Origin of the sequence: Streptomyces sp. NPDC099050 (assembly GCF_044759865.1) — a bacterium.
Lineage (GTDB): Bacteria > Actinomycetota > Actinomycetes > Streptomycetales > Streptomycetaceae > Streptomyces.
This window is the reverse complement of record NZ_JBIWAE010000001.1, coordinates 1-55,092: the sequence shown is the minus strand read 5'-3', so window position 1 is coordinate 55,092 and position 55,092 is coordinate 1. Positions and strand designations below refer to the sequence as shown.

The following is a 55,092-nucleotide window of genomic DNA, read 5'->3' as shown; positions in this document are numbered from 1 at the left end:
CCCGGACGGGAGCCTTCTGGCCACCTCCGGGGAGGACGGCACCCTGCGGTTCTGGGTGCTGCCGGAGCCGGACACGCGCGGGGCCCGGCCCAAGTAGCCCGGGCCGGGCCCCGCGTGGCGTTCAGCCTCAGGCGGTCGCCGTCAGCGTCGCCGAGCGGCGCGGGATGGCGAAGGCGTCGAGTTCCGCGCGGGTCAGGCCGGTCAGGGCGGTGACCTCGTCGGCGCCGACGGCGCCGCAGTCCAGGCCGCGGACCAGGTAGCCGGCCAGGGCCTTCGCGGTGGCGGGCTCGTCCATGACGTCGCCCTCGATCTTGGCGACGTACGCCTTCAGGCGCGCGGCGGCCGTCTCGAGGCCCTCGCGGTAGAAGACGAAGACGGCCGCGTAGCGGGTCGGCAGGTGCGCCGGGTGCATGTCCCAGCCCTGGTAGTAGGCACGGGCCAGGGCGCGGCGGGTGAGGCCGTAGTGCAGCTTCCAGGCCTCGTGGACGTGCTCGGTGGTGCCGATCGGCAGGACGTTGGTCGAGCCGTCGGAGACGCGCACGCCGGTGCCGGCGGCCGCGACCTGCATGATCGCCTTGGCGTGGTCGGCGGCCGGGTGGTCGCTCGACTGGTACGCGGCCGAGACGCCGACACAGGCGCTGTAGTCGAAGGTGCCGTAGTGCAGGCCGGTGGCGCGGCCCTTGGAGGCCTCGATCATCCGGGCGACCGCGGCGGTGCCGTCGGAGGCCAGGATGGACTGGCTGGTCTCGATCTGGATCTCGAAGCCGATCCGGCCCGGGCGCAGACCGCGGGCGGTCTCGAAGGCCTCCAGCAGCTGCACGAAGGCCGTGACCTGCTCGGGGTACGTGACCTTGGGCAGGGTCAGGACCAGGCCCTCGGGCAGGCCGCCGTGCGCGAGCAGGCCCGAGAGGAAGATGTCGGTGGTCCGGATGCCGCGGTCGCGGACGTTGGACTCCATGCACTTCATCCGGATGCCCATGTACGGGGCGTTCGTACCGTTGGAGAAGGCTTCGGCGACGAGGCGGGCGGCGCGGGCCGCGGCCTGGTCCTCCTCCTCGTCGGAGCGGACGCCGAAGCCGTCCTCGAAGTCGACGCGCAGGTCCTCGATGGGCTCGGAGGCCAGCTTGGCGCGGACGCGGTCGTAGACCGGTACGGCCAGCTCGTCGGAGATGCCGAGTACCTTCGCGAAGGTGGCGGCGTCCGGGGCGTGCTCGTCGAGGGCCGCGAGGGCCTGGTCGCCCCAGGTACGGATGGTGTCCGCGGCGAAGACGTCACCGGGCACGTAGACCGTGTGGATGGGCTGACGGGTGCCGGGGTCGCCCGGGTAGTGGCGCGCGAGTTCCGCGTCCACCGGCTTGAGGGAAGCGCTGATGCCCTCGCTGACCGCGCCTGCGAGGCTCGTCGCCACCTTCTCCTGCTGACCCATCGTGCACTCTCCTCTTTTCCGCTTCACGGAATCTTAGATCCGCATTACAGAATTTAGTCACGGGGTTCCGCTCCGTCAATGGTCCCCCCGCCGTCCTGGACAAACGACTCGGGGCCGTGCGGTGAGAAACACCACACGGCCCCGGAGACCACTTACCCGCAGGTCAGCGCCTGCGGCAGGGTTTTAGCCCTTGCGCGCCTTGATCTCGTCGGTCAGCTGGGGGACGACCGCGAAGAGGTCGCCGACCACGCCGTAGTCGACGAGGTCGAAGATCGGGGCCTCGGCGTCCTTGTTGATCGCGACGATCGTCTTGGAGGTCTGCATGCCCGCGCGGTGCTGGATCGCGCCCGAGATGCCGGAGGCGATGTACAGCTGCGGGGAGACCGACTTGCCGGTCTGGCCGACCTGGTTGGAGTGCGGGTACCAGCCGGCGTCCACGGCGGCGCGCGAGGCGCCGACGGCCGCACCGAGGGAGTCCGCGAGGGCCTCGATGATGTGGAAGTTCTCGGCACCGTTGACGCCTCGGCCGCCGGAGACCACGATCGCGGCCTCGGTCAGCTCGGGGCGGCCGGTCGACTCGCGCGGGGTGCGGGAGGTGACCTTGGTGCCGGTGGCCAGGGCGCCGAAGGTGACGGCGAGCGCCTCGACGGCGCCGGCGGCCGGGGCGGCCTCGACCGGGGCCGAGTTCGGCTTCACGGTGATGACCGGGGTGCCCTTGGAGACGCGGGACTTGGTGCTGAAGGACGCGGCGAACGCGGCCTGCGTCGCGACCGGGCCCTCGTCACCCGCCTCCAGGTCGGTGGCGTCGGTGATGATGCCGGAGCCGATGCGAACGGCCAGGCGGGCGCCGATCTCCTTGTTCTCCGCGGAGGAGGGGAGCAGTACGGCCGCCGGGGACACGGCGTCGTACGCGGCCTGGAGCGCGTCCACCTTCGGTACGACGAGGTAGTCGGAGAACTCCGGGGCGTCGGCGGCGAGGACCTTGACGGCGCCGTGCTCGGCGAGCACGGCGGCGGTGGCCTCGGCGCCGTTGCCGAGGGCGACGGCGACGGGCTCGCCGATGCGGCGGGCCAGCGTCAGCAGTTCGAGGGTGGGCTTGCGGACGGCGCCGTCGACGTGGTCGACGTAGACGAGGACTTCAGCCATGGGGATGCTCCTGCGAATGCGAAGTAGTCAGGGGGACTGTCGAGGGATGACCGAAGCTCTTAGATGAACTTCTGGCCGGCCAGGAACTCGGCCAGCGACTTGCCGCCCTCGCCCTCGTCCTTGACGATCGTGCCGGCGGTGCGGGCCGGGCGCTGGGTCGCGGAGTCGACCGCGGTCCAGGAGCCTTCGAGACCGACCTCGTCGGACTCGATCTCCAGCTCCTCCAGGTCCCAGGACTCCACCGGCTTCTTCTTGGCGGCCATGATGCCCTTGAAGGACGGGTAGCGGGCCTCGCCCGACTGGTCCGTCACCGAGACGAGCGCCGGGAGGGAGGCCTCCAGCTGCTCGCTCGCGGAGTCGCCGTCGCGACGGCCCGTGACGACACCGTCCTCGACCTTGACCTCGGAGAGCAGGGTGACCTGCGGGACGCCCAGGCGCTCGGCCAGGATCGCCGGGAGGACACCCATGGTGCCGTCCGTCGAGGCCATGCCGGTGATGACCAGGTCGTAACCGGCCTTCTCGATCGCCTTGGCGAGCACCAGCGAGGTGGCCATGACGTCGCTGCCGTGCAGGTCGTCGTCCTCGACGTGGATGGCCTTGTCGGCACCCATCGACAGCGCCTTGCGCAGCGCGTCCTTCGCATCCTCGGGGCCCACCGTCAGGACGGTGATCTCCGCGTCGTCGGCCTCGTCGGCGATCTGCAGCGCCTGCTCGACGGCGTACTCGTCGAGCTCCGACAGCAGGCCGTCGACGTCGTCACGGTTGACGGTCAGGTCTTCGGTGAACTGCCGGTCGCCAGTGGCGTCGGGCACGTACTTCACACAGACAACGATCCTCAGGCTCACGCCGGCTCTCCTACCGCATCGACATTTCTGGTACCGCCTTGTTCAGGCAGCATAGGCGCCATCTCGGGCCGTTCCCGCCGGGGCGGCCCGCGCCCCGTCAGGAATGTTACTCGTCAGTACACAGCGGGTGCCGCCAGGTTGCAAGGCCGGTGAACTGTGATCTGGCCAACGCCGGCGGAACCGGCCCCAGCAGGGACGATTCAGTCCCGCAACGCGTTGAAGCGCCCCTGGTGGTACAGCAGCGGACGGCCCTCGCCGCCCGGATCTCCCACGGGGTCCCCCGCCGGGTCCCCGGCGACCGCCTCCGCGATGATCACCCGGTGCTCGCCGGCCGGAACCCGCGCCACGACCCGGCACACCAGCCAGGCCAGGACTCCGCCCAGGACCGGCACCCCGTGCGGGCCGGGCGCCCAGTCGGTGGCGGACCCGAAGCGGTCGGCACCGTTGCGGGCGAACAGGCCGGCCAACTCCCCCTGGTGCTCGCCGAGTATGTGGACCCCGAGGTGCTCGGAGTCCCGTATCGCGGGCCAGCTGGAGGACCCGGTGCCGATGGTGAACGACAGCAGCGGAGGGTCGGCGGAGACCGAGTTGAGCGAGGTCGCGGTGAAACCCACCGGCCGGCCACCGCTCTCGGCAGTGATCACGGCGACGCCCGCGGCGTGCCGGCGGAACACCGAGCGCAACAGCGCCGGCGAGCCGGGCAGGCCTGCGCCGGCCCGTGGGGACGGAGCTGTCGGAGCCGTCATCAGGAGGTGCCCCGTCCGTAAAGCAGGAGTTCATACCGCATATCGCAAGCCTGGCGATCTCTCGTGTACACAGTCAAGCCTCAACGGGCAGATGTAGGGCGCGTCACGCTGCGTGCGGACGCGTGTACCGGCTCATGGGACGCCCGCATCACGGACCGCAGCAGGGCCCGCGCCACGGTCCGCGCCATCCGGTCCGCGTCATACGGCGGCGCCCAGGGCGGCGATCACGTCCGACTTGCGCGGCATGCCGGCGGCCCGCCGGACGATCCGGCCGGCCGCGTCCAGGACCAGTACCGTCGGGGTCTTCTCGATGCCGAGGATCCGTACGAGGTCCAGGTTCTTCTCGGCGTCGATCTCGATGTGCCGGACCCCCGCGACCATGGCCGCGACCTCGTCCAGGATCCGCCGGGTGGCCCGGCAGGGCTGGCAGAAGGCGCTCGAGAACTGCACGAGCGTCGCCCGCTCCCCCGGCTCGGCACCCAGTTCGGCGACGCCCAGCCGGCCCGCGCCCCGATCCGCACCCGCACCCGCACCCGCACCCGTGCCTTCGTCCCGCTCGCCTGCGCGCACCCGCGCTCCCGTCTCCGCCGTCGCCCGACCCGTACGGGCACTTTCCCTCATCCCGGTACGTTCTTCCGTTGATCGGAGCGCCCGGCGGGCGCTCCGCATTCCCGGCGTGACGAGAATCTCGCCGGGCACGGGCGTCTGGGCTGGCCTGCGGCTCCCGTATGGGGCACGATCCCCCATGGCCGCGTACCTACGCTGCCGTAACTTCGGGCCGGGAGCACCTCCAGGCAGAAAGCGGGGTCTCCCCACCATGGCTGAGCTCGTCTACCCCCCGGTTGTCGGTGCCGCGCACGCCCTCTTCCGCGCGCTCGACGTCCGCATCGACATGAAGGGCACCGAGAACATCCCGCGCCAGGGCGGGGCCGTTCTGGTGTCGAACCACATCGGCTACCTCGACTTCATCTTCGCCGGGCTGACCGCGCGCCCGCAGAAGCGGCTCGTCCGCTTCATGGCGAAGGAGTCGGTGTTCCGGCACAAGGTGTCCGGTCCGCTGATGCGCGCCATGAAGCACATCCCCGTGGACCGCGCCCAGGGCGAGACGGCCTACCAGCACGCGCTCGACTCGCTGCGCTCCGGCGAGATCATCGGCGTGTTCCCGGAGGCGACGATCTCCCAGTCCTTCACGCTCAAGAGCTTCAAGTCGGGTGCGGCCCGCATGGCCCAGGAGGCCGGCGTCCCGCTGATCCCGGTGGCACTGTGGGGAACCCAGCGGATGTGGACCAAGGGCCGCCCCAAGGACCTCAAGCGCAGTCACATCCCGGTGACGATGCGGGTGGGCGAGCCGCTGGAGGCGCCCGCCGACCAGTACGCCGGGGCCATCACCCGCCGGCTGCGCGAGCGCGTGCAGGAGCTGCTGGACGCCGCCCAGGCCGCCTACCCGGCCAAGCCCAAGGGCGCCGAGGACTCCTGGTGGCTGCCCGCCCACCTCGGCGGCACCGCGCCGACCCCGGAGCAGGTCAAGGATGCCGGCTGAGGCCTGCTGAGCCTTGCGGCAGACCGCGGCCCCGCCCGATGGGCGGGGCCGCGGTCGCGCGTCGGGTGCGCGTCAGTTCGGGTTCTCCGCGTGGGAGCCGACCTCCGTGGCCGGGGCCCAGGCCCTTGGTCAGGCTCCCGCCGCACAGCGTGGAGCCCGCCCAGCCGCTCTGCGGCGGGGCGTTGCTGTTGATGTGGTCATTGATCCGCGCGGACCGGGCGTCCATCAGCTCGACGGCGGGTTCCCCTTGACCGGGAATCGCGATGCTTTCGCCCTACACCCGTATGGCGTAACCTCACAGCCCTCTGCCACGTCATCCGGGCACAGGGCGAAAGGGGCCGGAATGCCGGGGCTCGGACGGTACTTGGCCGCCGCACTGGCGGCGCGCTTCGCCTCCGAGGGCATGGGCATGGCCGTCGTGCTGCTCGCCCTCCAGCGCACCGGGAGCGCCGCCCACGGCGCCTTCGTCCTGACCGCCTGGCTGGCCCCGCACGTGCTCGCGGCTCCGCTCGCGGGCGCCGCCGCGGCCAGGTCGCGCCGGCCCCGCCTCTTCCACGTGGGCGCCCTGGCGGGTTTCACCACGGCCGTGGCGGCCCTGGCGTTCCTGCTCGGGCGGGCTCCGACGCCCGTGGTGCTCGCGGTGGCGGTACTCGGCGGCTCCTGCGGGCCGATGGTGACGGGCGGGCTGTCGAGCCTGGTGGCGGGGCTGGTCCCGCCCGGCCCCGCGCGCGACAAGGCGTACGGCTGGGACGCGTCGACCTACAACGGCGCGGCGGTGACCGCCCCGGCGGCCGTGAGCCTCGTCGCGGCCTTCGGTTCGGCCGGGCCCGCGATGGGGCTCCTGGCCGCGTCCGGCGCGCTGGCGGCGGCGCTGGCGGCGACCCTTCCGTACGGGAGTCCGCACGGAAGCCAGGAGCCGGGCCCCGGCGCGCCCCGGGTCGGGATGGGCGCCGGGCTGGCCGCCCTGTGGCGGATCCGGCAGCTGCGGGCCATCACCTCGGCCACGACCCTGGCCTTCCTGGGCCTCGGGGCGCTCACCGTCACCTCGGTCCTCCTGGCGGCCTCGCTCGGCAGCCCGGGTGGCGGCGGGGTACTGATGACCGCCTTCGCCCTGGGCGCCCTGACCGGCTCCCTGACGCTGGGCAGGATCACGACCGTCCCCCCGGGCCGGCTCGCCCGCTGGGCCATGGCGGCGACAGGGGTGGCACTGACGGTGGCCGCGTTCACCCCGTCCCTCCCGCTCGCGGCCGTGGCGTTCGCCGCGGCGGGGGTGTGCGACGGGCCGCTGCTGACGGCCACCCTGCGGATCCGCTCGGAGTTCGCACCCGACGGGACGCGGACCCAGGTGTTCACCCTCGGCGCCGGACTGAAGGTGACGGCCGCGTCCACGGGCGCCGCCCTCGTGGGGCTCGCCGCCGACGCACCGCCCTGGATCCTGGTCCTCGCGATCGCCGCCCTGCAACTGGCCGCGGCCCTGCTGCACACCGCGGTGGCGGCGCGCGGCCCGGACCGGGAGCCAGCCGTCCCCGCGGCCGCGGCCGCCGGTGGCGCGGTTGCCGACCCGGCGACGGTTGCCGCCCCGGCGGCCGCGGGGCCGTCACCCGCGGGACCGTCGACCGTGGACCCGCCGGCTACAGCCCCGTCGGCAGGTTCCGCCACAACTGCGTCCGGTCCGCTGACTCCTGGAGCACCTTGAGCGTGGCCGGGTGCGCGGCCGCGTACAGCCCGGGGTAGTCGATCTCGCCGAGCTCCGGGCGGACGGGGAAGGCGAGTCGTTCGCGGTCCAGGGTGAACTGGGCGTCCACACCCGGCTTGTTGCCCCGCGGGTCCACCCGGGACCAGCCCTCGCCGCCGGGCAGGCACAGCGCGACGAGACCGTGCAGGACGAGGTTGGTTCCGTCGTCGTCGCCCAGCAGCTGATAGCAGAGGCCGGCCGGTATGCCCCGGGCGCGCAGCAGTGCGGTCAGCGCGTGCGCCTTGGCGTAGCAGATCCCGTTGCGCGTACCGAGGACGTCTGAGGCGCGCCACGCGACGCGGTCGTCGCCGGAGTCGGCGGAGTGCGGGATGGCATCACGGACGAACTCGAAGGCCGCCTTGGCGTATGAATATGCATCGCCGGTGGTGCTCCACAGGGCGTCGGCGGTCTCTTCGACCAGCGGATGTCCGTGATCGACCGCGTCATCGGCGGCCAGATAGGCGGCAAGGTCAGTATGCTCCTGGATCAATTCCATGATCCAGGAGCATACTCATGCATGAGACTGCATGCCTATAGATAGCTGTAGGTGCCTGCCCGCAGACTTAGCGGGCCAGCTCTTCCTTGAGGGCCTGGAGGAAGCCGTCCACGTCCTCCTCCTGGGTGTCGTAGCTGCACATCCACCGGACGTCGCCCGCGATCTCGTCCCAGAAGTAGAAGCGGTACCGCTCCTGCAGCCGCCGCGAGACCTCGTGCGGGAGCCGTGCGAACACGGCGTTGGCCTGCACCGGGTAGAGGATCTCCACCCCGTCGGTCTCGCGCACTCCGGCCGCCAGCCGCTGCGCCATCGCGTTGGCGTGGCGGGCGTTGCGCAGCCACAGGTCCTTCGCGAGCAGCGCTTCGAGCTGTACCGACACGAAGCGCATCTTGGAGGCGAGCTGCATCGACATCTTGCGGATGTGCTTCATCTGCCGGACGGAGTCCGGGTTCAGCACCACGACGGCCTCGCCGGCCATCATGCCGTTCTTGGTGCCGCCGTAGGACAGCACGTCCACGCCGACCGCGTTGGTGAAGCTGCGCATCGGCACGTCGAGCGAGGCCGCGGCGTTGGCTATCCGGGCGCCGTCGAGGTGGACCTTCATGCCCTTGGCGTGCGCGTGCTCGCAGATGGCACGGACCTCGTCCACGGTGTAGACCGTGCCGAGCTCGGTGTTCTGGGTGATGGAGACGACCTGCGGCATCGCCCGGTGCTCGTCCTCCCAGCCCCAGGCCTGCCGGTCGATGAGCTCGGGGGTGAGCTTGCCGTCCGGCGTGGGGACGGTGAGCAGCTTGAGGCCCGCCATCCGCTCGGGCGCACCGCCCTCGTCGACGTTGATGTGCGCCGACTCGGCACAGATCACGGCGCCCCAGCGGTCGGTGAGCGCCTGCAGGGCGGTCACGTTGGCGCCGGTGCCGTTGAAGACCGGGTAGGCCTCGGCGTGCGGGCCGAAGTGACCGCGGAAGACCTGCTGCAGGTTCTCGGTGTACTCGTCGTCGCCGTAGGAGACCTGGTGGCCGCCGTTGGCGAGGGCGATGGCCGCGAGGATCTCCGGGTGGATTCCGGCGTAGTTGTCGCTCGCGAAGCCGCGTACCGCCGGGTCGTGGTGCCGACGGGCATCGGTCTTGGCCGCGGACTTGCGTATCGCGGTCTTCACGGCACCTGCCTTCGCGGCGCCGGTCTTCACGGTTGGGGGGTGAGCCACAGGCGCTGTCCGTTCACATCGGTGGCGGGCCGCTCCCAGACGCCGGCGATGGCCTCGGCCAGCTCCTTGACGTCGGTGAAGCCCGCGAACTTCGCAGTGGGACGCTCGGCGCGCATCGCGTCGTGCACCAATGCCTTGATCACCAGGATCGCAGCAGCGGCGCCCGGACCGTCCTCGCCACCCGCCTTGCGGAAGGAATCCGCCATCGCGAGCGTCCAGGCCTCGGCCGCCGCCTTGCCCGCGTTGTACGCGGCGTTGTTGGCGACCGGCTTGTGCGCACCGGACTGGCTGACCAGGACGTAACGTCCGCGGTCGCTACGCAGCAGCCCGTCGTGGAAGGCGAGCGAGGTGTGCTGGACGGTGCGGATGAGGAGCTTCTCCAGGAAGGCCCAGTCCGCGAGGTCGACGTCGGTGAAGGTCTTGCTGCCGCGCCAGCCGCCGACGAGGTGGACCAGGCCGTCGATGCGGCCGAACTCCTTCTCGGTCTGCTCGGCCCAGGCCTTGGTGGCCTCCAGGTCGAGCAGGTCGACGGTGTCACCGGTGATGGTGGCGCCGCCGTGGGCGTAGCGGGCGGCGTCGACCGCCTCGGCGAGGCGGGCCGCGTCGGCGTCGGACGCGACGACCACGGCTCCCGCCTCGGCGAGGCGGAGCAGGGTCGCGCGGCCGGCGGGCCCGCCGGCCCCCGCCACTGCCACTACCGCCCCGTGGAGCTTCCCGTTCCCGTTACCGGAGCCGTTCATCTGTGCTGCCTCCTGTGGGCGAGCGCTCACGCGGCGACCCGCGCGGTCTCGCGTTCCGCGGCGTTCCCTGCCGTGATGCCCTTGGTCGAGGCGATCACGCCCTTGAGCTTCTTGGCCAGGGCCTCATAGAACATGCTCAGCGGAAACTCGTCCGGAAGCACGTCGTCCACGAGTTTGCGCGGCGGCTGCGTCAGGTCCAGGGCGTCGGGACCCTTGGCCCACGTGGAGCCCGGGTGCGGGGCGAGGTACTCGGCGACCAGGTCGTACGCCTTGAACCAGTGGACCAGCTTCGGGCGGTCGATGCCGGCCCGGTAGAGGTCCTCGATCTCGGCGCACAGCTGGTTGGTGACCTGCGGGGCGCGCATCCAGTCGATCTTCAGCTTGTTGTCCGTCCAGCGCACGACGTCGTGCTTGTGGAGGTACGCGAAGAGGAGCTGGCCGCCGAGGCCGTCGTAGTTCCGGTTGCGGTCGCCGGACACCGGGAAGCGGAACATCCTGTCGAAGAGGACGGCGTACTGCACGTCGCGGCCGTGCTCGTTGCCCTCGGACTCCAGCTTCACGGCCTCCTTGAAGGCGGTGAGGTCACAGCGCAGCTCCTCCAGGCCGTACATCCAGAACGGCTGGCGCTGCTTGATCATGAAGGGGTCGAACGGCAGGTCGCCGTGGCTGTGGGTGCGGTCGTGGACCATGTCCCACAGGACGAAGGCCTTCTCGCAGCGCTCCTGGTCCTCGACCATCCGGGCGATGTCCTCGGGCAGCTCGATGCCCAGGATGTCCACCGCGGCCTCGGTGACCTTGCGGTAGCGGGCGGCCTCGCGGTCGCAGAAGATGCCGCCCCAGGTGAAGCGCTCGGGGGCCTCGCGCACCGCGATGGTCTCCGGGAAGAGCACGGCCGAGTGCGTGTCGTAGCCCGGGGTGAAGTCCTCGAAGGTGATGCCGAGGAAGAGCGGGTTGTCGTACCGGGTGCGCTCCAGCTCGGAGAGCCACTCGGGCCACACCATCTTCAGCACGACGGCTTCGAGGTTGCGGTCCGGGTTGCCGTTCTGCGTGTACATCGGGAAGACCACGAGGTGCTGGAGCCCGTCGGCGCGCTCGGCGGCCGGGGCGAAGGCCAGCAGGGAGTCGAGGAAGTCCGGCACGCCGAAGCCGCCGTCGGCCCACTTGCGCAGGTCGCCGACGAGGGCGCGGTGGTACGGGGCCGCGTGCGGGAGCAGCGGCGACAGCGCCTCGATGCCCTCGATCACGCGCTCGACCGCGGCCTGGACGGTGGCACGGGCGTGCTCGCCCTCGGCCTCGAAGTCGATGGAGCCGTCGGCCGACTGCCAGGGCCGGATCTCCTCCACGGCGGCCTTGAGCTCGGGCCACGCCGGGTGGTCGACCACCCGTACACCGGCGGTTATCACGGCACCGCCGATACCCGGCACAAGAGTTTCCGTCATGTCACTTCCTCCACAGGAGAACCTCACGTCGGCACAGCGTAAGCGGGTGAGGCTCTTCCACTCAAGAGGAGATCCGGGAAATTATCCTGCGTCACCCCCAGTTTCACCGGAAGTCTTCCCGTTCTTACGCGTGGCGGCGATCGCTTCGCCCAGGCGCGCCAAGGCCTGGCGGGCCTCGGGGAGCACTCCGGCCGGTGCGAGGAATCCGTGGAACATCCCGGGGTGGGAGTCGAGGGCCGAACGGACCCCGGCATTCACATCCGTCACGGCGGCGGCCCCCTACGCCCGCTGGTTCGCGAAGTGCGGGATGACCTTCTCGCCCCACTGCCGCAGGGTCTCCAGACAGGCCTCCTGCGGCACCGTCCCCATCTGGATCAGGCACATGATCTCGTCGGCCCCCGCCTCCCGCAGCCGCTCCGCGTACGCGATCGCCTCGTCCGCGCTCCCGTAGGCGTGGTCCGCGTTGAAGGTGGCCGTCGCGGTCGGCCGTACCGGGATGTCCTGCTCGTGCAGCCGGGCCACCACCTGCTCGGCCGCCCTGCGCATCTCCGCTCCTTCGTCGGCGCCGGCGACCACCGCCTCGTCCGGCACCCCCGCCCCGCCGTACCAGTGGCCGATCGACTGCGCGAAGAACCGCTGCCCCCGGATCCCGATCCGCCGCGCCTCCTCGGGGTCGTCGAGCACGATCGTCGGGCAGAGCACCGAGAAGTGGTCGTTGACGGCCGTGGAGACGAACCGGCCGCCGTCCCGGCCGGCGATCGCGGCGTCGTAGACGGAGCGCATCCCCGCGATGGACTCCGGCCCGGCGAATCCCATCACGAGCGCCCCGACGCCCAGTTCCGCGGCCTGCACCAGGGTCTCGGCCCGGCTGCACGCGAGGAACAGCGGCGGATGGGGCCGCTGGCTCGGCCGGGGCAGGATCGGGTGCGGATCGATGTCGATGAGCTCCCCGTGGTACTCCAGCTCGTCCTCCTGCCAGGCCTTCCCGATGATCCGCAGGGCCTCCTCCACCTCCGCCGTGGTGCGGTCCCTGTCCACCCCGCACAGCGAGGTCTCCTGCACGGTGCCGCCCCGCCCGGCCCCGAGGTCGACCCGCCCGCCGGACAGCAGGTCGAGCATCGCGGCGCGCTCGGCGACCCGGACGGGGTGGTTGAAGGCGAAGGGCATGCACACGACTCCGTGGCCGATGCGTATGGTGTTCGTCCGAGCCGCGACGAAAGCAAGAAAGATTTCCGGGGCGGACATGTGGGCGTACCACTTCAGGGAGTGGTGCTCGACGGCCCAGATCCGGTCGAATCCCATCTGTTCGGCGAGTACCGCCTGCTCCACGCAGTCACGGATGACCTGGTGCTCGCGCTCCACGGTCGGGTCGGCCAGCTGTGCCTCGAAGATGACGGAGAACTTCACTTATGCCTCCAGGGTCGCGTCCTGTGCCGGGTCTCACTTCAATTCGAAATATGACTAGTAGTCAGAAGCCGAAGAAGCAAGAGCTTCCACCGACCGCGTGGGCGGTTCTCGGCCTGCTCTCCTTCCCCGGGGAGCGGACCGGCTACGAGCTGAAGAAGTGGGCGGACTCCTCGCTGCGCTTCTTCTACTGGTCCCCGGCCATCAGCCAGATCTACGCCGAACTGCGCCGCCTGGAGGAACTGGGCTACGCGGCCTCCGTGCGCTCCGGCCCCGAAGAGGCGCGGGCCAAGCGCCGCTACGGCATCACCCCCGCCGGACGCGAGGCGCTGGCCGGCTGGGCCTCCGACGTCGCCGAGGCGGGCCCCCCGGTGCTCAAACACGGTCTGCTGCTGCGCGTCTGGCTCGGGCACCTGGCCGAGCCGGAGCGGCTGCGCACCATGGTGACGGAGCATCTGGAGCGCACCACCGAGGAGTTGACCGCCGTACGGGAGGCCATGGCGCACGCCGCCACCGAGCCCGACTGGGCGTTCCCGGTGCTCGCCCTGCGCTGGAGCGAGCGCCAGCATCTGGCCGAACTGGAGCTGACGCGCGCCCTGCTCGCGGACCTGGACGGCCCGGAGGGCCCGCACGCGCGGGAACGTCAAGCCGGTGGGGACGCGCCCACGCCCGGGTGACCACGCTTGCCGCGCCGGGGGCTTCCCCGCCCCCGGCGGGCCCGTCGGGGAGCGGCAGGACGGCATTGCCGAGGCCCCGCAAAGGCGGTTTCATCGCATGCGGGGCGCACTAGCATGCGCCTCACATCGCGCGCGGCCGGTCGGGACACCGCGACCGCGCGGGGAGCCGCCGTCGACGGAAGGATGAGAACCTTGACTTTCCTCACCATCGGGCACCGCGGGGTCATGGGTGTCGAACCGGAGAACACGTTGCGCTCGTTCGTCCGCGCGGAACGCTCCGGCATGGACGTCGTCGCGCTGGACGTGCGGCTCAGCAAGGACGGCGCCCTCGTCGTCCTGCACGACACCGAGGTCGACCGGACCACCGACGGGTCGGGAGCCGTGGCCGATCTGACCCTGGCCGAACTGCGCGAGCTGGACGCCGGGGACGGCGAGCACGTTCCGGTCCTGGACGAGGTCCTCGACGCCGTCCGCGCCCCGCTCCGGATCCAGGTCCACGACCTCGCCGCCGTGGGGAACTTCGCTGAGCTGCTGCTGCGCCGCGATCTGACCGGCCGGGTGGAAGTGGCCTCCTTCCGCGACGAGGTGCTCGTGGAGGCGGCCCGGCTGGTGCCGGGCGTACGGACCGTGCTCTACGCGAACCAGACCCCGGCGGACGCCGGGGAGGCCGTCGCCCGGGCCGCGCTGGCCGGCGCGGAGACGGTGGCCCTGAACATCGGCCACCTCACCCTGCACACCGTGGAGGCGGCGCACGAGGCCGGACTGCGCGTGACGGGGTGGACGGTCAACACGCTGGAGCGGCTGCGCCTCGCGCGGGCCCTCGAACTCGACGGCGTGCTCACCGACTTCCCGGAGATCCGCTCCACGGGCCGCTTCACCGCCTGATCCCGGGAACGCGCACGGCGCACGGGGCGCGCACGACGTCCCGCACGGCGGCCGGCCCACGGACGGCCCGTCCCGTGGGCCCCGCCCCCGCGGCTACAGCGTCTTGACCAGCAGCTCGAAGGCCAGGTCGTCGCGGAGCGGAACGCCGAACCGCTCGTCCCCGTAGGGGAAGGGGCTCATCTCGCCGGTGCGCTCGTAACCGCGGCGCACGTAGAAGGCGATGAGCTCCTCCCGTACGTTGATCACGGTCATCCGCATCTCCTTGGCCGCCCACTGCTCGCGGGCGCGGCGCTCGGCCTCCAGCATGACCGCCTTGCCCAGCCCGCCGCCCTGCTGTCCGGGACGGACCGCGAACATGCCGAAGTAGACGTGGTCACCGCGGTGTTCGAGGTGGCAGCAGGAGACGATCTCGCCGTCGCGCTCCACGACGAGGAGCATGCCCTCGGGGTGCGCGACGATCCGGGCCACGTCCTGCGCGTCGGTCCGCTGCCCGTCCAGGAAGTCCGCCTCGGTGGTCCAGCCGCCGCGGCTCGAATCCCCCCGGTACGCCGATTCCACGAGCGCCACGAGCGCCGGGATGTCCGCCTCCACGGCACTGCGGTAGGTCAAGGCCTGGGGGGCGGCGCTCGGCATCGAGGGCTCCGTTCTGCGCGAGGTCACGCGAGGTCAAGCGACGTGCGTCTTCCGGTGGTCGCACAGAGCCTAACCTCGCCCGGCGTGATGGCCGTGTGAAGGGGGCATCTCTTCCGGTGAAGCCGACGAACCGGGAGGTTCCGCCGTGCACGGTCCCGCCACGTCCCTCTCCACCTCCGTCTCCGCCTGGCTCCTCGTCCTGCTCTGCGCGGTGAGCGGGGCGTACTGTCTGCGGCGCGCGGGGAGAGCCGGCGGCGGAGCGGCGGCCGGGGAGGCGGCCATGGGGTTCGGCATGGCCCTGATGGCGGTGCCGCTGCGGCTGGGCGGCGGCTGGCAGGCGCCCGTGCTGGGCGCGGTCTTCTGCGGGGCGGCGCTGCACGCCCTGTGGCTGCTGCGCGGGGGCCCGCACCACGCGCACCATCTGGTGGGCTCGCTGACCATGGTCTACATGGCGGTGGCCGCCGGGACGGGCGCGGCGCCGGGATCCTCGGGCCACGCCCACGGGCAGGGCGGCGCCGGGCTGCCGCTGCTCACCGGCCTCCTGCTCGTCTACTACGCCGGGTACGTGGTGCTGGGCGGCGCCCGGCTGGTCACCGTCGGCGCCGCGGGCGCCGCAAGCGCGACGGGCACCGCGGGCACGTCGGGCACCGCTGCCGGCACCGGCGCCCCCGCCGGACCGGCGGAAGTGCTCCGTGCCTGCCGACTCGCCATGGGAATCGGCATGTTGGCGATGCTGCTCACGATGTGAGGCCGCGGACGGGACGGCGAAACGTGTCCTGCGTCACCCTTGGCCCGGACCCATACCCGCAGGTAGCCGCACGCTCCTAGGCTGGGGCCCATGATGGTCCCCGCCGTTCTCCTGCTGCTCGGCGCCCTGACCGCGGTGCTCGCACCCCGCCTGCTGGCCCGGGCCGAATGGCCCGAGCGCGAGCCCGTCGTGGCCCTGTGGGCCTGGCAGTGCGTGGTGGGCGCCGTGCTCCTGTGCTTCGCCCTGTCGATGCTGCTGAGCGCGGCCGCCGCCTGGCAGGCCGTCCGGGGCAGGCTGTTCGCCCCGGCCCCGCACGGCGTGGTCGACGCCTACGCGCTGGACGCCTCGGGCGGGCTCTGGGCCGCGGGCACCGCCGTCGCGCTGGCCGGCGGCGGACTGTGGACCGGAGCGATGCTGGCCCGGGAGATCCTGCGGGCCCGCGCCCGGCGGCGCGCGCAGGGCGCCGAACTGCTGTCACGGGCCCCGCTGTTGCCCGGGGAGCAGGCCACCGGAACACGGCTCGTGGTACTGGAGGGGCAGCGGCCCGACAGTTGGTGGCTGCCGGGGCCGATCCCGCGGCTGGTGGTCACGACGGCGGCGCTGGGCCGGCTCAAGGGGAGTCAGCTGGACGCCGTACTGGCCCACGAGCAGGGGCACGCGGCGGCCCGGCACGACTGGCTGCTGCACTGCTCGCGGGCGCTGTCCGGGGGGTTCCCGCGGGTCCCGGTCTTCGCCGCGTTCGAGGCGCAGATGCACCGCCTGGTGGAGCTGGCGGCCGACGACGTGGCCTCGCGGCGGTACGGGCGCCTGACCACCGCCCTGGCCCTGATCGGCCTGAACGAGGACCGCGGGGTCTTCGGCCCGTCCCCCGCGCCGCACGCGCACGTCCCCCATCGGGTCCGGCGGCTGCTGACTGCCGCGCCCCGCCTGTCGGCCGTGCGCCGGATGCGGCTGACGGCCCTGGCGACGCTGGCTCCGGCGGTTCCGCTGCTGGTGGCCTTCGGACCGGGACTCGGCGCGCTGACCTGAGGGCCGCCGCGCACCGGGGACCACGGGCACCCTGGATCACGCGCACCGGGTACCGCGGGCACCCTGGATCACGCGCACCGGGTACCGCGGGCACCCTGGATCACGCGCACCGGGTACCGCGGCACCCTGGATCACGCGCACCGGGGATCGCGGGAGCCGCCCCTGCCGGGCACGAGCCGCGCCGGGTGCGAGGATCGGCGGATGCGGAGCGATCACGTACGGATGCGGATCCCACTGGTGTGCGCGCTGTCCGCCGCGGCGGTGGCGGCGGTCGTGCTGACGGTCCTGGTGGCCGTGCGCTGGGGTCCGCTGATGTCCTTCGACGGCCGGATCGCGCGCGGGCTGCACTCCTACGCCGTCTCCCACCCCGGGGTCACCCGGCCGGTGCGGGTGCTCAGCGACTGGGTCTGGGACCCGTGGACCATGCGGGCCCTGGCGGGCGCGACCTGCCTGTGGCTGTGGTGGCGGGGCGAGATCCGGTGCGCGGTGCGGATCGCGCTGGCCGCCCTCGCGGCCTCGGTGGTGAGTCAGGGGCTGAAGTTCCTGGTGGGGCGGGAGCGGCCGGTTTGGCCGGATCCGGTCGTCACCGCGGACTACGCCGCCTATCCGTCGGGGCACGCCCTGACGGCGACGGTGGTCTGCGGCCTGCTCCTGTGGCTGGTCGCACGCGGGCCGGCGCGGCCGTTCTCCCACTCGCTCACGAGGTCCCGCCCGGCCCTGGCGCTGCTCGGCGTCCTGGCCGCGGTCTCGGTCCTCGGGGTCGGCTTCACCCGGACCTACCTGGGCGTCCACTGGTTCTCGGACGTCCTGGCGGGCTGGCTGCTGGGCGCGGTGCTCGTGGCGCTCGCGGTCTCGGACGGTGCCTGCTCTGGGCGATCCCCCGTGTCGCCCAGAGCAGGCGGTCCGGTGCGCTGAGTATACTGGCCGCGAGCCAGTCAACGCAGGAGCAAGCATGTCCCCGCGCAGCGCATCGGTCAATGAAGAATTGCGCAGGCGTTCCCGGGAGCGACTGCTGCAAGCCACGGTCGAGCTCGTCGCGGAGCGCGGCTTCGAGGCCACCACCCTCGGCGACATCGCCGACCGGGCGGGAGCAGCCCGCGGCCTGGTGTCCTACTACTTTCCGGGCAAGCGCCAGCTCCTCCAGTCCGCCGTCCACCGGCTGATGCACCTCACGCTGGAAGCGGCGCTGGAGCGGGAGCCCCGGCCCGACGGGCCCGACGCCGGGCGGGAGCTCCTGGCCCGGGCCATCGACGCGATCCTCGGGCTGGCCATGGACCGGCCCCGGCTGATGCGGACCCACATGGCGGGCATCCTGCAGGCGGAGGGTTTCGTCCAGTGCGCCGAGCAGCAGCGGCTCGCGGAGCTGCTGCGGAAGACCGTCGTACGGTACGGATCGGCGAACGTGGACACCGACTATCCGCTGCTGCGGGCCCTGTTGATGGGCGCGGTGGTGGCGGTGCTGCTGCCGGGAGCGCCGATGCCGGCGGCCCGGCTGCGGGCCGAGCTGTTCCAGCGGTACGGGCTGGACTGGGAGCTGGGTGTTCCGCCGGACGGTGGGCCGCCCGGCGGAACGTTTCCCTCACCGCGTCAGCGGTAGTCGGGGCGCGTCAGCGGTTGTCGGCCGCGTCAGCCGTAGTCGGCAGCGTCAGCGGTAGTCGGGCTGGGTCTGCACGTTGAGCCGGTCCAGCAGCACCCACTTGGCGCTGTCGGTGCGCCAGTCGTCGAGCCGCAGCACGTCGAGGCCCTTGACGATGTCGTTCGAGTAGATGTGCCCGTTGTAGTAGTACGCGGACCAGGAGCCGCCGAGACCGAGCTTGTCGGTGGTCAGCGGGCCCCGCTCGAAGTAGGCGATCTCCTTCGGGCGGGTGGAGTCGGTGAACTCCCAGACGGAGATGCCGCCCTGGTACCAGGCCTGGACCATGATGTCGCGGCCGCCGCCGACCGGGATCAGCGAGCCGTTGTGGGCCACGCAGTTCTCGGTGTCGGCCTGCAGGCGCGGGATCTTGAAGTAGCTCTTGAAGACGAGCTTGCGCTGGTCGCCGCGGCCGGTGATCTCGTAGATGCCGTCGGCTCCCCGGGTGGGGCCGGTGGCCTCGTTGCAGGTGGCGCCGCCACCGCCGCCCAGCTCGTCGGTGAACACCACCTTGTTCGCGCGCTCGTTGAAGGTGGCCGAGTGCCAGAACGCGAAGTTCACGTTGTCCTGGACCCGGTCGATGACGCGCGGCTCCTCGGGCCTGCTGATGTCGAAGAGGATGCCGTCACCCATGCAGGCGCCCGCCGCGAGGTCCTTCGAGGGCAGCACGGTGATGTCGTGGCAGCCGGTGGTCTTGGAGACGCCCGGGTTGGTGGGCGCGCCCGGGTTGCCTCCGTCGGGGAAGAGGATCGGGAAGGCCACGACCGCGGCCTGCGTCGGGTTCTTCTTGGGAACCTTCACGACCGAGATGCCGTCGTGCGGCGGCTTGCAGTCGGGGAAGGCGTCGTTCGGGTTGTACGAGGAGACGTAGAGGTAGGCGTCCCGGCCGCCCGGCACCAGCGTGTGGGTGTGGGAGCCGCACGGGGTCTCGACGGACTTGATGTACTTGGGGTTCTTCTTGTCCTTGATGTCGAAGATCTTGATGCCCTCCCACGAGGACTTCTCCGTGGCGGGCTGCGAGACGCTGGTGCAGGAGTCGTCGCTGCGCGAGGAGTCGGTGGACAGGAAGAGCAGGTCCCCGTCGACCGAGATGTCGTTCTGCCCGCCGGGGCAGAGCACTTCGGTGACCTTCTTCGGCGCCTTGGGGTTGCCGATGTCGTAGATCACGAAGCCGTTGTAGTTGCCCGCGTAGGCGTACTTCCCCTGGAACGCCATGTCGGAATTGATCTGAGTCGGGTCGGTGCTCGGGATGTTGGCCAGGGGTTTGATGTTGCGGCTGTGGACGATCTCGTCCTGGCCGGGTATCTCGCCGGGTGCCAGTTCCCGTCCCGCGCCGGCCGCGGTGGCGGCGCTCTGCGGCGCACTCGCGCCCGCGCCCGGGAGCAGGTCTCCCGGGTCGGGAGTGGCGGCCGCGGGTCCGGCCGCCAGGAGCGAGGTGAGGAGTCCGGCCGCTGCCGCGGCCACTCCCAGGGATGTGCGCCGCGCTCTGCTGGTGTGCATCGAGGTCACTGTGCCCTCCCAAAGGTCCGGTCGGTTCCGCCCGTGGTGGGAACGGAACGCGGACCCCGGCAGTATGGTCCTTTGCATGGACATGGCGAAAGTCTCACTCGGGCGAATCGTCGGAGCGGCCCTGACCCTCGGGTTCCTGCTCCCCGTCACCGGCTGCCGCGACGGCGGCGCCCCGGACGCCGCGGCCGACGGCAGGCCGGCGGTGATCGCTCCCGGCAAACCCGGCGAGAAGGCGCGCACCCTCTCCCCCGAACAGGCGGCGAAGGAACTGCCCGACGACACCCCCAACGCGGCGGACCGAGCCTACGTGCGGAACATGATCGAACACCACGGGCAGGCGCTGACCATGAGTGCGCTGGCCCCCGACCGGGCCTCGGCCGACGGGGTCAAACGGCTCGCCGAGCGGATCGCGGCGGCGCAGAAGCCCGAGATCGGCGCGATGGAGGGATGGGCCGCCCGCAACCCGGCGCCCGGCACCTCCCCCGGAGGCCACGACCACGCGGCGATGCCCGGGATGGCCACCGAGCAGCAGCTGAAGGAGCTGACCGGCGCCAGGGGGCCGGACTTCGACCGGCTCTTCCTCGCCCTGATGACCACCCACCACGAGGGCGCCCTGAAGATGGCGGGCGAGGTCCTGGCCGCGGGCAACAACGCCGCCGTGGAGGAGATGGCCAACGAGGTGGCGGCCACCCAGAGCGCCGAGATCCACCGGATGCGCGCGATGGGCTGACGGCCCCGGCAGCCGGTGTCATGCTGGGAACACCTGCGGGAGGAGCTCCGCCGTGCTTCGTATCGCCGTCGTCGGATCGGGCCCCAGCGGGGTCTACGCCGCACAGACACTCGTACAGCAGCGTGAGGTGCCGGGGATCCGGGTCGACGTGATCGACCGGCTGCCGGCTCCGTACGGGCTCGTGCGGTACGGGGTGGCCCCCGACCACGAGAAGATCAAGTCCCTCCAGGGCAGCCTGCGCACCGTGCTGGAGGACGAGCGGATCCGCTTCCTCGGGAACGTCGAGGTCGGCGGGGAGGCCCTGCCCACCGCCCGGCTGCTGGAGCTGTACCACGCGGTGGTGTACTGCGTGGGCGCCGCTCGGGACCGGATGCTCGGCATCCCCGGCGAGGACCTCGCCGGGGTGCATTCCGCCACGGCCTTCGTGGCCTGGTACAGCGGCCATCCGGACGCCGCGGCCGAGGCGTTCGGGCTGCCCGGGGTGGATGCGGCCATCGTGGTCGGCGCCGGGAACGTGGCGGTCGACGTGACGCGGATCCTGGCCCGGGGCGTACCCGAGCTGGCCCCCACCGACATGCCGCAGCCCGCCCTCGGCGCGCTCGGCGCCAGCGGGGTGCGCACGGTCCACATGGTGGCCCGGCGCGGGCCGTCCCAGGGCAAGTTCACCACCAAGGAGCTGCGCGAGCTGGCCACCCTGCCGGGCGTGGACGCGCTGGCCGACCCGGCAGAACTGGCCCTCGACCCGGCGTACGCGGACCCGGGCGCGCCCCTCCCCGCGGTCAACCGGCGCAACGTGGAGGTGCTGCGCGGCTGGGCGGCGGATCCGGCGGTCGGCGGGGACCGGCGGATCGCGCTGCGGTTCTTCCTGCGCCCGGTGGAAGTGCTCGGCGGCCCGGCCGGCCGGGTCACCGGGATGCGCTTCGAGCGGACCGCCCCCGACGGCCTGGGCGGGGTCACGGGCACGGGGGTCTACGAGGACGTGCCGGCGCAGCTGGTGCTGCGCTCGGTGGGGTACCGGGGCGTGCCGCTGGCCGGGCTGCCCTTCGACGAGCGGCGCGGTACCGTCCCGCACGCCGCGGGCCGGGTGCTCAGGGAGGGCCGCGCCTCCGTCGGCGAGTACGTGGCGGGCTGGATCAAGCGCGGCCCGACCGGGGTCATCGGCACCAACCGGCCCTGTGCGAAGGAGACGGCCTCCTCCCTGCTCCAGGACGCGGGGGCGCTGGCCCGGCGCGACCGGGAGCGGGACCCGCTGGAGGCCCTGCGCGAGGCCGGGCTGCGACCGGTCCGGTGGCCGGGGTGGCTGGCCATCGAGACGGCGGAGGCGGAACTGGGGCGCTCCCTGGGCCGGCGCTCCGTCAAGATCCCCGACTGGGCGGGGCTGCTGGGGGCGGCGGGCGGCACGGACTGACTCCCCGGTCGGGGTCCGCCTGCCTCAACCGTCCGGACTCAACCGTCCGGCCCTCAACCGTCCGGCCTCGGCCGCCCCGCCTCAGCCGTCCCGCCTCGGCCACCCCGCCTCAGCCGTCGTCGCGCGCCTGCTCGGCGGCGGCCGCGGCCAGGACTCCGTCGAGGAGCCCGGGGAACAGCTCCGCCAGCTCCGCACGGCGCAGCCCGTTCATCTTGGCCGTGCCGCGGTAGCACTGGCGCACGACACCGCTCTCGCGCAGGACCCGGAAGTGGTGCGTGGTCGTGGACTTGGTGACCGGGAGCTCGAAGTACGAGCAGGCCAGCTCGGCTTCCGTGGCCGCGAGATCGCGGACGATGGAGAGCCGGACCGGGTCGGAGAGGGCGTGCAGGACGCCTTCGAGCCGGATCTCGGCGGGCTCGGGGTGGGCGAGGACACGGGCCGCGTCACGTTCCGTCATGTCCGTACTCCACTCGCTGGGTGATGCCGCGCTTCCTGCTGTGCCCCATCGTACGAGAACCATCGTAGGAGCGGATCCGAACGGTGGGTGCGGTGCGGGACCCCCGTCCCCGCACCGCACCGGTTCACCAGGAGCGGTGGTACTGCTCGGGCGTACGGATCCGCGCGCCGAGCTCGGCGGCCGCGCGGCGGGCCCAGAACGGGTCGCGCAGCAGCTCGCGGCCCAGCAGGACGGCGTCCGCCTCGCCGTTGGCCAGGATCTTCTCGGCCTGCTCCGGCTCGGTGATCAGACCCACGGCGGCGACCGGGAGGGTGGTCTCGGCCTTGACCCGGGCCGCGAAGGGCACCTGGTAGCCGGGGCCGACGGGGATGGTCACCCCGGGGGCGAGGCCGCCGGTGGAGACGTCGAGGAGGTCCACTCCGTGCTCCTGGAGCAGCCCGGCCAGCCGGACGGTCTCGTCGGCGGTCCAGCCGTCCTCCTCCAGCCAGTCGGTGGCGGAGATGCGGAAGAACAGCGGCAGCTCCTCGGGCCACACCGCCCGTACGGCGTCGGTGACTTCGAGGGCAAGGCGGGTGCGGTTCTCGAAGGATCCGCCGTACTCGTCGGTGCGCTCGTTGCTGTGCGGGGAGAGGAACTCCCCGATCAGGTACCCGTGGGCGCCGTGGATCTCGACGACCCGGTAGCCGGCGGCGAGCGAGCGCCGGGCGGCGGCCGCGAACTGCTCGACGACGTCCCGGATCTCATCGGCCGTCAGCTCGTGCGGGACCGGGTGGTCCGGGGAGAACGGCACGGGGCTCGGGGCGCTGGGCAGCCAGCCGTGCGCCTCGGGGCCGACGGGCCGCCCGCCCTTCCAGGTGCGGTCGGTGGAGGCCTTGCGGCCGGCATGGGCGAGCTGGATGCCGGGGACCGCGCCCTGTCCGGTGACGAAGGAGGTGATCCGGCGCAGCGCCTCGACCTGGGTGTCGTTCCAGATGCCGAGGTCGTACGGCGAGATCCGCCCCTCGGGGGAGACGGCCGTGGCCTCCTGAATGATCAGGCCGGTGCCGCCGGAGGCGCGGGCCGCGTAGTGCGCGAAGTGCCAGTCGTTGGCCACGCCCGCGTCCGGGCCGGAGGGCTCGGCGCTGTACTGGCACATCGCGGCCATCCACACCCGGTTCGGGACGGTGACCGAGCGGATGGTCCACGGCTGGAACAGCGCGGCGAAGGAAACGGGGGCAGCACTCATGAGGGGTCTCCAGAGGCGACTGGAAGCGCACCGGGGAACCGGCGCCACTAAGTACGAGATTCACCGTACTACGAAATCTCTCGTAGTACGAGACTCTTCGTATGACTGGCGGCTGCGCGGAGCGGGCCCGCGCGCGGCGACCTGCCGCTGTCAGTGGCCGGGTGCAGACTGACGGAAAAGCTGCCGTGCAGGACAAAGACGTCCGGAGGTGTCGGCCATGACCGACGTGCTACTGCTCGCTGGGACCCGCAAGGGACTGTTCATCGGCCGCCGGGATTCCGGCGGCACCTGGCAGTTCGGCGAGCCGCACTTCAACGCCCAGGCGGTCTCCGCCGTCGCCATCGACCGGCGCGGCGGCGCGCCCCGGCTCCTGGTCGCCGGGGACAGCACCCACTGGGGTCCCTCCGTCTTCAGCTCCGACGACCTGGGCGCGACCTGGCAGGAGCCCGCCGCGGCCGCCGTGAAGTTCCCCGAGGACACCGGAGCCTCCCTGGAGCGGGTCTGGCAGCTCCATCCGGCCGGCCCCGAGGCCCCCGGCGTGGTCTACGCGGGGACCGAGCCGGCCGCACTGTTCCGCTCGGCCGACCGCGGCGAGTCCTTCGAGCTGGTCCGCCCCCTGTGGGAGCACCCGACCCGGGACAAGTGGGTCCCGGGCGGCGGCGGCGAGGGCCTGCACACGGTGATCACCGACCCGGGCGACCCGGCCCTGGTCACGGTGGCGGTCTCCACGGCCGGGGTGTTCCGGACCACGGACGGCGGGGCGAGCTGGGCCCCGTCCAACCACGGGGTCTCGGCGGTGTTCCTGCCCGATCCGGATCCCGAGTTCGGCCAGTGCGTGCACAAGATCGCCCAGGACGCGGGCGACACCGACCGGCTGTACCTGCAGAACCACTGGGGGGTGTACCGCAGCGACGACGCCGGGGCCCGCTGGACCGACATCGGCGCCGGCCTGCCGTCCGACTTCGGCTTCGCGGTGGCCGCCCACCCGCACCGGCCCGGGACCGCCTACGTCTTCCCGCTCAACGCCGACATCGACCGCGTCCCGGCGGAACACCGCTGCCGGGTCTTCCGGACGCGGGACGCGGGCGCGACCTGGGAGCCGCTGACGAAGGGCCTGCCGGACGGGGACCACTACGGCACCGTGCTGCGCGACGCGCTCTGCACGGACGACGCGGACCCGGCCGGCATCTACTTCGGCAACCGCAACGGCGAGCTGTACGCCAGCCATGACGACGGGGACAGCTGGCAGCTGCTGGCCGAGCACCTCCCCGACGTCCTGTGCGTGCGGGCCGCCGTGCTGAACGGCTAGCGGCGGCGGCTAGCGGCGGCGGGCCGGGCCCGGGTCAGGCACCAGGCCCGGGCCCGGGCCTGGTCCAGCGCCAGGCCCCGGACCCGGGCCGCGACCTCAGCCGGTGAGCCCTCGGGCCTGGCGCACGGCCTGCGCCAGGTCGCGTACGGCCGGATCCTCGGTGCTCCCGGCCAGCCGGTCCGCGTGCCCGGCCAGGCTCCCCAGCGGGACGGAGCCCGGCACCCGCTCCCAGCCGCCGTCGCGCTCGCGCAGGGCGGAGGCGAAGTAGGCGGCCACCGCGGTGAGCTGGAACCGCGGGGACGCCGCGGTCCACACGTCGCCGGACAGGGCCGGCGCCTCGATCCGGCCCGACTCCTCGTGCGGCGCCCGGGTGCGCGGGTCCAGCCAGCGCACCGTCGCCGTCGCCAGGTGTCCGGTCGCGCCGGGGCGCAGCCGTACCGCGTACAGGGCGGTCACGGAGTGGCCCGAGCCGACCTCTCCCCCGTCCACGGCGTCGTTCCTGAAGTCGCCGTCGGCGACGCGGCGGTCGTCGTAGCCGATCAGCCGGAACCGTTCGACGGTCCCCGGATCGAAGGCGACCTGCGCCTTCGCGTCGCGGGCCCGCAGCTGCACCTGCGCCGGGAGGTCCTCGCAGAACACCTTGCGGGCGCCCTCCTGGTCGGAGACGTAGGCGGTGTGCCCGTCGCCCTTGTCGGCGAGCTGTTCCATGAAGGCGTCGTTGTATTCGCTGCCCACGCCCACGCCGAACAAGGTGATCCCGTACTCGGTCCAGGCTTGGCCGATCCGCTTCAGGATGGTGTCGGCGGAGGTGGCTCCGGTGTTGGCCAGGGCGTCGGAGAGCAGGACGACCCGGTTGGTGGCCCCGGGCCGCAGCGAATCGACCGCGACCGCTTACCCCTGGGTGACCCCGGCCTCCACGTTGGTCGAGTCGGCGGTGCGCAGCGCGTCGATCACCTCGTGGATGCGGTCGCGGTTGCCTCCGACACGGGTCATCGGCAGCTGGACCCGGGCCGCGCCGCTGAAAGTGACGACGGCGACGGAGTCGTCCTCGCGCAGCCGGTCGGTCATCAGGCCCATGGAGCTGCGGACGAGGTCGAGGCGGCCCGGCTCGGCCATGGAACCGGAGACGTCCACGACGAAGGTGAGCGCCGCGGGCGGCCGGGCCTCGGCGCCGTCCGCCCCGCCGTTGCCGACCCGGGTGGCGAGGCCGACGCGGACCAGCGACCAGTTCGGCTCGGTGGTGCGGGCTCCGTCCACGGTGACGGAGAAGCCGTCGCCTTCGGGCTGCTGGTAGTCCTGCCGGAAGCTGTTGACGAACTCCTCGGGGCGCACGGTGGCGGGGTCGGGGAGCTTGCCGTCCGCGAGGGTGCGGCGGGCGTACCCGTAGCTGGCGGTGTCCACGTCGAGCGCGAAGGTGGAGAGGTAGTCGGCGGGCGGTCCGGTCGGGCGCCGGCCGTCGCTCTCCCCTTCCGTGGTTTCTCCGCCGGGGCGGGTGGCGGACGGCCGCGGCCCGGCGTCGCCGCCGTTCCACCCCCCGTCGGTACGGCGGTCCGCGCCGCCGCTTCCGCAGCCGGCCAGCAGGAGGCCGCCGGCGAGGAGCGCGGCGGCGAGTCTGCCGTGGGTTCTCCGCCGGGCGGGGCGGCCCCTGCGGGGTGCGCCGGACCTGCTGGGTGCGCTGGACGTGCTGGGCGTGCTGGGCGTGCTGGGCGTGCGGTCCTCGCGGGGCTCCATACGGTCTCCCTCGAACGTGATCGGTGTTGGATGTGACGCCCGGGACGGGGAGTTGGAGCAATCGAACCTGTTGCGAACAGGTATCGAAGCGACAACGGGCGCCGGGGCTCCCGGCGGCCCGACACCGCGCCACGGCCCCGATCGTGCTCGGCGTCGGGGATGAAGGTGTTCGACGACGGCGCCGTGCCCGCCAACCTCGGCCTCCTCGTGCCCCGGCCACCGCCCCCCGCCCCCCGGCCACCGGCGCCAAGGGAACGGTGTACCTGCGCTACGGCCTCGCCGGCGGCACTCCGGCGACGGGCGCCATGAGGGCCCCCGGCCGCGGCGTCGGAACCGAGGCCCGAGAGCCCCGTGGCACCGGGCGGCGGACTGGGCCAGTAGAGTGATCCACCGTGGCAGCACGACCGTTGAACGAGATCGTCGAGCCGGGCTGGGCCCGGGCTCTGGAGCCGGTGGCGGCGCAGATCGCCGCGATGGGCGAGTTCCTGCGCGCGGAGATCGCGGCGGGCAGGACCTACGTACCCGCGGGGGCGAACGTGCTGCGCGCGTTCCAACAGCCCTTCGACGAGGTGAAGGTGCTGATCGTCGGGCAGGATCCGTACCCGACGCCGGGGCACGCGATCGGCCTGTCCTTCTCCGTCGCCCCCGACGTCAGCCCCTGGCCTCCGAGCCTCGACAACATCTTCCGCGAACTGCACGCCGACCTCGGTACGGGCAAGCCCCGGAACGGGGACCTCACCCCGTGGACCCGGCAGGGCGTCCTGCTGCTGAACCGCTCGCTCACCACCGCCCCGCGCAAGCCCAACGCCCATCGCGGCAAGGGCTGGGAGGCGGTGACGGAGCAGGCCATCCGCGCGCTCGCGGCCCGCGGCAAGCCCCTGGTGTCGGTGCTGTGGGGGCGCGAGGCGCGCAACCTCCGGCCGCTGCTGGGCGATCTGCCGGCCGTCGAGTCGGTGCACCCCTCCCCGATGTCCGCGGACAACGGGTTCTTCGGGTCACGGCCGTTCAGCAGGGTCAACGACCTGCTGGTCCGCCAGGGCGCGCAGCCCGTGGACTGGCGGCTTCCCGCCACGGGATGACCGGCCGCGTCACCGACCGGGTGACCGGAGAGCCGAACGGTATCTGACATTCCCCGGATAAATACGGACAGATGCCGCCGGAGAAGGCCCTGCCCGAACACCCGGTTTCGATAAACCAGTAGCATGCGGCGCCATGAGCTCCCCCACTGGGCCCGCAAATGGCCTGCCCGTACGAATGCCGCGACCCCGCCAGACCGGACGGCACCGCCGGCCCGAGCCCGCGGTGGCGCCAGAGGGCGCGCCCGCGCTGGTGCTCGCCGTGCCCGGTGCCCCCTCGGCCGCCTCGCGGGGGCTCGCGGAAGAGATCATCAGCATCGGCCGCTCCGAGCTGCCCGGCCTGGACGCCCGGGTCGGTTTCCTCGACGGTGACGACGCCACCGAGTTCCCGTCCCTGTCGGGCGTGCTGACCACCGTCGCCCGCGACCGCGCCGCCCGCGCGGAGTCCGCCCGCGCCGCCGGGCAGGAGGTGCCCGCGCCGACCGGCCCGGACGCCGTGGTCGTGCCGCTGCTGGCCGGCCCCGACGGGGGCCTGCTGCGCCGCATGCGCCAGGCCCTGATGGACTCCTCGGCCGCCGCCGAGCTCGCCGACCCGCTGGGTCCGCACCCGCTGCTCGCCGAGGGTCTGCACGTGCGGCTGTCCGAGGCCGGTCTCGCCCGCGCCGACCGGGCCAGGCTCTTCAGCGTCACCACGGCCGCCGACGGCATCGTCCTGGCCACCACCGGCGGCGAGGAGGCCGTGCAGGCCGCGGGCATCACCGGCATGCTGCTGGCCGCCCGCCTCGCGGTGCCCGTGATGGCCGCCGCGCTGGACGAGGAGGGGTCGGTGGCCGCCATCGCCGACCAGCTCCGCCGCGAGGGTTCGACGCAGCTCGCGCTGGCCCCGTACCTGGTCGGGCCGGAGGCCGCCGAGGGACTCCTCGACACCGCCTGCAAGGAGGCCGGCTGCAGCGCCGCCGACGTGCTCGGCGCGTACCCCGCGCTCGGCAAGCTGGCCGTCGCGCAGTACTCCGCCGCCCTCGGAATCACCCAGGGCGCCGCCGCTCACTGACCTCCCCGGCTCATGCCGTACGCAAGAGGGCCCGCGCCCCGGACCGTTCTGAAGCGAACGAGCCAGAGCGCGGGCCCTCTTGCGTACGGCGCCGGAGCTGTGCCCGAGCGGCGCCGGCCCGGGTGTCAGCCGAAGACCACGCAGGTGGCGGCGGGCACGGCCACGGTGCCGGCCCGGCGCGGTTCGCCGGTCAGGGGGTCCACGTCGAACCAGGTGACGTCGCCGGAGCGCTCGTTGGCCGCGTACAGCCGGCGCCCCGACGGGTCGGCGGCGAGATCGCGCGGCCAACTGCCCCCGCACGGCACGGTGCCCGTGAGCTGCGGCTTCTCCGCCCCGCCCGCGAGGGAGAGGGTGACGATCGTGTCGGCTCCGCGGACGGCCGCCCAGACGAAACGGCCGTCGGGCGAGGCCACGACCGCCGAGGGGTAGGGCGTTGGGGCCCCTGGAGCGCCCGTGGAGGCGACCGGAACCTCGGCGACCGGTTCCAGCTCGCCCGACTCCCCGTTCCAGCGGCAGACGGTCAGCTGCGGCTCCAGCTCGTGCAGTACGTAGACCACCTCGCCGGAAGGGTGGAAGGCGAGGTGCCGCGGGCCGGTCCCGGCGCGCAGCGCGGTCTCGGCGTGGAGCACCGGGGCTCCGGTGGCGGGGTCGAGCGCGCAGACCCGTACCGAGTCGGTGCCGAGGTCGACGCTGAGCACCCAGCGGCCGCCGGGGGCGGGCAGTACCTGGTGGGCGTGCGGGCCCTCCTGCCGGCCGGAGTCGGGGCCGGAGCCCCGGTGGGCCAGGACGGCGGCGGGCTCCCCGATCGAGCCGTCGGCGGCGAGCGGCAGACTGCTGACGCTGCCGGAGGTGTAGTTGGCGGTCAGCAGCCTGCGCCCGGCGAGGCCCAGGTGGGTGGGGCCGGCGCCGCCGACGCCGACGGCCGCGCCGAGGGGGACGAGCCCCTCGGTGGTGGTCCGGAAGGCGGCCACGGCGCCCTGTTCCGCCTCGCTCACGGCGTACAGCACGCCGGTCGCGGGGTCGTGGGCCAGGTACGAGGGCTCCGCGACGGCGTCGGTGGCCGAGAGCGGGGTCAGCGCTCCGGTGGCCGGATCCACGGCCGCGGTGGTGACACCGCGGCCGCCCCCCGAGGTGAACGAGCCGATCCAGGCCAGGTGTCCGCCGCTGCGGGCCGTACGGTCCGTACCGCCCACACCACTGTTCGCGTCGCCCACGGGAGGCCCCTCTCCGCCGTTCCGGATCCGTTCGTGAGCGACGGTAACAGAAGGTCTAGACCAAGTCCCGTCCCTGGGCCCGCTCCTGGGCGCCGGGGTGGTGGACGTAGGCGGTCGGGCTCGGCCGGTCCTCGAAGGTGCGGTGGAAGACCGGGGTCGCCGACCCGGAGATGGGCGGCACGATCCAGGACCAGTCCGCGCCCACGTCACGGCCCTTGCGCTCCTCCTTCTCCAGGTGGGTCAAGAAGCGCCGGGACTCCGTGTGGTGGTCGGCGATGGTGACCTTGGCTCGGTCGAAGGAATGCAGCACCGCCCGGTTGAGCTCGACGAGCGCGCGGTCCTTCCAGAGGGAGCGGTCGCTGGCGGTGTCGAGGCCCATGCGGCGGGCGACCGCCGGGAGGAGGTTGTAGCGGTCGGTGTCGGCGAGGTTGCGGGCGCCGATCTCGGTGCCCATGTACCAGCCGTTGAAGGGGGCCGCCGGATAGTGGATGCCGCCGATCTCCAGGCACATGTTGGAGATCGCGGGTACGGCGTGCCAGCGCAGGCCCCAGTCCGACCAGCCGTCACCGCCGGCCGCTCCGTCGGGGTGCTCGATGGGCACCTCCAGGACGGCGTCCGGGGGGACGTCGAACCAGCGGGGTTTGTCGTCGACCCCCTGCACGACCAGCGGAAGGAGGTCGAAGGGGGTGCCGGGCCCGCGGGACCAGCCCAGCGCGAGCAGCGCGCTGGTGAGCTCGGCGTTGCGGGCGTCGCCGACGGTTATCGAGGGGTGGTCGCCGTAACCGGCGTACCGGACCAGTTGCTCGCTCCAGATGACCGGTCCGGGGCGGTCCGGGGCGTCGGGGGCGAAGACCGTGATGGTGGGCCGGACCCGGCCGCCGTTGGTGGCCTCGCGCAGGTGCTCGAAGCACTCCTCGGCGATCCCGTCGGCGTCGGTGAGCCCGCGGCGGTCGCGGACGCGCAGCGAGTTCCAGTACAGCCTGCCTATGCAGCGGTTGCTGTTGCGCCACGCGACGCGGGCGCCGTGCTCCAGTTCCTCGGGAGTGTGCCGGTACGTGTCCGTCTCGGCGAGCTCGGCCCGCACGGCGGCGAGCCGCTCGCGCGGATCACCCGCGCTCGGGTTCTCCCTGTGGAACAGTCGGATGAACTCCTCGGCCGCTTCCCACACCTGAGCGGCGCTGGAACGCTGTTGAAGTATTTCCATTCCGGGCGGTTACCCCCTGTCCGACCAGGTCCACCCCGCGCGCCGGGAGCGGCGCCCTGCCGGATGAATGTGCAATGAACAATCACCCGTTGTACACGCCGCAGGTCAGCGGCGTGCGGAAGGCACGCCCGGAACACTCCTCCGTGTGATCTTCGTCGATCGGCCTGCGGACGGGAGTGGGAGAGACGTACCATCCGCGGCATGCCGGAGCCTGCGGAGCTCCGGGGTCAGGCCCCCACCAGCGGGGAGCGTGACGAGGTGCGCAAGGGTCCGTCGAGCTGCGCGAGGAGCCGCTCCAGACCGTGCAGGTGCGCCAGCGCGGGCTCCGCGGCGGCCCGCGCCGGGTGCACCGACGGCGCGGCCGGGCGGCGCTCCGCGCCGCGTTCCGCTTCCGGTGCCAGCAGGGCTTCCACGGCGGCCTCCACGCGCCAGCACGCCGCCGCGAGCCGGGCGTCGTGGCTCGCGTCCGGGTCCGCCGCCACCGAGACCAGCCCGCGCACCTCCACGGCGCACTCGTCGAGCAGCGCGAGCACCCGGCGGGCCCTGGCCTTGCGGCCCCGGTAGGGGCTCAGGGGGTGGACGAGCGGAGCCAGGGAGAGCCGCACCCGGCCCAGGAACAGTTCCAGTTCCGCGGCGTGCGGCGCCGGGTCGGCCACCGGGGAGCCGGCGAGCCGGGCCGCGGCCTCGGCGGTGCAGGTGCGCACGCAGCGCAGGGCGCGCTGGATCCACATGTCGTTGGTCGCGTGGGTGGTCACCGGGAGCACCAGGATCACGGCCAGCCCGGCGCACACCGCGCCGACGGCCGTCTGCTCCAGCCGCAGCACGAGCAGACCGGGATCGAGCACGCCCAGCAGTCCGTACAGCAGGCCGGCCATCACCGTCACGGCCAGCATCATCCAGCTGTAGGACACGGCGGCGGTGTAGAAGATCCCGAAGACGCAGAGCGCCACGAGCACGGCCGTGGGCGCCGGCGCCCCGTTCAGCGGGATGGCGATCAGCAGGCCGGCGCCGATCCCGAACACCGTGCCGAGCACCCGGCGGAAGCCGCGGACCAGGGTCTCGCCGCGCGAGGCGGTGTTGACGAAGATCCACCAGGCGGTACCGACCGCCCAGTACCAGCGGTCCTCCGACAGGGCCTGGCCCATGCCCAGCGCGACCGCGCAGGCGGCGGTGGCCTGGAAGGCCTGGCGGGTGGTCGGCCGGGCCAGCCCGGTCCCGGGCGGCGCGGGCGGTACGGCGGCGGGCGGTACGCGGCGCTCGATCGGCCACAGCACGAACCGCACGGCGCCGGCCGACAGGAGGGCCAGTCCGACGGCCGCGTACAGCTCGGGCAGCTGCGCGGGCCTGGCGTGCAGGAACTGGGTGACGAAGAAGTTCATGAACGCGAAGATCCCGAGGGCGTGCCCGCGCACCCCCCACCTGCGGGCGTAGACGCCGGCGAACACCACGGCGACGAACACCGCGTCGCGGGCGAGCGGTACGCCGTGCAGGGTGGTGGCCAGGGCCAGTATGGGGAAACCGGCGGCCGGCAGCAGGGCGGTGGTCACCCGCTGGGCGCGCACGGTCGAGTCGGTCACCGTGAACAGGGCGAGCAGGGCCGCCAGTCCCCCGGTGATCGACGCGACGAGCGAGAGCCCGCACAGCTCGGCCACGGCCACCGCGAGGGCGACGCCGATGACGGCCCGCGACGCGTTCCTGAGTCTTGCCCGCCCCGGATCCGGAGCCACGAACATCCTCTTCACGGCGGTGTGCCGCCCCCCTTGCGATGGAGCACGCCGGACCCGCGGCCGCCCGGGGGTGGTGGGCGGTTCACGGGCACGGCGAAGGCGCCACGGTCCGGAGCGGCCTCGTTGCCGTCCGGCGCTGCGCGGCGCCGTAGATACATGGATAGGACACAGATAAGCATCCAGAGGGGCAATGGCTCAACTCGGGCCGCCGAGGGTGGGCCATTGGTACAGGAGAGAGCGGTGATCTTCGGCCAGGGAGAGACCAACGGACCCGCGCGGCGGTGGAGTGGCGTGCGTGGCGTTCCGTGTCCCGGCACGTACGGCGGATCAGTGCCCGGGAGCGTGCTCCGTCGGCACGCACAGGACCGGGACCGGGGAGAGGTGCAGGAGTTTGTGCGGGGTGGATCCGAGCAGGGCACCGCGGATCGGGCTGTCGCCCCAGCTCCCCACGATGATCACCCGGGCGTCGTGCCGTTCGGCGGCCTCGAGCAGCGCCTGGGCCGGTTTCGCGTCGGCCACCTCGACCAGGGACGGCACTCCCGCCTCGTCGGCGGCCTCCACCGCCCGGGCGAGCGCGCTGCGGCCGGCCTCCCGGACGGCCGCCTGGTGCGCGCGGTACTCCTCGCCGGTGAGGCCCGGGGCGGCGGCCCCGTAGACGAGGACGAGCGGCTCGCCGAAGGCGGTGGCCACCTCCAGGGCCACGCGCAGGGCGCGCTCGGCGCCGGGCGACTCGTCGTACCCGAGGACGACGGACATCGGGGCTCCTCTCCGGCTTCCGGCCGGTGTCGGGGTACCGCGGGGGTCGCGGTGATTCGGCCATTCAGCGGGTCAGGGCTTCCTCGCCGCGTGCACGAGGGCCGGGTCGGCGACGCCGCGGCGCTCCTGCCAGAAGCGGCCGTCCCTGATCCGCCAGAAGCACATGACGAGCATGCCGACGACGGCGATGCCGATCCCGATGACCAGCGGCGGGCCGAGTCCGAACCAGGAGACGCCGCCGGCCGAGTTCTCCGGGTCGGACATGTCACCGATCGATTGGACGAGCAGCCAGGCCAGCAGACCGGCGCCGACCACCGGCCCGAGGCCGATCAGCAGGAAGTTGTGCACGCTCTCCAGCAGGTGGCGGCGGTAGTAGACGGCGCAGGCCAGGCCCGTGAGCGCGTAGTAGAAGGAGATCAGCAGGGACAGCGCGGTCAGGGAGTCCAGGAGGGCGTTCTCGCTGATCTGGTTGACGGCGAGGTACCAGACGATCGCGATGCCGGCCACCCACCAGGTGCTCACGTCCGGGGTGCGGAACCGGGGGTGGATGTGCGAGAGCTTCGGCGGCAGCGCGTGCCGGCGGGCCATGGACAGGGCGGTACGGGAGGCGGGGATGATCGTGGTCTGGGTGGAGGCGAGGGCGGAGGTGCAGACGGCGAGCAGGACGATCCAGTCCCAGCCGCCCATCACCTCGTGGGCGAGGACCGCGAAGACGGCCTCCTCCTCGCCGGCGTTCGCGGCGAGGAACTCCGTCCCGGCGTAGCCGACCACCGCGAAGCCGACGGACAGGTACGTGACCAGCAGGACGACGGTGGACCAGATGCCGGCCTTGCCGGGTGCGGTGGCCGAGTTCTCGACCTCCTCGGTGAGGTTGACCGCCGACTCCCAGCCCCAGTAGATGAACACGCCGAGCAGCAGTCCGCCGGTGAGGGCGGCGCCGCCGGCGCCGAAGGGGTTGAGCCACTCGATCGCGGGTCTGGTGCCGTCGAGGCTGCTGGTGCCGGCGTAGACGCGGTAGAGGGCGACCACGGCGAAGACCAGCAGGAGGAAGACCTGGGCGAGGATCAGGACGTCCTGGAGCCGGGCCGACATCTCGGTGCCGATGACGCATACGGCGGTCATCGCGAGGATCACGACGACGGTCAGGGTCTGGCGCAGCGCCTCGTTCGCCGCCCAGCCGTCGAGTCCGGCCGCGAGCAGTCCGAAGTGGACGGCCACGTCGGCCAGCGAGCCGATGACGAGGACTCCGGTCATCGCGATGGCCCAGCCGCCGAGCCAGCCCGCCCAGGGGCCCATGGCGCGGGTCACCCAGGAGAAGGTGGTCCCGCAGTCCTGGTCGACCTTGTTGAGGTAGTAGAAGGCGGCGGCGATCAGCAGCATCGGGACGAAGGAGGCCAGCATGACGCCGGGGGCGTAGATGCCGGCGAGCGCGACGATCGGACCGATGACCGCGGCCAGGGAGTAGGCGGGCGAGGTCGAGTTCAGGCCGATGACGAGCGCGTCGAGGAAGCCGATCGCGTTGGCCTTGAGCCCGGGTTCCTCGGCGGGGTCGGCGGGGTCCGTGACCGCGCTCGCTCCCGGAACCGGTTCCGGGGGCTCAGGGGGCACGCCGTCCGAGCCATGGTGGGCCATGTACGCATCGTCACGCAGAAGGCGGCCGTGCGCGAGGCGGGACGGGGGGGACGGGGGGCGGGGGGCGGGGGGACGGGCGTGGCGGATGCGGCGGGCGCGGCCGGGCGGGGACGGTGCTACTGGGGCGGGCGTTCCGGTTCAGGGACGGGGGTTCCCGGGGTCGGTGTTCCCGGGGGCCGCGTGCCCCAGGGGCGGGAGTTCCAGCTCGCCACGACCGGCAGGCCGTGCTCCGTGGACAGCGCGCTGAAGGTGCCCGTCCGGAGCATGAAGAGCCGTCCCGCCTCGGGCGGCAGACCGAGGTACCGGGCGGTCAGCACGCGCAGCAGGTGCCCGTGGGCGACCAGGACGACATTGCCCCGGCCTTCGCCCAGCACCCCGGCCACCCGGGCCAGCACCCGGTCCGCGCGGGCGCCGACCTGGGCGGCGTTCTCGCCGGGGTGCTCCGCGTCCCCGGGCGGTACCCCGTCGGTCCACAGGGACCAGGCGGGGTGCTCGCGCTGGATCTCGGCGGTGGTGACGCCCTCGTAGCCGCCGTAGTCCCACTCGTACAGGTCGGGGTCCGTGACTCCCCCGCTCAGACCGGCGAGCTCGGCCGTGGCGGCGGCCCGGCGGAGCGGGCTGGTCAGCACCAGGGCGGGGTGCTTGTCCCGGAAGTACGGGAAGAGCGAGATGGCCTCTTCGACCCCGTGCGGGGTCAGCGGGACGTCGGTGCGCCCGGTGTGCCGTCCGGTCGCGCTCCAGGCGGTCTCGCCGTGCCTCACCAGCAGCAGGTCGCTCACTCTCCGGACCCTAGTCCCTGCACGCCATCGCGGCATCGCGGCACGGTCTGCCGGGCCCCGCGGCGGCGGAGCGGAAGCACAGGAGTGGAATCCGACGCGTCGGAACCGATGCGGAAGCGGTGCAACTTGGCCGGCGCCACCGCGCTCGCGAGGCTCGGGGCATGGACGACCAGGACGACGCCCGGCTGGCGGCGGGTTTCGCGGCGGGCGACGAAGAGTGCGTGGCGGCGGTCTACCGGCGCTGGCGGCCGCTGGTGCACGCGCTCGCGCGGCGCTCGCTCGGCGACGAGCGGGAGGCCGAGGACGTGACCCAGCAGGTCTTCCTCGCCGCGTGGCGGGGCCGCGGCGGGTACCGGCCCGGGCCGGGCGGCCTCGGGGCCTGGCTGACCGGCATCACCCGGCACAAGGTGGCCGACGCCCTCGAGGCCCGCACCCGGCGGGCCCGGGCGGTCGAGGCCGCCGCGCGGGTCTGCGCCCAGGTCCGGCCGGAACCGGAGCCGGGACCGGAGCGGGCCGTGGAACGGGTGCTGCTGCTCGGCGAGCTGGCCCGGCTGCCGTCGGCGCAGCAGCGGGTGCTGCGGCTGGCCTTCTATGCGGACCTGACCCAGTCGCAGATCGCGGACCGCACGGGGCTCCCGCTGGGCACGGTCAAGAGCCACATGAGGCGGGCGCTGCACGTCATGCGGCATTCCCTGGAGCAGTCCCGGGAGGCCGGGGGCGTGCCACAACCGATTCGATGACGGCCAGCCCCGAGCGGAGCCCGAACAGCCGCTCGGCGCGGATGGGCGCGGCAGCGGCTCCCCCGCCCCAGCCGGGTCCGGCGAGCAGCAGCGCCGAGTGGCCGCGGGCGCCGCGCGGACCCCACTCGATGCCCGCCACCGCCCTGGCCAGCGCGGCGTCCGCGGTGGTACGGGACTGCGCCCACAGGACGACGGCCCGCGGACCCGTCCGCCGGACGGCCTCGCACAGGGCATCGGCGGGCAGGGCCGCCCCGAACATCCGTACCGGCAGGGCCCGTTCGCCGAGGGCTGCGGCCAGCGCCTCCATCGGCAGGCTGTGTTGCTCCCCGGGGGTGCAGGCCAGCAGCACGGGCGGGGCCGGAAGGGGGTGGGGGGCGGGCCGTATCCGGTGCAGGGCGGCGGAGACGTACCAGGACAGCAGGTGCTCGACCTCGACGTAACGCTCCCCCGCCGAAGCCCACTTGCGGCCCACGGCATGCAGGGTCGGCGCGATGACCTCCTCCCAGGCGGTGACCGTGCCCAGCTCCGCGAGCACGGACGCCAGCAGATCCTCCACGGCCGGCGCGTCCAGTCGTACGGCGGCCCGCGCGAGCCCCCTACACTCCGGGCGGACGTCGCCGAGGCGCAGCGCGCGGGGTCCTCCGGGGGCCGGGACGGCGGGAGCGGCCGGGCCGTCCGTGGGGGCTCCCCGGGCCACCCGGGCGGCTTCGGACGGGGGTGAGCCCTGGGCGGTGAGGCGGCACATCAGCTCCAGGCGGGCGATGTCCGCGGGTGTCCAGCGCCGGTGGCGGCCCGCTTCGCGGCGGTCCTCCGGTCCGATGGCGTAGCGGCGCTCCCAGGAGCGCAGCGTGGTCGGCGAGACCCCGAGGCGCCGGGCGACCGCCCCGGTGCCGAGGGCGGCGGGCTCGGGCTGGGGCTCGGCCTCGGGCCGCGAGTGCGGCTGGGGCTGCGGCTGGGGCTGCGGGGGTCCGGACTCCACCGTTCCACCGTACGGCGCGGCGGGCCGGCGAGGGGTCACCCGGGCGCCTGTCCCGCATCGCGGCCCCTGCGGAAGCGGTCCAGCCCGTCGGCGAGGCCGACCACCGGGTCGGGATAGTCGTAGCCGGCCCGTTCCAGGCCGGGGAGCCGCCAGGGCTCGTGCACGCGCGGTGCGGGGAGTCCGGCCAGTTCGGGGACCCAGCGGTGCACGTAACCGCCGTCGGGGTCGTAACGCAGGCCCTGGCGCACGGGGTTGAGGACCCGGTTGGGGCGGGTGTCGGTGCCCGTGCCCGCGGCCCACTGCCAGTTGAGCTGGTTGTTGGCGAGGTCCCCGTCGACGAGGAGCTCCATGAAGTGGCGGGCTCCGACGCGCCAGTCCACGTAAAGGGTCTTGGTGAGGAAGCTCGCGACCAGCAGTCGGCCGCGGTTGTGCATCCAGCCCTCGTGGGCCAGTTGGCGCATGGCCGCGTCCACGACCGGGTACCCGGTGCGGCCCTCCTTCCAGGCCCGGATCTCCTCCTCGGCGGCGGCGCCGGTGCGCCAGTGGTCGCCCCGGTCCCGGTAGTCCGCGGCGGCGGCGCCCGGCCTGGCGGCGAGCACCTGGTGGTGGAAGTCGCGCCAGCACAGCTGCCGTACGAAGGCCTCCGCGCCGGGGCCACCGGCGGCGCGGGCCCGGTGGACGGCCTCGGTGGGCGAGAGCGTGCCAAAGTGCAGGTGCGGGGAGAGCCGGGAGGTGGCGTCGCCGGCCAGGTCGTCGTGGGTCTCGGGGTAGCGGTCGATGCCGGAGCGCAGCCACCGGGCGAGCAGCCGGCGCGCCTCGGGCTCGCCGCCGGGGGCGAGGCCCGGGGAGGTGCCGGTGACGGCGGCTCGCTCGGGCAGGGGCTCGGAACGGATCGCGTCGGGCACCGTGATGCCGCGGGGCGCGGGCGCGGCGGCCGGCAGGGGGTGCTCCGACCAGTGGCGGTGGTACGGGGTGAAGACGGCGAAGTGGTCGGAGGCGGACCCGGTGGGGGTGACGGCCCCGGGGGCGACCGCGGTGATCACCGCGTCGTGGACGTGGAACCGCCGGCCCTCCGCTTCGAGGGCCTCGCGCAGCCGCGCCTCACGCGCGTGGGCGTAGGCGCTCACCCCGGCCGCCATGTGCACCTCGTCGGCGTCGGCCTCCCGTACGACGTCCATGACCGCGGCGACCGGATCGCCCGACCGTACGACGAGCCGGCCGCCGCGGGCGCGCAGCCCGGAGTCGAGGCCGGCGAGGCAGTCGGCGAGGAAGGCGAGCCGGTTGGGCGGGGCGCCGACCGCCGGGTCGCGCACGAAGAGCGGCACGACCTGCCCGGAGGAGGACAGGGCGGCCCGCAGCGGCGGATGGTCGTGCAGCCGCAGGTCGGAGGTGTAGAGGACCACCGCGACGTTCATGGGGTTCGCTCCGCGTGGGGATGGGGGTACGGGCTGGGTGTCATGACGTACTTCGCCACGGGCCCCCGTCCCGGATGCGGTGACGCTGCCGCGCAGCGCCCGGGACCGTCGGACAGCACCCGGGGCCGCCCCCGGCCCGAGCCCCGACCCGCCGTCCTCGCCGCGGGGCAGTGCCGGGGCTCGGGCCGGGGGCCGGGCGGGGCTTGGCCCCACGGGCCGTACGGGGGCTTGGCCCCCGGCGGCCGTCCCGGCACCGCACGGGGAACCTCCGGGGGCCGTACCGGGCTGGGCCCAGGGGCCGTACCGGGCTTGGCCCCACGGGCCGTACCGGGCTTGGCCCCACGGGCCGTACCGGGCTTGGCCCCACGGGCCGTACCGGGCTTGGCCCCACGGGCCGTACGGGGCTCGACCCCACGGGCCGTACGGAGCTTGGCCCCAGGCGGCCGTCCCGGCACCGCACCGGGAACCTCCGGGGGCCGTACAGGGCTTGGCCCACGCGCCGAGCCGGGCTCTGGGCCCACGGGCCGTGCCGGGCTTGGCCCGCGAGGGCCGTCCAGGCCCCGTACGGGGAAGGGCATCGCCGGGCCGGCTGCGGGCAGGCCCGCGCGGGCCTGCTCCGAAGTTCCGTACGGCCGGCGGGGCGTGCCGCGCATCCGGCGGTGCTGATTCCCCCGCCCACGGGCCTACGCCGCGCCGCCCTCGGCGGCATCCGCACGCTCCGCCGCGCGGGCGATGTTGCGGGCCATGCCGCCGAAGACGACCGCGTGGAACGGTGACACGCTCCACCAGTACAGGTGGCCCAGCAGGCCGTGCGGATGGAAGAGGGCCCGCTGGCGGTAGCGGGATCCGGCCTCCCCGGGGGCCGGCGGATCGGCGTGGAGTTCCAGCCAGGCCAGCCCCGGCAGCCGCATCTCGGCGCGCAGGCGCAGCAGCCGGCCCGGTTCGATCTCCTCCACCCGCCAGAAGTCCAGGGAGTCCCCCACCCGCAGCCGCGCCGCGTCCCGGCGGCCGCGCCGGATGCCGACTCCGCCGACGAGCCGGTCCAGCCAGCCCCGTACGGCCCAGGCCAGCGGGAAGGAGTACCAGCCGTTCTCCCCGCCGATGCCCTCCACCACCCGCCACAGCGCCGCGGCCGGGGCCTGGACCGTCAGCTCCCGGCAGTCGGTGTAGAGGCTGCCGCCCGCCCAGTCGGGGTCGGTGGGCAGCGGGTCGCTCGGCGCGCCGGGGACGGCGGCGGAGGACCAGCGGGTGGTCACCTTGGCCTCGCGGATCCGCCGGAGGGCCAGCGCGAGGGCCTCGTCGAAGCCGATGGGCGCGCCCGGCGGGTCCGGGACGTGGACGGCGATGTCGTGCTCCGAGCACACCACCTCGTGCCGCAGGGATTCGGCGAGCGGCCGGGCCAGCGCCCTCGGCACGGGGGTGACCAGACCGATCCAGTGGCTGGACAGCCTCGGGGTGAGCATCGGGACCCGCAGGATGAGGCGGGCGGGGAGCCGCGCGACGACGGCGTAGCGGCGCATCATCTCCTCGTACGTGAGCACGTCGGGTCCGCCGATGTCGAAGGCCCGGTTCACCTCGGGCGGCATGCCGGCGCTGCCGACGAGGTAGCGCAGCACGTCGCGGACGGCGATGGGCTGGCAGCGGGTGCCGACCCAGCTGGGGGTGACCATGACGGGCAGGCGTTCGGTCAGGTAGCGCAGCATCTCGAAGGACGCGGACCCGGACCCGATGACCACGGCGGCGCGCAGCACGGTCGCCGGGACGGCTCCGGCGAGGAAGATCTCCCCGACCTCGGCGCGGGAGCGCAGGTGCGGCGAGAGGTTCCGCGGCGGGACGTCCACGGGGGTGAGGCCGCCGAGGTAGACGATGCGGCCGACCCCGGCGGCGCGGGCCTCGTCCGCGAACGCCCGGGCGGCTTCCCGGTCGCGTTCCTCGAAGCGGGATCCGGTGCCGAGGGAGTGCACGAGGTAGTAGGCGACGTCGATGCCGTCCATCGCGGCGGCGAGGGACGAGCGGTCGGTGACGTCTCCCCGGACGATCTCGGCGTCCCCGGCCCAGGGGTGGTCGCGCAGTTTTTCCGGGGTGCGGGCCAGACAGCGGACCCGGTGACCGGCGTCCAGGAGTTCGGGTACGAGGCGTCCGCCGATGTATCCGGTGGCCCCGGTGACCAGGCAGTTCTTGCCCGTCATGACTGTCTCCGCTCCTCGCGCCCTGTCCATCGGTACCCCGCCCCCCTGCCTCCGATTCCCCGCGGCGCGCCGGATCGGATGCGGGATTCCCCCGTACGGCACATCCAAGACCCCCCTCGGCGCCGAAGAGGGGGTGACGGTGCTCCGGATGACGGGGCGACGAGAGAGGAACACGATGACCGAGCGAGGGGCGCCGCGCCCGCGGACGGCCGTGATCGGCGGGGGCGTGTCGGGGCTGACGGCGGCGTACGTGCTGGCGCGCTCGCACGAGGTGACCCTCTACGAGGCGGACGACCGGCTGGGCGGGCACGCACACACCCACGAGGTCAAGGGGCCGGACGGGGTGGTGCGGGCGGTGGATTCGGGTTTCATCGTGCACAACGACCGGACCTACCCGCATCTCCTGCGGCTCTTCGATGAGTTGGGTGTGGCCACCCGGCCGACGACGATGAGCCTGTCGGTCCACTGCGAGGGGTGCGGGCTGGAATACGCGGGTGCGCGCGGGCCGCGCGGGCTCTTCGCCCGGCGCCGGTCCGCCGTGGACCCGCGGTACCTGCGGATGCTGGCACGGATCCCGGCGTTCCACCGGCGGGCCAGGAGGCTGCTGGCCACGGCCGGGGCCGGGGCTGACGGGGGCGGCGGCGCGGGCGGCGCGGGCGGCGCGGGCGGCGCGGGCGGCGCGGGCGGCGGCGAGATCACCCTCGCCGAGTTCCTGGAACGGGGCCGTTTCGGTGCCTACTTCACCGCCCACTTCGCGATCCCGCTGGTCGCCTCGGTGTGGTCCTGCCCGCCGGACACGGCGCTCGGGTACCCGGCCCGGTACCTGTTCCGGTTCCTGGATCACCACGGCCTCCTGTCGGTGGGCGGCTCGCCGGCCTGGCGTACGGTCGAGGGCGGCTCGGCGCGCTACGTCGAGCGGGTCCGCGAGCAGCTGGACGCCGTGTACACGGCCACCCCCGTACGGTCCCTCGCGCGCACCCCGCAGGGCGTGTCGGTCACCACCGCCGGCGGGGCCACCGGCCTCTACGACGCGGTGGTCGTCGCCGTCCACGCCGATCAGGCGCTGCGCCTGCTGGCCGATCCGACGGACGCGGAACGCGCCGCCCTCGGCGCCTTCCGCTACTCCCGCAACCGGACCGTGCTGCACACCGACACCTCGGTGCTGCCGAACGCGCCCGGCGCCCGGGGCTGCTGGAACTACCGGCTGTCGGGGTGCCGGCCGGCCGACGCGCACGTACGGGTCAGCTACGACATGAACCGGCTCCAGGGGCTGGACGGGCCGGAGCCGTACGTGGTCACGCTCAACGCGGACGGGGCCGTGCGACCGGGGTCGGTCCTGGCCGAGATGGAGTACGAACACCCCGTCTACACCACGGAGTCGGTGGCGGCCCAGCGGCTCCTGCCGGCCCTGTCGGGGCCGGTGACGGCCTTCGCCGGGGCCTACCACGGGTGGGGGTTCCACGAGGACGGCTGCCGTTCGGGCGTGGAGGCCGCCGCCGCGCTGGGAGTGTCGTGGTGAGCCCCGCCCCGGCGGAGCCCCGTCTCTATCTGGCCGACATCCGGCACGTCCGGTCGGGCGGGAGCCGTTACCGGCTGCGGCACCGTACGTACCTGTGGCTGGTGGACCTCGACCGGCTGCCCCGCCTCCCCCGGCCCCTGCGGCCGCTCGCCCGGTTCGAAGCGCGTGATCACTTCGGCGGCGGCGCCCCCTCGATCCGGGCGGGACTGGATGCGTTCCTGGCTGCGCGTGGCGCCGGACTCCCCCCGGGTTCCCGGGTGTTGATGCTGGCGCACGCCCGCGTGTTCGGACACGTCTTCAACCCGCTGACGGTGTACTGGTGCCACGGACCGGACGGCTCCCTGCGCCAGGTCGTCGCCGAGGTGCACAACACCTACGGCGAACGGCACTGCTACCTGCTCCCGCCGGAATCGGCCCGGGAGGACGGAGGCGGCCCCGAAGTCGCCCCCGTCCCCAAGGAGTTCTACGTCTCCCCCTTCCTCGGAGTGGAAGGCGCCTACCTGATGCGGCTGCCCGAGCCGGGCGAACGCCTCGCGCTGACCGTCCGGCTGGCCGGCGGAACGGACGGCGCTCGCCTGACCGCGACCGTCCGCGGCGAACGCCGTCCCGCCGGCGCCCGCGGGCTCCTGCGCGCCGCGCTGCGCCGGCCCTGGTCCACCGCCGCCGTCAGCGTCGGCATCCGCTTCCACGGCGTCCGGCTGTGGCTGCGCGGGCTGCCGGTGCGGCCGCGACCCCGACACGTACCCCAGGAGGGCCTGAAGTGAGCACGTCGACCACCACCACCGCCGGCGCCCCGGCCGTGCCGCCCTGCTCCCGGGCCCGGGCCGCCGTCGGGCGGCTGTTGATCCGCCGGGCCCTGGACCGGTTGCCGCTCCAGGTCCGGATGGGCCCCGACGGGACCCTGGGGCGGGGCGGCCCCGCGATGGCGGTGTACGACCCGGACGCCTTCGAGCGCCGGATCGCGGCCGAGGGGCTGATCGGCTTCGGCGAGTCGTACCTGGCCGGGGAGTGGGACGCGCGCGACCCGGTCGCCGTCCTGACGGTGATGGCCGGGCACGTGACGGGGCTGGTCCCGGCTCCGCTCCAGCGGCTGCGCGGCCTGTGGGCCTCCCGGCACCCGGTCTCTGACCGCAACACCCCGGACGGCTCGCGGACGAACATCCAGCGCCACTACGACCTCTCGAACGAGCTCTTCGCCGAGTTCCTCGATCCGACGATGACCTACTCCTCGGCGGTGTTCGACGCCCTGCCCGCCGGCCCGGAGCAGCTCGCCGAGGCCCAGCACCGCAAGATCGACATGCTGCTGGACCTGGCGGGGACCGGTCCCGGCACCCGGCTGCTGGAGATCGGCACCGGCTGGGGCGAGCTGGCCGTCCGGGCGGCTCGGCGCGGTGCGCACGTGGTCACCCTGACCCTGTCGCGGGAACAGCGGGAGCTGGCCCTGCGCCGGATCGCGGCCGCCGGGCTGTCCGACCGCGTCGAGGTGCGGCTGTGCGACTACCGGGAGGCGGAGGGAAGCTACGACGCCATCGTGAGCGTCGAGATGATCGAGGCGGTCGGCGCCGAGTACTGGCCGGTGTACTTCGCCACCCTGGACCGGCTGCTGGCGCCCGGCGGGCGGGTCGCGCTCCAGGCGATCACCATGCCGCACGAGCGGATGCTCGCCACCAGGGACACGTACACCTGGATCCACAAGTACATCTTCCCCGGCGGCATGCTGCCCTCGGTGCGGGTGGTGGAGGACATGGCGCGCTCGCACACCGGACTGCGCGTGACCCGCTCCGAGGCCTACGGTGCCCACTACGCGCAGACGCTGAGGCTGTGGCGGGAGCGCTTCGCCGAGCGGGCCGACCGGGTGGCGGAGCTGGGCTTCGACGCCACGTTCCGGCGGATGTGGACCTTCTACCTGGCCTACTGCGAGGCCGGCTTCGCCTCGGGCTACCTGAACGTGCACCAGTTCCTGCTGACGCGCACGGCCCCGGCGGGGCTCGCGGCGGGCGGTGATCCCCGGTGAACTGGGGCGCCTTCGGGCTCAACCTGGCCGTCTCGGCGGGGGCGGCCCTCGCCGTGATGCTGGTCGCCTTCGCGGTCGGGGTCCGGCTGCGCAGGCACCGCGGGGTGGACGTGGCCTGGGGCCTGGGCTTCGTCGCCGTCGCGGTGGCAACGTACGCGATGTCGGGCGGCTGGCACCCGCTGCCTGTGGTCCTGGCGGTGATGTGGGGCCTGCGGCTGGCCGGGCACATCGCGTGGCGGGGCCGGGGGCACGGCGAGGACCCGCGCTACGAGCGGATGCTCGCCAAGGCTCCGGGCCACCCGAACCTGTACGCGCTGCGCATGGTCTACCTGCTTCAGGCGGGCCTGGTCTGGCTGGTCTCGCTGCCCGTGCAGGCGGCGGCGTACGCGACCGGGCGCCCCGGGGCCCTGGCGGTGGCGGGCACGGCGCTGTGGCTGTGCGGGATGCTCTTCGAGGCGGTCGGCGACCACCAGCTGGCCCGGTTCAAGGCCGATCCCGCGAACCGGGGGCGGATCATGGACCGGGGCCTGTGGTCCTGGACCCGGCACCCGAACTACTTCGGCGACTTCTGCGTGTGGTGGGGGCTGTCGCTGACCGCCTGGACCTCGGGCGCGGCGGTGGCGGTGTCGGTGGTCTCCCCGCTCGTGATGTCGTACCTGCTGATCGGCGGCAGCGGGAAGCGGCTGCTGGAGCGGCACATGGCGGACCGGCCCGGCTACGCCGCGTACCGGGCCCGTACCAGCGGCTTCCTGCCCCTGCCGCCCCGGCGACCGCGGCGCCACCGCAGGTCAGAGCGGTTCTGATCGGGTACGGGCCGTTCGACCGGGTACGTACCGATCGGGGTCGCGTTGGTACAGTCGCGGCATGGCGGTGGACGAGCTCGACACACGGATCCTGCGCCTGCTGATCGAGCAGCCGCGCACCAGCGTCCGGGAGTACGCCCGGATCCTCGGCGTCGCGCGCGGCACCCTCCAGGCCCGCCTCGACCGGCTGGAACGCACCGGGGTGATCACTGGGACCGGGCCCGTGCTCTCCCCCGCCGCCCTCGGGCATCCGGTCCTGGCCTTCGTGCACATCGAGGTCACCCAGGGGCACCTGGACGAGGTCGGCGACGCGCTGGCCTCCGTACCGGAGATCATCGAGGCCTTCTCCATCACCGGCGGCGGGGACCTGCTGACCCGGGTGGCCGCGCGGGACAACGCGCATCTGGAGGACGTCATCCAGCGGCTGATCCGGCTGCCCGGCGTGGTGCGCACCCGTACCGAGGTCGCGCTGCGCGAGCGGGTGCCGCACCGGCTCCTCCCCCTGGTCGAGTCCGTGGGACGGGCAGCGCGGAAACCCTAAAAATGCTGACAAGATGGACGGGATAGGAGCAGGAAAGGCACCGGCAGGACCGGCACCGGCAGGACGGGCACAACGGATGATCTCCGTCATATTCGATCTCGACGGCACCCTCGTGGACAGCGAGCCGAACTACTACGAGTCCGGGCGACGCACCCTGGAGCGCCACGGCGTCCCCGATTTCACCTGGGAGCAGCACGCCCGGTACATCGGCATCGGCACCCTGGAAACCCTGGAGATCCTCCGGGACGAGTACGGGATCACGGCCCCGGTGGAACAGTTGCTCGCCGAGCAGAACGCCGCCTATCTGGAGCTGGCCCGGACCCACACCGAGGCCTACCCCGAGATGCGCGCGTTCGTCCGGCGGCTGCACTCCGAGGGCGTCCCGATGGCGGTGGCCTCGGGTTCCTCGCTCGAGGCGATCGACGCCGTCCTGGCGGGCACCGGGCTGGACGCGCTGCTGACCACTGTGGTCTCCGCCGAGGAGGTCGCGCAGGGCAAGCCCGCCCCGGACGTGTTTCTGGAGGCGGCGCGCCGGCTGGGCGCGGACCCCGCCGACTGCGTGGTCGTCGAGGACGCCGCGCCGGGCGCCCTCGCCGCCCGGGCGGCGGGCATGCGGTGCGTGGCGATCCCGTACGTCGCGGCCATGGCAGACGACCCGGCCTTCGCGGCGGCCGGACTGCTCTTCCCCTCCGGGCAGGCGGAGTTCAGCGCTGAGAGCGCCTACAGCTGGCTCACCGCCGCGCAGGCGGCCTGAGCCGTCCGGACGGCCCTGGATCCGGCTTGCTCCGGCGTACCCTGACGTGCTCTGGCGTCCTGGCGGCGGCGCTGTCACCATGCCGGGGTGACCGCCACCCTGACGCCCCCGGGCTCCGAGCGCGGACCGCGCCGCTGGCCCCTGGTGGGCAACCTCCCCGCCTTCGCCCGCGATCCGCTGGCCTTCTTCGAGTCGCTGCGCGACGAGTACGGGGACTGGGTGCCCTGGGCGCTCGGCCCGCAGCGCAACGTCCTGGTCTCGCGGCCCGAGCACGCCGGCGAGCTCCTCGGCGCGGTGGAGTCCACCTTCAACCCGACCGAACTGGGCTGGGCCTTCCGGCAGTTGCTGGGCAACGGAGTGGTCGTGGCCACCGGCGAGGACTGGCGGCGCAAGCGGGCCCTGGTCCAGCCCTCGGTGCGGCCGCGCCAAGTGCGCTCGTACGCGGGCACGATGGTGGAGTGCGCCGACGCGCTGGTCTCCGGCTGGAGCGACGGCGCGCGGATCGACGTGCACCGGGAGATGGCCGGACTCACCCAACGCATCGCGGTGCGCACCCTGTTCGGGAGCGACGCCGCCGGCCGGGAGGCGCCGATCAGCGCGGCCATGGCCACCGCGCAGCGCGAACTCGGCGCCGAGTTCCGGGGCGTGACGATGTTCCTGCCTCCGTGGGTGCGGACTCCGGGCCGGCGCCGGATGCGGGGGGCCGTGAACGTACTCGACCGCGAGATCGAGCACGTCATACGGGAGCACGAGGCGGCCTCGGCCGCCGGCGAGGAGCGGGACGACCTCCTCGGCAGGCTGCTCGCCGCCCGCGACGAGAACGGTGCGCCGCTGTCGCGCACGGAGCTGCGGGACGAGTCGATCACCCTGTACATCGGCGGCCACGAGACCACCTCGACCACCCTGACCTGGGCCTGGCAGCTGCTCTCGGGGGCACCGGAGGCCCGCGAGCGGCTGACGGAGGAGCTGGACCGCGTACTCGGCGGCCGGCTGCCGACGTACGAGGACTACGCACGGCTTCCCTGGACCCAGCAGGTGGTCAAGGAAGCGCTGCGGATCTACCCGCCGATCTGGCTGATCTCCGCGGTGGCCGGGGAGGGCGCCACGCTGGGCGGCCGTCCGGTCCCGGCCGGCCTGTCGGTGTGGATCAGCCCGTGGTCGATGCACCGGGACGCGCGCTGGTTCCCGGAGCCGGAGGCCTTCCGCCCCGAGCGCTGGTCCGCCGAGGCGACCGCCGACCACCAGATCCCGGAACACGCCTGGTTCCCCTTCGGCGGCGGACCGCGCGCCTGCCTGGGCGCCCGCTTCGCCTTGGTCGAGGCCGCACTGGTCCTGGCCGTCGTGGCCCAGCGCTTCCACCTGGACAGCGGCCCGACCCGCGCGAGGGTCCTCCCGGGCCTCACCCTCCAGCCCAGGGACCCGGTCCTGGCCACCCTCCGCGCGCACCGCTCCTGAGGGATCCCGTCCCGACGGGGGAGATCGGGATCCCAGGCAGCGAGACGCCATTGACCCGGAGCGGGTGAATGGCTAAGTTTCGCCGCATGTTGCGTTCAGTCATGCTCACCACGCGCGGTCACATCGACCTGCTGCGGGTGGCCTCCGCCGCGTGTTGCCGCGGCTGCTGACGCCCTTTCACCTGTGACACGAGCGCTCCGCGCTCCCCTTTCACACGCCCTGATCCGCTGATCCCCTGAGCCCCGGCCGTCCGCGGCCCGGGCTCCCGCGGCTCCGCTCCTCCGTGCTCCGAAGTCCCCGGACTCCGCCGCCGTACCGGCACGGGGTCCGAGGGGCATGGGGGGCGGTGGGCGTGCGCTTCCTCCCGCCTCGCGCCTCCCCCTCGCTTCCCTCCCGCCCCCCTCGCCCCTCCCTCGCTTCCCCTCGCCTCCCCCTCGCCTTCCGTGGAGCACCCATGACCCTCACCAGCCCTGCGCGACCGGACATATCGGTTAAAAGATCATCCGTGCCCGCGTCCGGCGCCGCCCCCGCGCTCGTACCCGTCGTACCCGCATCGGCGAAACGTCGCTCCCCGCCCCGCTGGGCACGGCGCACCATCGGACCGCTCCTCCTGCTCGCCGTGTGGCAACTGACCAGCAGTCTGGGCTGGTTGCCGGCCGATACGCTCGCTCCGCCCTCGACCATCGCGCGCGCCGCCGCCGGCCTGATCGCGGACGGCACGCTGCCCGCCGCGATGGGGGTGTCACTCCAGCGCGTGGCGATCGGTCTGGTCCTGGGCGGCACGGTGGGGACGGTGCTGGCGCTGCTGTCCGGGCTCTCACGGCTGGGCGAGGACCTGATCGACGCGAGCGTGCAGATGCTGCGCACGGTGCCCTGGGTGGGTCTCATCCCGCTGTTCATCATCTGGATGGGCATCGGGGAGGCGCCGAAGGTGGCGCTCATCGCCCTCGGCACGGCCTTCCACCTCTACCTGAACGTCTACGCCGGGATCCGCGGGGTGGACGAGCAACTCATCGAAGCGGGCGGGGCCTTGGGGCTGAGCCGCTGGGGTCTGGTACGGCACGTGGTGCTGCCGGGCGCACTGCCCGGCTTCATGACCGGGCTGCGGTACTCCCTCGCCACCGGCTGGCTGGCCCTGGTGTTCGGGGAATCCATCAACGCCGACGCCGGGATCGGGTTCCTGATGAACCAGGCCCGTGAGTTCTTCCGGACCGACGTCATCGTCGTCTGCCTCGTCGTCTACGCCTTCCTCGGCCTCACCGCCGACCTCATCGTCCGCGCTCTCGAAAGGCTGCTGCTGCAATGGCGACCGACCTTCACCGGCCAGTGACCGCTGCCGCCACCACCGTCACGGCGGACCAGGCCGACCTGACCGACCAGGCCGCACCGGCCGACCCGGCCGGTGCGGCCGGTGCCGCCGTACGGGTCCGGGGGCTGACCCGGTCCTTCGACGGCCGGGCCGTCATCGACGGACTCGATCTGACCTTGCGGCCGGGGCAGTTCACCGTCCTCTTGGGCCGCAGCGGCTGCGGCAAGTCCACGCTGCTGCGGGTGCTCGCCGGCCTGGACCGGGAGATCGAGGGCGAGGTCCTGGTGCCCGAGCGCCGGGCGGTGGCCTTCCAGGCTCCCCGGCTGATGCCCTGGAAGCGGGTCTGGCGCAATGTGCTGCTCGGCCTGCCCGGGCGCCCCGAACGCGAGCGCGCGGAGCGGGCGTTGGCCGAGGTCGGACTGGAACACCGGACCGACGCCTGGCCGAAGACCCTGTCCGGCGGCGAGGCTCAGCGGGCCTCCTTGGCCCGCGCCCTGGTCCGGGAGCCCGATCTGCTGCTGCTGGACGAGCCGTTCGGCGCGCTCGACGCGCTGACCCGGATCAATGCCCAGCGACTGGTCGCCGAGCTGTGGCAGCGGCGCGGCTGCGCGGTGCTGCTGGTCACGCACGACGTCGACGAGGCGGTGCTGCTGGCCGACCGGGTGCTCGTGATGGACGCGGGCCGCATCGCCCACGACACCGAAGTGCCGCTGGAGCGGCCTCGCTCGGTCGGCGACCCCGGTTTCGCCGCGCTGCGGGCCCGGCTGCTGGCCGAGCTCGGCGTCGGCTGAGCTACCCCGATCGGCCCCTCTGCTTCCCCTGCCCTGATTCCCGTACGAGAGATCGAAGAGAAGCGACATGAGACGTCACACCCTGCCCCTGCTCGCCGCGCTGCTTCCGCTGTCGCTGGCACTGACCGCCTGCGGCGGCAGTTCGTCCGCGGACACCGGTTCCGGCTCGACGGACGGCGCCAAGAGCGGTGCCAAGGTCACGCTCAACGTGGGTGACCAGAAGGGCGGTTACGAGTCGCTGCTGCGGGCCGCCGGCGAACTGGAGAAGATCGACTACGAGATCAAGTGGTCCACCTTCACCTCCGGTCCCCCGCTGCTGGAGGCCGTCAACGCCAAGGCCGTCGACATCGGCGGCGTCGGGAACACCCCGCCGGTGTTCGCCGCCGCGGCCAAGTCGAAGATCACGGTGGTGGGCGCCTCCCACGGATCCTCCGCCGGCGAGGCGATCCTCGTGCCCAAGGGCTCCAGCCTCCAGACCCCCGCCGAGCTGCGCGGCAAGAAGATCGCGGTGGCGCAGGGCAGTTCGGCCCACTTCCAGCTGATCGCGAGCCTCCAGCAGGCCGGCCTGACCCCGGCCGACGTACAGATCACCCTGCTCCAGCCCGCCGACGCGCTGGCCGCCTTCAACAGCGGCAAGATCGACGCCTGGGCGGTCTGGGACCCGTACACCTCCCAGGTGCTGCGCTCCGGCGCCCGCATCCTGACCAGCGGCGAGGGGGTCGTCAACGGGCTCTCCTTCCAGGTGGCGGCGCCCGGCGCACTGGCGGACGAGGGCAAGGAGAAGGCCATCGGGGACTTCCTCCAGCGCCTCCAGCGGGCCCAGGACTGGGTGTTCAAGCACCCGGAGGAGTGGGCCAAGGTCTGGTCGAAGGAGACCGGGCTGCCGTACGAGGTGGCCTTCGACGCCGTGAAGCAGAGCAACGGCACCCGGGTGCCGGCGGCCGTGGACGACGCGGCCGTGGCCTCCGAGCAGAAGATCGCCGACACCTTCACCGAGCTGAAGCTGATCCCGGGCAAGGTCGTCTTCAAGGACTTCGTGGACACCCGCTTCAACCGGGACCTGCCGCCCTCCACCACCCCGGCACGCACGTACGGGAAGGACTCCTGATGACGGTACGCCTGCACTGGTTCCTGCCGACCGGCGGCGACGGCCGCACCCTGGTCGACCGGCACGCCTACGCCAACAACCACGCCGCCGCCGGGGTGCGCGAGCCCGACATCGAGTACCTCGCACAGATCGCCAAAGCGGCCGAGCGGCTCGGCTTCGAGGCGGTACTGACCCCGACCGGCACCTGGTGCGAGGACGCCTGGCTGACGACGGTGGCGCTGGCGCAGCACACCGAGCGGCTGAAGTTCCTCGTGGCCTTCCGGCCGGGGGTGATCTCGCCGACGCTGGCCGCCCAGATGGCGGCGACGTACCAGCGGATCACGCGCGGCCGGCTGCTGCTCAACGTGGTGACGGGCGGCGACTCGGCGGAGCAGCGGCGGTTCGGCGACCACGTCGGCCACGATCTGCGCTACGCGCGCACGGCCGAGTTCCTCTCGGTGGTCCGCGGCGTCTGGGGCGGGCAGCCCTTCGACTTCCACGGCGAGCACTACCGGATCGACGGCGGACTGACGGCGCTGCCGCCCGACCCGCTGCCGGAGATCTTCTTCGGCGGGTCCTCGGCCGCGGCGGGTCCGGTGGCCGCCGAGCACGCGGACGTGTACCTGACGTGGGGCGAGCGTCCGCAGGAGGTGAAGGAGAAGATCGACTGGATCCGTTCGCTGGCCGAGGAGCGGGGCCGGACGGTGAAGTTCGGCATCCGGCTGCACACCATCTCCCGGGATTCGGCGAAGGAGGCCTGGGCGGCGGCGGACCGGCTGCTCGGCGACTTGGACGACGCGTCCATCGCCACGGCGCAGGCGGCGCTGGGCGCGAGCGAGTCGGTCGGCCAGCAGCGGATGCTGGCGCTGCACGGCGGCTCGCGCGACAAGCTGGAGATCTCCCCGAACCTGTGGGCCGGGGTCGGCCTGGTGCGCGGGGGCGCCGGCACCGCCCTGGTCGGCAGCCACGGCGACGTGGCGGACCGGATCGAGGAGTACCACGCGCTCGGGATCGAGAACTTCGTCCTGTCGGGCTATCCGCACCTGGAGGAGGCGTACTGGTTCGGCGAGGGCGTGACTCCGGAACTCGCGGCGCGCGGCCTGCTCGCGCACTGACCCGGGGTCGGGGTCGGGAGCCGGGGTCGGGGGCCGGGGTCGGGGGCCGGGCCGGGGTCGGGAGCCCGGTGATGGCGCCCCGTCCCCGCTTCGCCGGTCCGTGACTGACGGAGGCCAGCCCCTCCTGTCGACTGACAGGAGGCTCCTCCCCGTCCCACGCTCTGCTCGCGCCGACGACGGCTGAGCTAACCTGCCCGCATGCGCACACAGTTCACCGGCTGGCCCGAACAGGCTATGGACGTGTTGTGGCAGCTCCAGGGCGAACCGACCCACGTGACCCGCGAGCGCTGTCGCGCGGATCGCGAACGCCTGGTCCGCCAACCGATGATCGCCCTGCTCAACGAGGTCGCGGACACAGACCCGCGATACGAGGACTTCTCCGTCTGGCACTACCGCACCGACTCCTGGTGGTGGCAGAACCAGAGCGCGGTGATCAGGCTCGACCGCAAGATCGAGATCGGTCTCCGTTTCTCCTTGGACGGTCTGCGGATCCAGGGCGCCTGGTGGTACCCGGATCCCGGCCAGGTGGACAGGTTCCGCAAGGCCGTTGCCTCTGAGGGCAGCGGCCGCGAACTGTCCGCCATCGTCGAGGACCTTCGGAGGATGGGCTACGACATCTCCGGGGACGTGATGAAACGTCCCCCACGCGGCTATCCGACGAACCACTCCCGTACGAACCTGCTGCGCCACCGTTCCCTGATCGCCGCCCGGCCTCTCGGCTGCGAGGAGTGGCTCCACACCTCCGAGGCGCTCGACCGGGTCCTCTCGGCCGCCGCCGACCTGGACGCCCTGCTGATGTGGCTGGTCCGCCACGTGAAGCACACCTCCTGACATCACGGAGTGGCGCGGCGCATCCGGCCCGGCATCATGGCCTGGTGACCACATGGATGCGCTGCTATGGGGACGAGGAAGACACCTGGTTCTACTTCGAGGTCGACGCCGAAGGCTGGGTGATCCGGCCCCTTGACTAGTTCGAGGAGGTCTGGGCCTCCGCCCGCCGGCGGATCGCGGTCGGGCCGACGTGATGGCCGGCTGGGGCGGACAGTCACTTGCCGGGCGCAGGTACCAACGCGGGCAGGAGCATGGTGAGAACCCCTTCCATGTACGCCTCCGGCAGGGGGCGGGTGCGCAGGAGCCAGGTGTGGTAAATCGGCCCGTAGAGCAGCTCGACTGCCATCTCGAGGTCGAGGTCGGGGCGGAGCTGCCCGGCATCGCGCGCTTTGGCGAGGCGCGCGACGCATGCGTCGATGGCGACCCGCAGGATGCGGGTGACTCCGTCCGCCGCGGTCTCATCGGATTGGGCGGCGCCGATCAGTCCCCGCCAGATGTCGCCGAACTCCGTGGTGAAGAGTTGCATGACGCTGGCGGTCTGAGCGGCCAGGTCCGCACGGATGTCCCCGGTGTCGGGATAGCCGGCGGCGGCGTCCCGTGCGTTCTCGACGCCCTCGATGAGGATGGCGGCCTTGGAGGGCCACCACCGGTAGATGGTCGTCTTGCCGACACCCGCCCGGGCCGCGATGCCCTCGATCGTGGTTGAGGCGAATCCTCGCTCGACGCACAGGCTGAGAGCGGCCTCGATGATGGCCTGCCGGGACTCTTCGCTGCGGGTTGCGGGGCTCACGGAACGACCCTATCCGAGCGCAACGCTGCGTCTCGTGTTGACAGCCTTCAATTCCAGCCACACAATGATCACGCAACGGTCCGTTTCGTATCGATTGCACAGCGGGGGCGTCTCCGGTACCCGGGACACGGGTACCGGAAAGACGCCCGCCCGGAACGAACCTGACACCACGCGATCAGCGCGGCTCTCACACCCCGCCGAAAACAGTTCTCGGCCGTTGCAACTGACCCTGCGGCAGGGCCTCATAGGATGCCCGCATCCTCCCGCCGCTCCGGCGTCGCGCTCACCGCACTCTTTGCCCTGCTCATGGGGATCTCCGGGTGTGGGGAAGCGCAGGACAATCAAGGATGTCGACGGCCCGTTGAGGAACCGCGCCCTGCGCAAGGTGGAGAATCCCGGGTCGGGCATCCACGTCCTCGTCGCTGCCGCAGCCCTGGAAAGAGGACTCCTGGCATCCGTGGACACGCCGACGAACAACCCGGCCGTCCACATCGCTCCGGGTACTACGACCCGGTTCTCCGGCAACCCGGCCCACTAGACCCGTACTTCGCGGGTCGTTGATTTAGGCCTGTGGCCAGCGGGTTTGTGCGATGTCGGTGTCGAGGAGGTCGAGGAGGTGGAGTTGG

The 55,092-nt window shown here is 73.2% G+C and carries 53 protein-coding genes and 1 pseudogene (1 of these 54 only partly in view); 29 read left to right on the top strand and 25 right to left on the bottom strand.

The genetic code is table 11. From position 1 onward, the window contains the following. Positions 1-97 carry the 3' portion of a WD40 repeat domain-containing protein gene (locus ACIQV3_RS00270; RefSeq protein ID WP_403708064.1) on the top strand. It extends 2,240 nt beyond the left edge of the window, so 97 of the gene's 2,337 nt are visible here — the last part of the coding sequence; its start codon lies off the left edge, out of view; it ends in the stop codon at positions 95-97. Between the two features lie 30 nt (positions 98-127). Here ACIQV3_RS00270 and ACIQV3_RS00265 read toward each other — a convergent pair whose 3' ends face one another. From ACIQV3_RS00265 to ACIQV3_RS00245, 5 genes are all read right to left on the bottom strand, one after another. After that, positions 128-1,426: a DUF6986 family protein gene (locus ACIQV3_RS00265; protein ID WP_250738901.1), complete on the bottom strand. Its 1,299-nt coding sequence runs from the start codon at positions 1,424-1,426 to the stop codon at positions 128-130. 183 nt (positions 1,427-1,609) lie between these two features. Next, positions 1,610-2,572: an electron transfer flavoprotein subunit alpha/FixB family protein gene (locus ACIQV3_RS00260; RefSeq protein ID WP_403708061.1), complete on the bottom strand. Its 963-nt coding sequence runs from the start codon at positions 2,570-2,572 to the stop codon at positions 1,610-1,612. Between the two features lie 59 nt (positions 2,573-2,631). Further along, positions 2,632-3,417, bottom strand: a complete 786-nt coding sequence (locus ACIQV3_RS00255) for an electron transfer flavoprotein subunit beta/FixA family protein (protein ID WP_250738898.1) — start codon at positions 3,415-3,417, stop codon at positions 2,632-2,634. 200 nt (positions 3,418-3,617) lie between these two features. Continuing rightward, positions 3,618-4,163 (bottom strand): flavin reductase family protein, encoded by a 546-nt coding sequence (locus tag ACIQV3_RS00250; RefSeq protein ID WP_403708058.1) that lies wholly within the window; start codon positions 4,161-4,163, stop codon positions 3,618-3,620. A gap of 198 nt (positions 4,164-4,361) precedes the next feature. Beyond that, the gene (locus tag ACIQV3_RS00245) at positions 4,362-4,784 is read right to left on the bottom strand and encodes a TlpA family protein disulfide reductase (protein WP_403708055.1); all 423 of its coding nucleotides are present in this window, start codon (positions 4,782-4,784) and stop codon (positions 4,362-4,364) included. Between the two features lie 196 nt (positions 4,785-4,980). Here ACIQV3_RS00245 and ACIQV3_RS00240 point away from each other — a divergent pair, with 196 nt between their 5' ends. Beyond that, positions 4,981-5,703: a lysophospholipid acyltransferase family protein gene (locus tag ACIQV3_RS00240; RefSeq protein ID WP_403708052.1), complete on the top strand. Its 723-nt coding sequence runs from the start codon at positions 4,981-4,983 to the stop codon at positions 5,701-5,703. Positions 5,704-6,046: 343 nt separating this feature from the next. Then, positions 6,047-7,399, top strand: coding sequence for an MFS transporter (locus ACIQV3_RS00235; protein ID WP_403708049.1), 1,353 nt, complete (start codon positions 6,047-6,049; stop codon positions 7,397-7,399). Here ACIQV3_RS00235 and ACIQV3_RS00230 read toward each other — a convergent pair. From ACIQV3_RS00230 to ACIQV3_RS00210, 5 genes are all read right to left on the bottom strand, one after another. Further along, the gene (locus ACIQV3_RS00230) at positions 7,335-7,934 is read right to left on the bottom strand and encodes a transglutaminase family protein (RefSeq protein WP_403708046.1); all 600 of its coding nucleotides are present in this window, start codon (positions 7,932-7,934) and stop codon (positions 7,335-7,337) included. The genes ACIQV3_RS00235 and ACIQV3_RS00230 overlap by 65 nt on opposite strands. A 67-nt stretch (positions 7,935-8,001) precedes the next feature. Next, on the bottom strand, positions 8,002-9,090 hold the full coding sequence (locus ACIQV3_RS00225; protein ID WP_403708043.1) for a threonine aldolase family protein: 1,089 nt from the start codon (positions 9,088-9,090) through the stop codon (positions 8,002-8,004). Positions 9,091-9,116: 26 nt separating this feature from the next. Beyond that, positions 9,117-9,878, bottom strand: a complete 762-nt coding sequence (locus tag ACIQV3_RS00220) for an SDR family NAD(P)-dependent oxidoreductase (protein WP_403708040.1) — start codon at positions 9,876-9,878, stop codon at positions 9,117-9,119. 26 nt (positions 9,879-9,904) lie between these two features. Next, the gene (locus ACIQV3_RS00215) at positions 9,905-11,317 is read right to left on the bottom strand and encodes a DUF6421 family protein (RefSeq protein WP_403708037.1); all 1,413 of its coding nucleotides are present in this window, start codon (positions 11,315-11,317) and stop codon (positions 9,905-9,907) included. 279 nt (positions 11,318-11,596) lie between these two features. Then, positions 11,597-12,724: an LLM class flavin-dependent oxidoreductase gene (locus ACIQV3_RS00210; protein ID WP_403708034.1), complete on the bottom strand. Its 1,128-nt coding sequence runs from the start codon at positions 12,722-12,724 to the stop codon at positions 11,597-11,599. Positions 12,725-12,774: 50 nt separating this feature from the next. On the opposite strand from ACIQV3_RS00210, the gene ACIQV3_RS00205 reads away from it, so the two are divergent. Both ACIQV3_RS00205 and ACIQV3_RS00200 read left to right on the top strand, forming a co-directional pair. After that, positions 12,775-13,398 (top strand): PadR family transcriptional regulator, encoded by a 624-nt coding sequence (locus ACIQV3_RS00205; RefSeq protein ID WP_403708031.1) that lies wholly within the window; start codon positions 12,775-12,777, stop codon positions 13,396-13,398. Positions 13,399-13,590: 192 nt separating this feature from the next. Further along, entirely contained in the window at positions 13,591-14,283 is a 693-nt protein-coding gene (locus ACIQV3_RS00200) for a glycerophosphodiester phosphodiesterase (protein WP_403708028.1), read from the top strand. A gap of 93 nt (positions 14,284-14,376) precedes the next feature. On the opposite strand, the gene ACIQV3_RS00195 is transcribed toward ACIQV3_RS00200, so the two are convergent. Then, positions 14,377-14,916 (bottom strand): GNAT family N-acetyltransferase, encoded by a 540-nt coding sequence (locus ACIQV3_RS00195; RefSeq protein ID WP_403708025.1) that lies wholly within the window; start codon positions 14,914-14,916, stop codon positions 14,377-14,379. Between the two features lie 145 nt (positions 14,917-15,061). Between ACIQV3_RS00195 and ACIQV3_RS00190 the strand changes: the two genes are divergently transcribed. From ACIQV3_RS00190 to ACIQV3_RS00175, 4 genes are all read left to right on the top strand, one after another. Continuing rightward, positions 15,062-15,664, top strand: coding sequence for a DUF5134 domain-containing protein (locus tag ACIQV3_RS00190; protein ID WP_403708022.1), 603 nt, complete (start codon positions 15,062-15,064; stop codon positions 15,662-15,664). A 90-nt stretch (positions 15,665-15,754) separates the two neighbouring features. Next, entirely contained in the window at positions 15,755-16,693 is a 939-nt protein-coding gene (locus ACIQV3_RS00185; RefSeq protein WP_403708019.1) for a M56 family metallopeptidase, read from the top strand. Positions 16,694-16,894: 201 nt separating this feature from the next. Next, a complete protein-coding gene (locus ACIQV3_RS00180; protein ID WP_403708016.1) occupies positions 16,895-17,608 on the top strand; it encodes a phosphatase PAP2 family protein in 714 nt (237 codons plus the stop codon). A gap of 37 nt (positions 17,609-17,645) precedes the next feature. Next, positions 17,646-18,290, top strand: coding sequence for a TetR/AcrR family transcriptional regulator (locus tag ACIQV3_RS00175; RefSeq protein ID WP_403708013.1), 645 nt, complete (start codon positions 17,646-17,648; stop codon positions 18,288-18,290). A 48-nt stretch (positions 18,291-18,338) separates the two neighbouring features. Here ACIQV3_RS00175 and ACIQV3_RS00170 read toward each other — a convergent pair whose 3' ends face one another. Next, complete coding sequence (locus ACIQV3_RS00170; protein ID WP_403708010.1) at positions 18,339-19,826, bottom strand: LVIVD repeat-containing protein; 1,488 nt, start codon at positions 19,824-19,826, stop codon at positions 18,339-18,341. 85 nt (positions 19,827-19,911) lie between these two features. Between ACIQV3_RS00170 and ACIQV3_RS00165 the strand changes: the two genes are divergently transcribed. Together ACIQV3_RS00165 and ACIQV3_RS00160 are read left to right on the top strand one after the other, a co-directional pair. Then, positions 19,912-20,565, top strand: coding sequence for a DUF305 domain-containing protein (locus ACIQV3_RS00165; protein ID WP_403708008.1), 654 nt, complete (start codon positions 19,912-19,914; stop codon positions 20,563-20,565). 52 nt (positions 20,566-20,617) lie between these two features. After that, entirely contained in the window at positions 20,618-21,973 is a 1,356-nt protein-coding gene (locus tag ACIQV3_RS00160) for an FAD-dependent oxidoreductase (RefSeq protein WP_403708005.1), read from the top strand. 109 nt (positions 21,974-22,082) lie between these two features. On the opposite strand, the gene ACIQV3_RS00155 is transcribed toward ACIQV3_RS00160, so the two are convergent. Together ACIQV3_RS00155 and ACIQV3_RS00150 are read right to left on the bottom strand one after the other, a co-directional pair. Further along, a complete protein-coding gene (locus ACIQV3_RS00155) occupies positions 22,083-22,430 on the bottom strand; it encodes an ArsR/SmtB family transcription factor (protein ID WP_403708002.1) in 348 nt (115 codons plus the stop codon). 124 nt (positions 22,431-22,554) lie between these two features. Further along, positions 22,555-23,655 carry an NADH:flavin oxidoreductase/NADH oxidase gene (locus ACIQV3_RS00150; RefSeq protein ID WP_403707999.1) on the bottom strand — a complete coding sequence of 367 codons (1,101 nt, stop codon included), beginning with the start codon at positions 23,653-23,655 and terminating at the stop codon, positions 22,555-22,557. Between the two features lie 217 nt (positions 23,656-23,872). On the opposite strand from ACIQV3_RS00150, the gene ACIQV3_RS00145 reads away from it, so the two are divergent. Beyond that, a complete protein-coding gene (locus ACIQV3_RS00145) occupies positions 23,873-24,964 on the top strand; it encodes a WD40/YVTN/BNR-like repeat-containing protein (RefSeq protein WP_403707996.1) in 1,092 nt (363 codons plus the stop codon). Positions 24,965-25,060: 96 nt separating this feature from the next. Here the strand turns inward: ACIQV3_RS00145 and ACIQV3_RS00140 are convergent. Then, positions 25,061-26,695, bottom strand: a pseudogene (locus tag ACIQV3_RS00140) (von Willebrand factor type A domain-containing protein). Between the two features lie 392 nt (positions 26,696-27,087). Here ACIQV3_RS00140 and ACIQV3_RS00135 point away from each other — a divergent pair. Then, on the top strand, positions 27,088-27,774 hold the full coding sequence (locus ACIQV3_RS00135; protein WP_403707993.1) for a uracil-DNA glycosylase: 687 nt from the start codon (positions 27,088-27,090) through the stop codon (positions 27,772-27,774). Between the two features lie 133 nt (positions 27,775-27,907). After that, positions 27,908-28,822, top strand: coding sequence for a sirohydrochlorin chelatase (locus tag ACIQV3_RS00130; protein WP_403707990.1), 915 nt, complete (start codon positions 27,908-27,910; stop codon positions 28,820-28,822). A 125-nt stretch (positions 28,823-28,947) separates the two neighbouring features. Here the strand turns inward: ACIQV3_RS00130 and ACIQV3_RS00125 are convergent, their stop codons facing one another. The 6 genes from ACIQV3_RS00125 to ACIQV3_RS00100 form a co-directional block, all read right to left on the bottom strand. Then, entirely contained in the window at positions 28,948-30,036 is a 1,089-nt protein-coding gene (locus ACIQV3_RS00125) for a lactonase family protein (protein ID WP_403707987.1), read from the bottom strand. Positions 30,037-30,091: 55 nt separating this feature from the next. After that, complete coding sequence (locus ACIQV3_RS00120) at positions 30,092-31,240, bottom strand: nitric oxide synthase oxygenase (RefSeq protein ID WP_403707984.1); 1,149 nt, start codon at positions 31,238-31,240, stop codon at positions 30,092-30,094. A gap of 227 nt (positions 31,241-31,467) precedes the next feature. Next, positions 31,468-32,973 (bottom strand): FUSC family protein, encoded by a 1,506-nt coding sequence (locus ACIQV3_RS00115; protein ID WP_403709100.1) that lies wholly within the window; start codon positions 32,971-32,973, stop codon positions 31,468-31,470. A gap of 321 nt (positions 32,974-33,294) precedes the next feature. Next, positions 33,295-33,723, bottom strand: a complete 429-nt coding sequence (locus tag ACIQV3_RS00110) for a universal stress protein (RefSeq protein ID WP_403707980.1) — start codon at positions 33,721-33,723, stop codon at positions 33,295-33,297. A 72-nt stretch (positions 33,724-33,795) separates the two neighbouring features. Further along, positions 33,796-35,355 carry an APC family permease gene (locus ACIQV3_RS00105; protein WP_403707977.1) on the bottom strand — a complete coding sequence of 520 codons (1,560 nt, stop codon included), beginning with the start codon at positions 35,353-35,355 and terminating at the stop codon, positions 33,796-33,798. 116 nt (positions 35,356-35,471) lie between these two features. Continuing rightward, positions 35,472-36,134: a histidine phosphatase family protein gene (locus ACIQV3_RS00100; RefSeq protein WP_403707974.1), complete on the bottom strand. Its 663-nt coding sequence runs from the start codon at positions 36,132-36,134 to the stop codon at positions 35,472-35,474. Between the two features lie 161 nt (positions 36,135-36,295). Here ACIQV3_RS00100 and ACIQV3_RS00095 point away from each other — a divergent pair, with 161 nt between their 5' ends. Continuing rightward, on the top strand, positions 36,296-36,874 hold the full coding sequence (locus ACIQV3_RS00095; protein WP_403707971.1) for an RNA polymerase sigma factor: 579 nt from the start codon (positions 36,296-36,298) through the stop codon (positions 36,872-36,874). On the opposite strand, the gene ACIQV3_RS00090 is transcribed toward ACIQV3_RS00095, so the two are convergent. The 3 genes from ACIQV3_RS00090 to ACIQV3_RS00080 all read right to left on the bottom strand — a co-directional run bounded on the left by ACIQV3_RS00090 (position 36,813) and on the right by ACIQV3_RS00080 (position 41,457). Then, positions 36,813-37,853, bottom strand: a complete 1,041-nt coding sequence (locus ACIQV3_RS00090; protein WP_403707968.1) for a MerR family transcriptional regulator — start codon at positions 37,851-37,853, stop codon at positions 36,813-36,815. The genes ACIQV3_RS00095 and ACIQV3_RS00090 overlap by 62 nt on opposite strands. Before the next feature lie 35 nt (positions 37,854-37,888). Beyond that, the gene (locus ACIQV3_RS00085) at positions 37,889-39,268 is read right to left on the bottom strand and encodes a cryptochrome/photolyase family protein (RefSeq protein WP_403707965.1); all 1,380 of its coding nucleotides are present in this window, start codon (positions 39,266-39,268) and stop codon (positions 37,889-37,891) included. Positions 39,269-39,951: 683 nt separating this feature from the next. After that, positions 39,952-41,457, bottom strand: a complete 1,506-nt coding sequence (locus ACIQV3_RS00080) for an SDR family oxidoreductase (protein ID WP_403707962.1) — start codon at positions 41,455-41,457, stop codon at positions 39,952-39,954. 175 nt (positions 41,458-41,632) lie between these two features. On the opposite strand from ACIQV3_RS00080, the gene ACIQV3_RS00075 reads away from it, so the two are divergent. From ACIQV3_RS00075 to ACIQV3_RS00015, 13 genes are all read left to right on the top strand, one after another. Further along, the gene (locus tag ACIQV3_RS00075; protein WP_403707959.1) at positions 41,633-42,976 is read left to right on the top strand and encodes an NAD(P)/FAD-dependent oxidoreductase; all 1,344 of its coding nucleotides are present in this window, start codon (positions 41,633-41,635) and stop codon (positions 42,974-42,976) included. Continuing rightward, complete coding sequence (locus tag ACIQV3_RS00070) at positions 42,973-43,740, top strand: DUF1365 domain-containing protein (RefSeq protein WP_403707956.1); 768 nt, start codon at positions 42,973-42,975, stop codon at positions 43,738-43,740. The genes ACIQV3_RS00075 and ACIQV3_RS00070 overlap by 4 nt, the downstream gene beginning before the upstream one ends. Next, the gene (locus ACIQV3_RS00065; protein ID WP_403707953.1) at positions 43,737-44,990 is read left to right on the top strand and encodes a class I SAM-dependent methyltransferase; all 1,254 of its coding nucleotides are present in this window, start codon (positions 43,737-43,739) and stop codon (positions 44,988-44,990) included. Before ACIQV3_RS00070 ends, ACIQV3_RS00065 begins: the two co-directional genes overlap by 4 nt. A gap of 56 nt (positions 44,991-45,046) precedes the next feature. Continuing rightward, a complete protein-coding gene (locus tag ACIQV3_RS00060; protein ID WP_403709098.1) occupies positions 45,047-45,793 on the top strand; it encodes a DUF1295 domain-containing protein in 747 nt (248 codons plus the stop codon). 61 nt (positions 45,794-45,854) lie between these two features. Then, positions 45,855-46,334, top strand: a complete 480-nt coding sequence (locus tag ACIQV3_RS00055) for an Lrp/AsnC family transcriptional regulator (RefSeq protein ID WP_385373440.1) — start codon at positions 45,855-45,857, stop codon at positions 46,332-46,334. A 76-nt stretch (positions 46,335-46,410) separates the two neighbouring features. Next, positions 46,411-47,088 (top strand): HAD family hydrolase, encoded by a 678-nt coding sequence (locus tag ACIQV3_RS00050; protein WP_403707950.1) that lies wholly within the window; start codon positions 46,411-46,413, stop codon positions 47,086-47,088. An 87-nt stretch (positions 47,089-47,175) separates the two neighbouring features. Further along, positions 47,176-48,543, top strand: coding sequence for a cytochrome P450 (locus ACIQV3_RS00045; RefSeq protein WP_403707947.1), 1,368 nt, complete (start codon positions 47,176-47,178; stop codon positions 48,541-48,543). A 68-nt stretch (positions 48,544-48,611) separates the two neighbouring features. Beyond that, positions 48,612-48,713: a putative leader peptide gene (locus ACIQV3_RS00040; RefSeq protein ID WP_403707944.1), complete on the top strand. Its 102-nt coding sequence runs from the start codon at positions 48,612-48,614 to the stop codon at positions 48,711-48,713. 284 nt (positions 48,714-48,997) lie between these two features. Beyond that, entirely contained in the window at positions 48,998-49,873 is an 876-nt protein-coding gene (locus ACIQV3_RS00035) for an ABC transporter permease (RefSeq protein ID WP_403707941.1), read from the top strand. Continuing rightward, complete coding sequence (locus tag ACIQV3_RS00030) at positions 49,846-50,643, top strand: ABC transporter ATP-binding protein (protein ID WP_403707938.1); 798 nt, start codon at positions 49,846-49,848, stop codon at positions 50,641-50,643. The genes ACIQV3_RS00035 and ACIQV3_RS00030 overlap by 28 nt, the downstream gene beginning before the upstream one ends. 67 nt (positions 50,644-50,710) lie before the next feature. Then, positions 50,711-51,751 carry an ABC transporter substrate-binding protein gene (locus tag ACIQV3_RS00025; protein WP_403707935.1) on the top strand — a complete coding sequence of 347 codons (1,041 nt, stop codon included), beginning with the start codon at positions 50,711-50,713 and terminating at the stop codon, positions 51,749-51,751. After that, positions 51,751-52,845 carry an LLM class flavin-dependent oxidoreductase gene (locus ACIQV3_RS00020; protein ID WP_403707933.1) on the top strand — a complete coding sequence of 365 codons (1,095 nt, stop codon included), beginning with the start codon at positions 51,751-51,753 and terminating at the stop codon, positions 52,843-52,845. Before ACIQV3_RS00025 ends, ACIQV3_RS00020 begins: the two co-directional genes overlap by 1 nt. A gap of 198 nt (positions 52,846-53,043) precedes the next feature. Further along, positions 53,044-53,676 (top strand): DUF2461 family protein, encoded by a 633-nt coding sequence (locus ACIQV3_RS00015; RefSeq protein WP_403707930.1) that lies wholly within the window; start codon positions 53,044-53,046, stop codon positions 53,674-53,676. Between the two features lie 214 nt (positions 53,677-53,890). Here ACIQV3_RS00015 and ACIQV3_RS00010 read toward each other — a convergent pair whose 3' ends face one another. Continuing rightward, the gene (locus ACIQV3_RS00010; RefSeq protein WP_403707927.1) at positions 53,891-54,466 is read right to left on the bottom strand and encodes a TetR/AcrR family transcriptional regulator; all 576 of its coding nucleotides are present in this window, start codon (positions 54,464-54,466) and stop codon (positions 53,891-53,893) included. A gap of 361 nt (positions 54,467-54,827) precedes the next feature. Between ACIQV3_RS00010 and ACIQV3_RS00005 the strand changes: the two genes are divergently transcribed. Further along, positions 54,828-55,004, top strand: a complete 177-nt coding sequence (locus ACIQV3_RS00005) for a hypothetical protein (RefSeq protein ID WP_403707924.1) — start codon at positions 54,828-54,830, stop codon at positions 55,002-55,004. Positions 55,005-55,092 lie beyond the last annotated feature (88 nt).

Excerpts from the sequence above, each read along its gene's own strand:
- ACIQV3_RS00020 (WP_403707933.1), top strand. The coding sequence starts at position 51,751 with ATGACGGTACGCCTGCACTGGTTCCTGCCGACCGGCGGCGACGGCCGC.
- ACIQV3_RS00220 (WP_403708040.1), bottom strand. The coding sequence starts at position 9,878 with ATGAACGGCTCCGGTAACGGGAACGGGAAGCTCCACGGGGCGGTAGTG.
- ACIQV3_RS00170 (WP_403708010.1), bottom strand. The coding sequence starts at position 19,826 with ATGCACACCAGCAGAGCGCGGCGCACATCCCTGGGAGTGGCCGCGGCA.
- ACIQV3_RS00205 (WP_403708031.1), top strand. The coding sequence starts at position 12,775 with ATGACTAGTAGTCAGAAGCCGAAGAAGCAAGAGCTTCCACCGACCGCG.
- ACIQV3_RS00175 (WP_403708013.1), top strand. The coding sequence starts at position 17,646 with ATGTCCCCGCGCAGCGCATCGGTCAATGAAGAATTGCGCAGGCGTTCC.
- ACIQV3_RS00145 (WP_403707996.1), top strand. The coding sequence starts at position 23,873 with ATGACCGACGTGCTACTGCTCGCTGGGACCCGCAAGGGACTGTTCATC.
- ACIQV3_RS00040 (WP_403707944.1), top strand. The coding sequence starts at position 48,612 with ATGGCTAAGTTTCGCCGCATGTTGCGTTCAGTCATGCTCACCACGCGC.
- ACIQV3_RS00120 (WP_403707984.1), bottom strand. The coding sequence starts at position 31,240 with ATGGAAATACTTCAACAGCGTTCCAGCGCCGCTCAGGTGTGGGAAGCG.
- ACIQV3_RS00035 (WP_403707941.1), top strand. The coding sequence starts at position 48,998 with ATGACCCTCACCAGCCCTGCGCGACCGGACATATCGGTTAAAAGATCA.
- ACIQV3_RS00130 (WP_403707990.1), top strand. The coding sequence starts at position 27,908 with ATGAGCTCCCCCACTGGGCCCGCAAATGGCCTGCCCGTACGAATGCCG.
- ACIQV3_RS00110 (WP_403707980.1), bottom strand. The coding sequence starts at position 33,723 with ATGTCCGTCGTCCTCGGGTACGACGAGTCGCCCGGCGCCGAGCGCGCC.
- ACIQV3_RS00060 (WP_403709098.1), top strand. The coding sequence starts at position 45,047 with ATGCTGGTCGCCTTCGCGGTCGGGGTCCGGCTGCGCAGGCACCGCGGG.
- ACIQV3_RS00230 (WP_403708046.1), bottom strand. The coding sequence starts at position 7,934 with ATGGAATTGATCCAGGAGCATACTGACCTTGCCGCCTATCTGGCCGCC.
- ACIQV3_RS00185 (WP_403708019.1), top strand. The coding sequence starts at position 15,755 with ATGATGGTCCCCGCCGTTCTCCTGCTGCTCGGCGCCCTGACCGCGGTG.
- ACIQV3_RS00240 (WP_403708052.1), top strand. The coding sequence starts at position 4,981 with ATGGCTGAGCTCGTCTACCCCCCGGTTGTCGGTGCCGCGCACGCCCTC.
- ACIQV3_RS00105 (WP_403707977.1), bottom strand. The coding sequence starts at position 35,355 with ATGGCCCACCATGGCTCGGACGGCGTGCCCCCTGAGCCCCCGGAACCG.
- ACIQV3_RS00265 (WP_250738901.1), bottom strand. The coding sequence starts at position 1,426 with ATGGGTCAGCAGGAGAAGGTGGCGACGAGCCTCGCAGGCGCGGTCAGC.
- ACIQV3_RS00245 (WP_403708055.1), bottom strand. The coding sequence starts at position 4,784 with ATGAGGGAAAGTGCCCGTACGGGTCGGGCGACGGCGGAGACGGGAGCG.
- ACIQV3_RS00115 (WP_403709100.1), bottom strand. The coding sequence starts at position 32,973 with ATGTTCGTGGCTCCGGATCCGGGGCGGGCAAGACTCAGGAACGCGTCG.
- ACIQV3_RS00165 (WP_403708008.1), top strand. The coding sequence starts at position 19,912 with ATGGACATGGCGAAAGTCTCACTCGGGCGAATCGTCGGAGCGGCCCTG.
- ACIQV3_RS00095 (WP_403707971.1), top strand. The coding sequence starts at position 36,296 with ATGGACGACCAGGACGACGCCCGGCTGGCGGCGGGTTTCGCGGCGGGC.
- ACIQV3_RS00050 (WP_403707950.1), top strand. The coding sequence starts at position 46,411 with ATGATCTCCGTCATATTCGATCTCGACGGCACCCTCGTGGACAGCGAG.
- ACIQV3_RS00150 (WP_403707999.1), bottom strand. The coding sequence starts at position 23,655 with ATGAGTGCTGCCCCCGTTTCCTTCGCCGCGCTGTTCCAGCCGTGGACC.
- ACIQV3_RS00080 (WP_403707962.1), bottom strand. The coding sequence starts at position 41,457 with ATGACGGGCAAGAACTGCCTGGTCACCGGGGCCACCGGATACATCGGC.
- ACIQV3_RS00250 (WP_403708058.1), bottom strand. The coding sequence starts at position 4,163 with ATGACGGCTCCGACAGCTCCGTCCCCACGGGCCGGCGCAGGCCTGCCC.
- ACIQV3_RS00025 (WP_403707935.1), top strand. The coding sequence starts at position 50,711 with ATGAGACGTCACACCCTGCCCCTGCTCGCCGCGCTGCTTCCGCTGTCG.
- ACIQV3_RS00085 (WP_403707965.1), bottom strand. The coding sequence starts at position 39,268 with ATGAACGTCGCGGTGGTCCTCTACACCTCCGACCTGCGGCTGCACGAC.
- ACIQV3_RS00155 (WP_403708002.1), bottom strand. The coding sequence starts at position 22,430 with ATGACGGAACGTGACGCGGCCCGTGTCCTCGCCCACCCCGAGCCCGCC.
- ACIQV3_RS00195 (WP_403708025.1), bottom strand. The coding sequence starts at position 14,916 with ATGCCGAGCGCCGCCCCCCAGGCCTTGACCTACCGCAGTGCCGTGGAG.
- ACIQV3_RS00180 (WP_403708016.1), top strand. The coding sequence starts at position 16,895 with ATGCGGAGCGATCACGTACGGATGCGGATCCCACTGGTGTGCGCGCTG.
- ACIQV3_RS00030 (WP_403707938.1), top strand. The coding sequence starts at position 49,846 with ATGGCGACCGACCTTCACCGGCCAGTGACCGCTGCCGCCACCACCGTC.
- ACIQV3_RS00075 (WP_403707959.1), top strand. The coding sequence starts at position 41,633 with ATGACCGAGCGAGGGGCGCCGCGCCCGCGGACGGCCGTGATCGGCGGG.
- ACIQV3_RS00235 (WP_403708049.1), top strand. The coding sequence starts at position 6,047 with ATGCCGGGGCTCGGACGGTACTTGGCCGCCGCACTGGCGGCGCGCTTC.
- ACIQV3_RS00260 (WP_403708061.1), bottom strand. The coding sequence starts at position 2,572 with ATGGCTGAAGTCCTCGTCTACGTCGACCACGTCGACGGCGCCGTCCGC.
- ACIQV3_RS00015 (WP_403707930.1), top strand. The coding sequence starts at position 53,044 with ATGCGCACACAGTTCACCGGCTGGCCCGAACAGGCTATGGACGTGTTG.
- ACIQV3_RS00215 (WP_403708037.1), bottom strand. The coding sequence starts at position 11,317 with ATGACGGAAACTCTTGTGCCGGGTATCGGCGGTGCCGTGATAACCGCC.
- ACIQV3_RS00055 (WP_385373440.1), top strand. The coding sequence starts at position 45,855 with ATGGCGGTGGACGAGCTCGACACACGGATCCTGCGCCTGCTGATCGAG.